Below are 54218 nucleotides of genomic sequence, written 5' to 3' on the forward strand. Positions count from 1 at the left end.
CACGCCTCGACGGAATCCCAACGCAGAATCGGAAAACCAAGGACCCGCTCTAGGCAACTGCAATCGCTTGATGATCGTCGCCATGCGGAAGGGGCCGAATGCATAGCTGGACGATAAGTCGGCGCCCCTGCCCTTCCATGTGACGCTGCGGCGTCTTGGACCGGAGAGCGTTGAGCTGCTTGGTGGCGGCCTGACCACGACGCTGCACGCCGGATCTTCAGCCGCTCTGCCAACGATCATCCCCGGCGCGAGACGCCGCGCCGGGAATGACGCTCGTCGATCAGACGAGCAGGAAGTCGTTGGCGTTGAGCGAAGCCTCGGTCACGCCGATGAGCGTGACGGATGTGGCGCCGTCGACCGTGATGACCGCGTTGCCGCCGACGTCGTTCGTCGCCGCGAGCACGGCGGCGAAATTGGCGAACTGCGACGATGAGAACTCGATGACGTCGCCGACCGCGGCGCCAGCCTGGAAGTCGGTGATCTGATCGTTTCCGAAGCTTCCGGAGAAGACGAACGTGTCGTTGTTCGCGCCGCCGGTGAGCCTGTCGGAGCCTGCGCCGCCGATCAACCGGTCGTTGCCGCCGCCGCCGCTGAGCGTGTCAACCGCAGCTCCGCCGCTCAGCGTGTCGGCTCCGCCTGCGCCGTTCAGCGTGTCGGCTCCGCCTGCGCCCGTCAGAGAGTCGGCGGCGCCGCCGCCGGCGATCGTGTCGTTGAACCCGTAGCCGCTGAACGTGTCCGCGCCCGAGCCCCCTGTGAAGTTGATCGCGTTGGCGGCGAGATGGGTGTTCAGGACCGCCGTGTTGCCCTGCATCGTATCGTAGACGAGGTTGTGCACGGCGTTGCCGGAGCCGGAGCCGCTCAGGCCGAAGCCGCTGACGCTGACGTCCGGCGTCGTCGTGAAGTCGTCGGAGCCCGAGGAATAGCTGAGCCCCGCGCCGAACTCGATCGAGTCCAGCGTCCCGGCGAGCACGTGGGTGGCGAAGTCGTAATTCAGGCTGCCGGCCGACCCGGAGTCGAACACCGCCGCTTGCCCGTCGGCGATGGGCAGGGTGATGTCGGAGCTGTCGGACACCGCGAACTCGTCGCCCGAGAAGTCCGTCGGATTGTCCACGTCGACGCGCGACAGCAGTTCCGGGTCGACGAAGACGAAGGCGGTGGAGCCGTGGCCGGCCTGCTGGAAGTTCTGGCGGGCGCCGTCGATCGTCATGTTCACGCGGCCCTGGTCCTGCAGGCCGCGGATGTTGACGTTGACGCCCGGGTTCTGGCGGTCGATCGCCGTGTTGACGCCCGACACGCCGCGCAGGATGTCGGCGGTGTTGCGGGCCCCGCCGCGCTCGTCGATCGCCTCGCGGCCGACCTGCGCCACGCTCGACGGCGTCTCGTAGACGGCGTCCGAGGCTCCCTGCCAACCGCGCAGCATCCGGCCGATCACCTCGATCTCCTCGAGGGCGGTCTCGTCAGTGGCTGATTGGCTTTCGGCGGCCTCCTGCGCCTGGAGTTGGCCTTCGACCGGCCCCAACGCCAAGACGCATGTCGCGACCGCGAGAGACGCGGCGGCCCGCCGCTTGCGACCGTTCGTCATGACCACCAGCCCGCAAATCCACGAATAGTCTAAGTGGAACAGTTCTATTTACTTAGCCTATACGCAGACTTTATACATCTAGGCGCAGATCATTGGCAAATTCGACAATAGACGATGACAACAAAATGTTATTTTAGTTTTTCTAGACTTAGACTCTGAGCATCTCCTTAGGTTGTCGAACTGAAGAGATATCGTCGACCGGCAAGGCGCAGCCTCTAATCGGGCGCGGGGATAGCCAATATGCTCAAGGTCCCGACGACGGCCGCTCGAACAGAGCCGGCGGGCGGATGCGAAAAAAATCGACGGAGCGGGAATAGAGGCAGGCGCCGCGATGTCCTTCCTCCGTGACCCGCAGCATTGGAGGATCCCATGCGCAGCGTTTCGCTTCTGCTTGCAGCCGCCATCACGAGCGTCAGCGCAATTGCCGCGTTGGCCGCCGAACCCGCCAAGACCGCCGAGACGTCGAAGGGCAAGACGCTCGTCGATGCGCAGGGCATGACGCTCTACACCTTCATCAAGGACGCCGACGGCAAGTCCGCCTGCAACGGTCCCTGCGCCAAGAACTGGCCTCCCCTCGCGGCCTCTGGCGGCGCGGCGGAGAAGGGATGGTCCGTGGTCGTGCGCGACGACGGCTCCAAGCAGTGGGCCTACAAGGGCAAGCCGCTCTATACCTTCGCGAAGGACGCCAAACCCGGCGACGTCACGGGCGATGGTTTCTTGAACGGCGCCTGGAGCGTCGCCCAGCCATGAGGCTCGCGAGCGGCGCCGCGCTGCTTCTGGCGGCGGCGATCGGCGGCGCGTGCGTCGGAACGGCCGTCGCTCAGGAGGCGGCGTGCCCGACCTGCGGCGCGCCTATGGCCAAGGACAACGCCGACGAAGCTCCGTTCCTGGCGGAGAACGCCGCCGCTATGGACAGAATGATGGCCGACATGGCCGTGAAACCGACGGGCGATCTCGATCGCGACTTCGTGGCGATGATGTCGCCCCACCACCAGGGCGCGATCGACATGGCCGTCGCCTATCTCCGCTACGGCAAGAACCCGCGCCTCATGCGCCTCGCGCAAGAGATCATCGTCACGCAGCAGCAGGAGATCGCGGCCATGCGGATCGCTATCGGCGAGGCGCCTGGCGCTCCCGCCCCGGCGCCCACCGCGCCTGGTCGCGAAGCTGCGCCAGACGCCTCCCGCCACCGCCCTCATATGTCCTCCGTAACAGAGCCTAAGCCATGAAGCGCAGCCTGATTTTCCCCGGCCTTCTCGCGGGATCGAGCCTTCTCGGCCTGTCCCCCGCACTCGCCGGACAGGCTCCGGGCGCAGCGTCCGCGCCGGACGTCGCCGTCAGCCATCGCGACCGCGTCTACGCCGCCGAGCAGTTCTCGAACACGGTGTCGGTGACGGATCCGGCGTCGAACAAGCTGCTCGGCGTCATCCGTCTCGGCGATCCGCAGCCCGGCAACCTCAGCCCGCTCTACAAGGGCCAGGTCCTGGTTCACGGCATGGGCTTTTCGTCCGACCACAGGACGCTCGCCGTGGTCTCGATCGGCTCGAACTCGGTGACGTTCATCGACACCGCAACCAACGCGGTGAAGCGGACGACCTATGTCGGGCGTTCGCCGCATGAGGCCTTCTTCACGCCGAACGGAAAAGAGGTGTGGGTCACCGTGCGCGGCGAGGACTACGTCGCGGTGCTCGACGCCTCGACCTTCGAGGAGAAGACACGGATCAAGGTCGCGGCTGGCCCCGGCATGACCATCTTCTCGCCGGACGGGACCTATGGCTATGTCTGCTCGTCCTTCAATCCTGAAACCGCCGTCATCTCCGTCGCCGACCACAAGGTGATCGGCAAGATGAAGCAGGATTCGCCGTTCTGCCCGAACATCGCCGCGACGCCCGACGGCGCCCAGATTTGGCTGACGTTGAAGGACATCGGCCGGACGATGGCGTTCAACGCCCGCCCGCCGTTCAACGTGCTGAAGACGATCGACACCGGCCCGATCACCAACCACGTCAATTTCGCCGCGACGCCAAAGGGCACGTTCGCCTATGTGACGGTCGGCGGATTGAATCAGGTGAAGGTCTTCCGCACCGACGACTTCAGCCAGGTCGCGACCATCCCGGTCGGCGCGCTGCCGCATGGCCTCTGGCCCTCGGGCGACGGGTCGAGGATCTATGTCGGACTTGAGAACGCGGACGCGCTCGCGGCGATCGACACCGCGACGAACGCGGTCGTCGCGACCGTGCCGATCGGCCAGGCCCCGCAGGCGCTCGCCTATGTGCCGAACGCCGTGCCGGAGGGCGATGGTCTGCAAAACCTGCAGCCGCTCGCCGGCGCCGGCGGAGTGTTCCATTTGACGCTTGCGCGGGCCGGCGAGAAGACGATCGCGCAGACCACCGTCTCGCTGTTCGACCAAGGCCTGACGCAGGTGCTTCAGGGCGCCGTCACGGGGCTCGAGCCGAAGAAGCGCTATGTGCTCGCGCTCGCCGAAAATCCGGATGGCGGCGGCGACCGGCAGCCGCTCGCGGCCTTCATGACGAACCCGGCCGGCTCGGCGATCGTGAACGCGGTCGGGCCGATCCGGCAGATCGTCAATGAGAGCCAGACGGACCGCCGCCGCTATCTCGTGATCGCCGCTGACGACCATGGCCCCGCGATCCAGTCCCAGGTCGAGTGATTCAGCAGCGGCCGGAGGGCGAAGGCGCCGACGCCATGCAGGACATGATCGTTCTCGTCGAGCCGCTGATCCCGGCGCTGCGCCGGTACGCCCGCTCGCTGCTCCGCGAGCCGGCGGCGGCCGACGACCTGGTCCAGGACTGCCTCGAACGGGCGATCACCCGCTGGGGGCAGCGTCGGTCGGATTGCGACGTGCGGTCTTGGCTGTTCGCCATCCTGCACAATCTGGCGATCAATCAGATGCGCCAGGCGGCGCGGCGCGGCGTCCACGTCGCGATCGAGGACTCTGACGAGACGGCCTTCTCTCGCGCGCCGACGCAGGAGGACGGGATACGGCATCGCGATATTCACGACGCGCTCGAAGCTCTCCCCGAGGAGCAGCGCAGCGTGATCCTGCTCGTATCAGTCGAAGGCCTGAGCTACGCCGACACCGCGAAGGTCCTGGGCGTGCCGATCGGCACGGTCATGTCGCGGCTGTCGCGTGGCCGAGAACGCCTCCAGCGCAGTCTCGACACCGGCGTCGTCGTCAAGACGCCCAACCTGCGGAGAGTGAAATGAGTTCGGTTCGTCCGATTTCGGAGGACGACCTCCACGCTTATATCGACGGCGCTCTGGATGGCGCTCGGAGGGCCGAAGTCGAAGCCTATCTCGCGGAGAACCCCGAGGTCGCAAAGCGTGTGCAGGGTTTGGCCGAGCAGCGGACGATGCTGAAACGAGCGTTCGACCCGATCGCTCAGGAGCCCGTCCCGCCGGAGCTCAGCATCTCGCGAATGATCGAAGCCCGCCGCCGGCCCGCGTCCTTCTCATCCTGGCGCTCCATGGCCGCCGCTGCAGCGCTCCTCGCGGTCGGCGCCGGAGGCGGCTGGTATGGCCGCGCCGCGGTCGACGGCGCGCCTGTCGGGATCGCCGCGCTCGCGCAGGAGGCCTCCGACAGCTTCGCGACCTTCGCATCCGACCGCGGCCGCCCGGTCGAGATCAAGGCGGAGGACAGCGCGTCGTTGATCCGCTGGGTTTCGAACCGCCTGAAGAGGCCCGTCTTGGCCCCGGACCTCGCCTCTTCCGGATATCGCTTCATGGGCGGGCGGGTCGTGCCGACGCCGCACGGGCCCGCAGGCATGTTCATGTATGACGACGACCGCGGCTCGCGGATCGTCATGCTGACGCGGCCGATGGCGGCGGAGAAGGACAGGCCGGTCGCGCGCCAGCCCGGAGGCGATATTGCGCGCTTCGCCTGGGCGGAAGGCGGAATGGGCTACAGCCTTGTCGGCGATGTCGCGCCGGACGTGCTGAGCCCGCTGGCGCAGCAGATTAGCAAGCAGATTAACGAGACGTGATCTGCGTTTTTCGAATGGCGCTTATGTCGTATTGCAGGATAAGATAGGAATAGGAAGACTCTTCGAATTGTCTAACCCATACGATCAGTTCAGATCGATGGAGAAAGACAGATGAAGACCTCAGTCATTCGCGCCGCTCTGGCCGCCCTCATGCTCTCCGGTCCCGCGGCCGCCTTCGCGAACACGGCGTCTTATTCGGGCGCCGTCGGCGGCCCGGTTGAGCTCGCCTACGCCCATGATGCTGGCGCCCGCAAGGCCGACGATGCGGTCTACGGCCAGGATCGCTGGGGTCGCGGAACGGGACCTCAGCGTTCCGAGGACGGCTCTCAACACGGCCACTCCTCGTTCATTCCGCGGAGCGACGCACTGACGAACTGGAGCGGCAACGACAACCAGGGCTGAATTTCCGGCGATGCGGCGACGGGATCGGACGGAAGGGATCGCCTTCCGCTCCGACCCGCGTCGACCTCGCTCACTCCGGTCAGCTCTAGACTTCGCTTCAACGCGCATCCCGCCGAAGAAAAAGTCCATGACTTCTGATAGCGTTCAGAACATCCGCGAACCGGCGGGCTGACGCCTCATTTGATGATACGCGAAAACGGAGGCGATTAGCCCGGTCGAAGCTAGGTCCGCGGCCGGCTCGGGCCGTTGATGTCCGCCAGCAAGTCGTTGGTGTAGAGGCCCGCGGGATCCACCGCTTTGTCGAGCTGACCGGTCGCGAGCATGTAGTCGACGACGGCGGTCCACGCCTTCGGATCATAATAGCCCCAGGGCTGGCCGTCGGGCTTCGGCGCGTCAGCGAGGAAGCTCGCGAGGACGCGCTCCTGGTCCTTCGCCGCCTGCTCATCCGACACGCCCGGCGGCAGCGTCTCGGGGAATTTCTTGTAATAGGCCGCGATGCAGGCTTTCGGCTCCTCGCGGCAGAACTGCTGGCCGCGGTTGAAGGCGCGCGCCATGCCGACGGCCTCGGCGCGGTTCGCCTCGAGATAGGCGGAACTCGTCATCATGCTCCAGCCGAAGATCGGCGCCACCTGCGGCGACATCAGATAGCGGAATTTCGCTCCCCGGTTCTCGAACCCGGCGTAGTTCAGCGTGTTGGTCGCCAACGCCGCGACCTGTCCGGTCTGCAGCGCCTTCAGCGCGGCCGGTCCGGCGCCGACGTCCACCAGCTTGAAGTCACGGTCGAGCTTGAGGTCGGCGGAGGAGAGGATCGCCTGGGTCGTGTAGAACTGGACGGCGGTCAGCGAGTGCAGCCCGATCGTCTTGTCCTTCAGGTCGGCGATCGTCTTGATCGGGCCATCCTCGAGCACCGCGAGCGGAAACGGGCTGCGCGAGGTGAAGCCGAAGAAGAACTTCAGGGGCGCGCCCTTGGAGTAGGCCACCACCGCGTTCTCGGGCGGCGGCATGCCGTATTGCGCGCTGCCGTTGACGATCTGCTGGATCAGGACGCTCGCCCCCTTCACCGTCTGGATCTGGACCTTCAGGCCCTCCTCGGCGAGATAGCCCTTCTGCTCCGCGACCGCCCAGGGCGCGTTGCGGATGTCGATCTGCGGCACGGGCTGCAGCAGGGTCACGGTCTTGAGCTCGGCCGCGGAGGCTCCGCCGCAGGCGAGCAGAACGGCCGCGGCGGCCGCGGTCCAGAGGGCGCGGATGGGTGTCATGCTCGTCTCCTGATCGGGATCGTCCGTGAAGGTCATGCATGCGCCGGCGACGCGACGCGCAGCGGCAGCGGCTGTTCGGACAGCATCGCTTCGAGCACCGCGGCCCGGACGTCGTCGAGCCTGAGTCCGTGATCGGCCGCCAGCTCGGAGACGTCGGCCACGATGGCGTCGACGTCCTGCATCAGCTTGAGCCGCTTGAAATGGTCCTCGCGCCTCAGCCCCATGCTCTCGCCGACGAGTTCGAGGAAGTTGACGACCTCGAAGGGCCAGTCGCGCTCGTGGCTGCAGAGCTCGCGATGGCAGGCGTGATAGACCCCGGCCAGCGCGTCCACGCCGGCGTCGGCCGCCGCCTCCAGAAGGCCGGCGTGCACGGAACGCTTATAGTCCGGCAGCGGCTGCAGCATGTTGCACATCCAGCCGACGCGCGGCTGCGCGAGATCGACGAAGTCGAGCCCCGGCACGGCGCGGAGGATGCGCTCGGCCGCGGCGCTTACGCCCGCGACGCCCGGATGCTCATGCAGGCCGACGCGCTTGTTCACGGGCCGCGTCAGATGCGGCTTCAGCCTGTCGAGATGGCGGTCGAGGAACACCACGAAGGCTTCGAGCTCGGGCGTGAGCCGGGCTTCGCCGGAGCCCGCCATGCCGGGCATGACGTTCTCGCCGAGCTGAACCTGGCAGGTCGGGCACCAGGAGAGGACCGCGCCGGCCCGGAAACGCGAGAAGCGCTCGACCGTGCGGTAGCCGATGCGCTCGGCTCCATCGAGGTCGCCGGCGCGGAACTGCAGCACGCCGCAGCAGTCGCCGGGCCCGCCCATGACCGCGTAGGAGACGCTCAGCGCGTCGAGGATGTCGAAGCAGAGCAGCGCGATATGCGGCGTCTTCAGCAGATTGCAGCCGGTGTAGAACAGGACCTCGGGAGCGGTCTCGCCCGGGTCCTCGCGCTCGAACCTCGCGAGCACCGCCGGCGGCAACTGGATGCGGGACAGGATGCGGACGCCACGGCTCATCGCGCGGAAGGCGACGGCGCCGGCCTTTCGCTGCGCCTCTTCACCCCTGCGCTGCGCCAGCGTGAGCTTCGCGAGCGACAGCATGAAGCGCGGGTTGACGCCCGCTCCGCAGGCCGGAATGCAGGCGCCGCTGCCGGAGCAGGCGCTCGCCCAGCGCTCGGCGGAGGGAGACCCCTCTCCCCCGGAGACGAGATCCAGCGCGCCATCGACGGTCCCGGCCGGATCGGCCCGGTCGAGCCCTGCCGGTCCGGTCATCGGGCAGACTTCGAAGCAGCGCGCGCAGCGCGTGCAGCGGTCGAGGACGTCCCGCGCGCGCAGCGCAAGCGCGGCCGCGAAGGCGCCGCCGGTCACGGGGCGTCGCCCCGCCGCGCGACCCAATAGGTCACCTTACGCTCGACGGCCCGGACCGTGACGTTGATCGTGAGCCCGATCGCGGCCAGCATCACCAGGATGACCAGCATGCCGGCCGTGTCGAGATTGGTCTGCGCCTGGAGCAGCAGCACGCCGAGGCCCCGCTGCGCCCCGACGAATTCGGCTACGATCGCGCCGGTCAGCGCGAGGACGGCGGCGACGTTGAGGCCGGCGAAGATCGCGGGCGCGGCCGAGGGCAGCCGGACATAGCGAAAGGTCTGCCAGCGCGTCGCCCTGAACACCCGCATCAGGTCCATGCGCTGCGGGTCCTGGATGGCGAGCCCGCTCATGGCGTTGATCAGCACCGGGAAGAAGGTGATGAGCGCAACCAGCAGGACCTTGGACTCGACGCCGAAGCCGAGCCACAGGATGACGAACGGCGCGACCGCGACCTTCGGCAGCGACTGGATCGCCACCAGGTAGGGAAACAGCAGCCGGCCCGCCCGCTCGAACTCGCTGACCGCGACGGCGAGCAGGAAGCCGAGGCTCGCGCCGATCGAGAAGCCGGCCACGACCTCGAACACCGTGACGCCGAGATGCTCCCAGTAAAGCCCGCGTGAGACGCCCCGCATGAATGCCTCGAGGACCGCGGAGGGCGCGGCGAACATCAGCGGCGAGACGTCGAACAGCCTGACCAGGGCCTCCCAGGCGCCGATGACGCCGACGAACAGCGCGGCCGACAGCGCCCGGTTCGTCCAGCGCACGCGGCCCCTGGAGGCGGGACGGCGACGCGCGGCGGGCGCGACGGCGAGCGGAACGGCTGCGTCGGTCATGGCGCGTCCCTCATTCGCTCCCGCCGTCCTCGAGGAAATGGGCCCTCGCCCGCTCGCACACAGCGGCGAAGTCGGGGGACGAAAGGGTCTTGGGCGTGCGCGGCCGCGGGATCGGGACAGGTATCTCCTCGGCGATGCGGCCCGGGCGCGGGGTCATCACCACGACGCGGTCGGCGAGGAAGGCGGCCTCGGCGATCGAATGGGTGATGAGCAGGACCGCGACGCGGCTCTGTTCGGCGATGCGGGCGAGCTCGAGGTTCATGCGCTCGCGCGTCAGCGCGTCGAGCGCGCCGAAGGGCTCGTCCATCAGCAGCACACGGGGCTTCGTCATCAGCGCGCGGACGATCGCGGCGCGCTGGCGCATGCCGCCGGACAGCGAAGACGGCCAGGACTGCGAGAAGCCCGTGAGCCCGACATTCTCGAGCAGCCTCTCGGCCTCGGCCCGCGCCGCCGACATGTCGCGTCCCGCGAGGCGCGCGGGCAGCGTGACGTTGTCGATGACGTTGAACCAGGGGAGCATCACGGCGTCCTGGAACACCACGCCGATCTCCCCGCGGGGCTCGACGATCGGCGCGCCGTCAAAGGAGGCCGCCCCTTCCCTCGGCGAGATCAGTCCGGCCGCGATCCGCAGCAGCGTGGATTTCCCGCAGCCGGACGCCCCGACGATCGCGACGAACTCGCCGGGCGCGACGTCGAGGTCGACGCAATCAAGCGCGCGAAGCGGGCAGCTCTCGGTCCCGAAGACATGTCCGACCCGCTCGAAGCGCAAGATTGGCCTCGCGCCGTCGGGGCGGGCGGCGTGAACGTCGGCGAGGGCTGCTGCTGCGGACATCCGGGCTCCTGGACCTGGCCGTGAGGCTCGCAAGCGGCGTGCCATGCGAAAACGCCTCCAATCCCAAGAAAGCGAGGAAGCAGGCGCTTACGCGATGGCCTTCCGCCGGCGCCCTCCGTGCATCAACGACGTTTTCTCGACAAAATGCTTAGGACGCCGCGCGGCGGGGCGCCGCGTGCTGCAAAAGACAAGGCCGAAGGACGATGCGGACGGCGGCGCAATGAACGACGATGAGAGCGCCGCGGGCCGCCCACCCAAGACGGGCCGCACGCTCGAGGCTTTGCGGCGCGACATCGGCGCGCTCGCGTTGGCGCCCGGCGCGAAGCTCGCGACCGTCGCGCTCGCCGCCCGCTACGGCGTCGGCCAGGCGCCGGTGCGCGAGGCGCTCTCGATCCTCGCCGGCGAGGGCCTCGTGCTGCGCGAAAGCCGCCGGGGCTTCCGCGTCGCGCCGATGTCGCTCGCGGCGCTCGACGAACTGACCGAGACGCGCGTGACGCTGGAGCTCGCCTTTCTTTCGCGGGCGATCGCGGCGGGCGACGGCGGTTGGAAGACGCGCGTCAGGCGGGCGCTCGATCTGCTGCTGCCGGCTCTCCAGCTGGTGGGCGATTCACGACGCCTCGACCCCGCCTGGGAGGAGGCGCATCGACGCTTCCATTTCGCGCTGATCGGCGCCGACGAGGCGGCGACGCTGTTCGGCCTCAGTCGTGCGCTCTACGACCGTTACGACCGCTATCGCCTCGCCGCGGTTCCGCGCCGCGCCTTCCTCGCGGGGATCGCGGACGACCATGCCGAAATCGCCGAGGCGGCGCTCGCAGGCGACGCGATCCGGGCCTCGGCGGTGCTGCGCCGACACATCGAGGACGCCTCCCGAACGCTCCGCGACAACATCGTCGCGCTCGGACTCGCAGTCGAGAACGGCCAGGTGCGCCTGCCGCTGGCCTGAGGCTTGCCTGACGGCGGCGTGCAACGCTCAGAGAGGCGCCTGATGTCCGAACCCGTCTTCTTCATGATCCCCGACGCGCCGACGCCGGTCGCGCCGTTCTCTCACGCGGTCGAAGCGGACGGCTGGGTGTTCGTCACCGGCCAAATGCCGACCTGGCCCGACGATGACGACCGGCCGCCGCCGGAGGGCGTCGAAGGGCAGACGGCGCGGGTCATGGAGAACCTCATCCTCGTGCTGAACGGAATGGGGCTCGGCCTCGAACATGTCGTGCAGGCACGCGTCTTCATCACCCGCTTCAAGGAGGACTATGCGGCCATGAACGCCGTCTACGCCTCCTACTTCCCGGCCGACCGGCGCCCGGCGCGCACCTGCGTCGGCGTCACGGGCCTCGCCCGCGACGCCCTGGTCGAGATCGACTTCATCGCCCGGCGGAGCTGACCATCCGCCTCACTCCGCCGCGCTCTTGAGCCGTTCGCCGTAGAGCCGGGTCGGGGCGGGAAAGCCGCAGGACGTGCCGTCCGTGACCCTGACCTCGTCCTCCCACGGAAGCCGGTACTTTCCCGCCACCATGTCGCGCATGAAGGTGTAGGGGCAGTCCTGCGCGCCGCCCTTGACCGCGACATAGGCGCGGTGGCCGAGCTGGTAGATGTTGTTCTCGACGCCCCAGCCGATGCGGGCCTCGCGCACGAGGTCGGGCCGGACCTCGGCCGTGATGATCTCGTCCGGCCGGCCGGTGGTTCCGTGCGCGATCACCGTCCCGTCGAAGTTGACGATCATGCCCTCGCCCATCGAGTCGAAGGAGCCGTCGGAGCCGCACATGCAGACATTCGCGGTCACCATCAGGTTCTGGAAGGCGTTGGCCTGGTTGGTGAAGCGCCAGCTCTGGCGGATCGGCGCGGTGTAGCCCGCGGTGCGGATCATGATCTCCGCGCCCTTGTAGGCGCACTCGCGCGCCATCTCGGGGAACATGCCGTCATGGCAGATGATCAGCGCGATCTTCGCGCCGTTCGGCCCTTCGATGACCGGTATGCCGAAATCGCCCGGCTCCCACGGCTCGACGGGCGTCCAGGGGTGCATCTTGCGGTAATTCAGCCGGATCTCGCCCTGGTCGTCGATGATCAGCCCGGTGTTGTAGGGCATGCCGCCCGGGTTGAGCTCCATGATGGAGAAGCAGCCCCAGATCCTGTTGTCGACGCAGGCCTTTTTGAAGGCCGCGACCTCCGGCCCGTCGACCCGGCACATGATCTCGGGGTTGATGTCCATCGACAGGCCGTGCAGCGCGTATTCGGGGAAGACCACGAGGTCCATGGTCCCGAGGTTCCGCCGCGCCTTGCCCACCATCTCGACGATGCGCCGGGTCTGTTTCGCGAGATCGTCGGGGGTCGCGACGACGGGCAGCTGCAGCTGCACGAGGCCGATGACGACGCCATTCTGCGATTTGTTCAGTCCGCCAAGTCCGTTCATCGTCGTGATCTCCAACCTTGCGTTGCGCCGGCCAGAGTCGGCGCATCCTGTTGCATTCAGGATGGATGAGAAACCAGGGAGGACACAGTCTAAATTCTATTCGCCCGCAAGCCTAGTGAGCGGGCCCGAGTCTCTGATCTCGTCATTAGAAATACTAATCACCCCATAGCTTCCCAGCGCCCGCATTTTACATGGGGAGCCGCGCGAAGGTCTGGCACGATGGTTGCTGATTGGCGGGCCGAAACCGCTCACGCCAAGGACGCAGCCACATGAACGATCCGGACCGGGCCTCGGGACTGAGGCCGAGCTGCGCCTGCGGCTGCGGCGGGGCGATCGACGAGCATCGTGAGACGCTCGGCGCGGGAATGCGCCGCGGGGCCTATGCCGGCGTCGAAAACTATGTCGACCGGGTGGTCGAGACGACGCTGCTCAACGCGATCGCGCCCGATCCGACGTTCCGCCGCGCCTTCCTGAAGGCGGTCGGCGCCTCCACGGCGCTCGCAGCAATCTCGCAGCTTCTGCCGCTCACGGCGGCCCGGGCCATCGCGCAGGAGGCGGCCAAGCCCGAGAAGACGAAGCTGAACGTCGGCTACGTGCCGATCACCTGCACGGTTCCGCTGCTGCTCGCCCACGCCATGGGCGAGTACGGCAAGGAAGGGCTCGAGGTGAACCTCGCCCGCACGCCGGGCTGGGCGATCGTGCGCGACAAGCTGCTGTCGGCCGAGTTCGACGCCAGCCATCTCGTGCTCGCCATGCCGATGACCATGACGATGGGCGTCGGAGGTCCGGCGCTCAACACCTACGTCTCGTCCGTGCAGAACGTGAACGGCAACGCCATCACGCTCGCGGTCAAGCACAAGGACCGGCGGGATCCGAAGGACTGGAAGGGATTCAAGTTCGGCATACCCCACCAGCATTCGATGCACGCCATGCTGCTGCGCTACTACCTCGCCGAGAACGGGCTCGACCCTGACCGGGACGTGGAGCTCCGGGTGTTCCCGCCGCCGGACTCGGTCGCCAACATGGCGGCCGGCAATCTCGACGGCATGCTGTTCGCCGAGCCCTGGGGCCAGCGCGCGGTGTTCGAGGGTGTCGGCTTCCTGCACATGCTGACGCGCGACATCTTCCCGAACCATCCGTGCTGCGTGGTCTCGGTCACCGACAGGTTCATCCGCGAGAGCCCCAACAGCTACGGAGCGATGTTCCGCGCCGTGGTGCGGGCGACGGAGTTCGCGGACAAGGCCGAAAACCGCAAGCAGGTGGCGGAGCTGCTCGCGCCCGCGGCCTATCTCAACCAGCCCAGGACGGTGCTGGAGCAGGTGCTCATGGGCCGCTACGCCGACGGACTCGGCAAGGTGGTCAACGAACCCGACCGCATCGGCTTCAAGCCGTTCCCCTACGAGTCGACGGCGGTCTGGCTGCTCACCCAGCTGCGCCGCTGGAACATGGTCCCGGCCGACATCGACTACCAGGCGATGGCCAGACAGGTGTTTCTCGCGACCGACGCCGCGAAGCGCATGCGGGAGATCGGCTTCGAGGCGCCGAGCTCGGGTTCGGTCACGCATGTCATCATGGGCAAGGCGTTCGATCCGTCGACGCCGCAGGCCTATGTCGATAGCTTCGCCATCAAACGCGCCTGAAGGCATCGCCCATGACACGCGGCTATCACGACATCGGCGGCGACGCCGCCGGCCCCATCCCCATCGTCGAGCTTCCCTGGCTGCATTGGGAGAAGCAGGTCGAGGCGATCCGCAACCTGCTGGGCGACGGAACGCGCCGCATGATGTCGCTCGACGAGCTTCGCCGGGGCTTCGAGTCCTTCGGGGAGGACAAGTACAGGACGCTTTCGTTCTATCGCCGGCGCATCGAGGCGATGATCGACGTGCTGATCGAGAAGGAGGTCTTCACGCGCGAAGAGCTGGACGCGGCGATCGCGGACGCCCGCGCGCGCTGGGAGCCGTCCCCGCCCTGCCGGTCATGAAACCGCGTTTCGACGCAGGCGACCGGGTGTCGGTGCTCGAGCTCGGCAAGGCCGGGCACATCCGCACGCCCTTCTACGTCCGGCATAAAAGCGGGGTGGTGCTGCGACGGTGCGGCGCCTTCCTGAATCCGGAGGACCTCTCGGTCGGAAACGTGGGAGGCCCGGTCGTCCCGCTCTACCGCGTGGGGTTCGCGATGACCGACCTCTGGGACGAGTACCGCGGCTCGCCCGCCGACATGCTCTGCATCGAGCTTTACGACCACTGGCTCACGCCGGCGGCGCCTGAGGGAGCGGGCTGAGCGCGTCGCCGGCGACGCCTCAGCGCCGATGAACAAAATGCATCCATGGAGGGCGCCGTGAGCGGCCACGATCATACTCACGACCACGACCACGACGCCCACGAGCCTCTCGTGATCGAGGACGAGGCCGGCAATATCGAGGGGCAGATCCTGGCGGACGCCCTGCAGACGCTGCTCGTCGAGCGCGGCCTGATCGCCCCGGGCGAGGTGCGGCGCGAGATCGAGCGGATCGAGTCGCCGGGCGTCCATCTCGGCGCGAAGATCGTCGCGCGCGCCTGGGTCGACGACGCCTATCGCGAGCGCTTGCTGAAGGACGGCAAATCGGCCGCGGCCGAGCTCGGCATCGGGGTCGGCGAGGCGCAGCTGATCGTCGTCGAGAACGACGCCGAGACCCACAACCTCGTCTGCTGCACGCTCTGCTCCTGCTATCCTCGCTCGATCCTCGGGCAGCCTCCGGCCTGGTACATCAGCAAGGCTTATCGCGCCCGCGCCGTGCGCGAGCCGCGCGCGGTCTTGGAGGAGTTCGGGCTCGCGGTGCCGGACGACGTCAGGCTGCTGGTCCACGACAGCAACGCCGACATGCGCTACCTCGTGCTGCCGCGGCGGCCCGAGGGCGGCGAAGGGCTGAGCGAAGATCAGCTGGCGGCGTTGGTCACGCGCGACTGCATGATCGGCGTGTCGGTGGTCGCGCCCGTCGCCTGAACGGCGCGGCGATCCCTGAGATGGGCGGGCGTGTAGCGCATCAGCTCGTCGGCCATCCGGATGTCGTCCGCAACCTCGATGAACGCCCGCACGGCCGGCGGCTGCGGATCGCGTTCGAGCACCATCATCCCGATCGTGTTGGTGATGGTGGGTTCGACGAGCGGGACGGCGCGGGTCTGGCTCCAGTCGCCGATCATCAGGAAGAAGGTGTTCGGCACGACCGCGAACCAGTGCCCCGGCCGCACATGGGAGCAGAGCGCGAGCGCGCAATTGGTCTCCAGCACTGTGCGGGGCGAGGCGCCGACGCTCGAAAAGACGCGGTCCAGGATGCGGCGGTTCTGCATGTCGGGCGTCAGCATGCAGAGCGGCAGCCGGCCCGCTTCGGTCCACGTGACCGACGTCCTCCGGGCGATCGCGTGCTCGGCCGGAGCGATCAGGAAATAGCTTTCGTCATAAAGGAAATAGGGCCTCAGTCCCGTCGACGCGCCGTGGTCAAGATAATTGATGCCGACGTCGAGGTCGAAGTTCTCGAGCCCTTTCTTGAGGTCGGTGAAGTTGAGCGAGGTCACCGCCACGCTGACCTCGGGATGGAGCTGGTTGAAGGCCGTCGTGACGATCGAGATGCCGGGCATCGCCACCGGAATGACGCCGACGCGCACATGTCCGCTCAGTTCCTCGCCGGCCGAGACGATGTCCTGGACGAGATGTTCGTGGCGGTCGAGCGTGCGCCGCGCGAAGTCGAGCACCATCGCGCCTTGCGGCGTGAAGCCCTCGAAGCCCTGATTGTGCCGGTCGACGATCGGGACGTCGAAGGTGGCCTCAAGCTGCCGGACGGCCTGGGACAGCGCCGACTGCGTGATCCCGCACTCCTCCGCCGCCCTCCCGAAATGGCGATGGCGCGCCAGCGCGACGAGGTAGCGGAGCTGCCTGAAATTGAGCGCCATGGCGTTGGTCGTCCTCGATCCGGCCGCGGAGCGGCTGTCATCCGGGACTTAAGCAAGGCGAATACCAAGCGCTTCCCGAGCGTTGAGAACGGCGATCCTGCAGCGCTCGGGCGGTCGGCGACGGGCGCCTCCTGATCGCCCTCGCGCTGAAATCGGCGGGCAGGAGCGGTCACATGGTTGTCCCGCGGCGGAACTAAGCCATCGTTGGATCACTGCGAACGGGCGCTGCCAGCTCCATCTGCGTACTGGTGGTCGATGACGACCCGGGCATGCACGACGTTCTCTCCACCACTCTCGGCAAGGAGGGCTATAGGCTTCGGCGTGCGCAGGACGGTGTCGAGGCGATCGAGATGATGAGCGCCTGGTGGGGAAGCAAAGCAGCGGAACGACAAAAGAGCCCCACCCGCCGCCCGGACGAAGAGCTCCAGATTTGACTTTGATCAAGTCCAATCTGACCGCGGCGTGGTAGTGAAACAACCTCCGTAGGGGCTAGCGCATGAAGCTTGAGACGGCGACGACTCCTGCCGACCCCTCGAAGCCGACGCAAGCCGCCAAACGCCGAGAACTTGTCGTTTTCTGCACTCTGGCCGTTCTGATCTGGCCGTTTTTGGCCGTGGCCGTCGTTGGCGGATATGGCTTCGTGGTGTGGATGTCCCAGCTCGTATTTGGCCCTCCGGGGCCTCCACACTGAGTGGCCGATCATGCGCGATGAACCGGCCGACCAATCTCGCCGCGGCTTTCTGTTTGGCCGACACGCCAGCGCGACTTTCAATGTTCGACCGCCGTGGACGCGCGAGATGACGGTTCGTTCCGCCTGCAACGGATGCGGCGAGTGCTCGATAGCTTGCCCGCAGCAGATCGTGAAACTCGACGCGAACCGCAGGCCCCTCGTGATTTTCGGCGACGAGTGCACTTTCTGCGGCGCCTGCGCCGATGTCTGTCCCGAACCGGTCTTCGACCGCAGCGTCGAGCCTTTCACGCATGTCGCCAGGGTCGGTTCGGACTGCTTCCCGAAGCGGGGGGTCATCTGCTGGAGCTGCGGCGACGCATGCCCTGAAGCGGTTATCCGCTTTCGCCCGCGCGCTGGCGGACCGGCGCTTCCGACGATCGACGAGAGCCGCTGCACAGGCTGCGGCGCCTGCGTCGCAATCTGTCCGGCGCAGGCCGTGATGGTCGAGCCGCTCCTCGAAGCGGTCGCATGACGGGCGCCGCCGCCCCCCGTCTGCATCACATCTCGAGCGCCGTGGTCTCGACGCTTCCAGAGCGGGTGGACTCGGTGTTGCTCCAGATCGAGCCGCTGCCCGACGTCGAGGTTCACCGGGTGGAGGGCGGCAAGATCGTGGTCGTCCTCGAAGGCGCGAATGTCGGCGAGATCGGGAGCCGGCTTGTCGCCATCGGGCTCATCGATGGCGTTCTCTCGGCCAACCTGGTGTTCGAGCAGATCGAAGAACTCGACGATCCTGGAGTTGATCCATGACCCTTTCCCGTCGCGAGATGCTGAAGGCGCAGGCGGCGAGCGTCGCAGCCGCTGCGGCCGGCATGAGCATGCCTGCCGGCGCGCAACCCGTCGCGGGCGGCATAGAAAGCCTGGAGATCAAGTGGTCGAAGGCGCCTTGCCGGTTCTGCGGCACAGGGTGCGGCGTCATGGTCGGCGTCAAGGGCGGGCGCGTCATCGCCACCCATGGCGACATGAAAGCGGAGGTCAACCGGGGCCTCAACTGCGTCAAAGGCTACTTCCTTTCGAAGATCATGTATGGCGGCGACCGGCTGACCCAGCCGCTGCTCCGCAAGAAGAACGGCGTCTACGACAAGGAGGGCGAGTTCACGCCGGTTTCCTGGGATGAAGCCTTTGACGTCATGGCCGGGAAGGCCAAGGAGACCCTGAAGGCGAAAGGCCCAACCGCGCTAGGCATGTTCGGCTCGGGCCAGTGGACGATCTTCGAGGGCTACGCCGCCACCAAGCTGATGCGTGCGGGGTTCCGCTCGAACAATCTCGACCCGAACGCGCGCCACTGCATGGCGTCGGCGGCTTACGCCTTCATGCGCACCTTCGGCATGGACGAGCCGATGGGATGTTACGACGATTTCGAGCAGGCCGACGCCTTCGTGCTGTGGGGCTCGAACATGGCGGAGATGCATCCGATCCTCTGGACTCGGATCACCGACCGCCGCCTCGGCCAACCTCATGTGAGGGTCGCGGTGCTCTCCACCTTCACGCACCGCAGCTCCGACCTCGCCGACATTCCGATCGTGTTCAAGCCCGGCACGGATTTGGCGATCCTGAACTATATCGCCAACCACATCATCTCGACCGACCGGGTGAACAAGGATTTCGTCGAGAAGCACACGACCTTCGTGAAGGGCGCGACCGAGATCGGCTATGGCCTGAGGCCGGACGACCCACGTGAGGTCAAGGCGCGCAAGGCGCCCGACGTCGCGGCGACGACCCCAATCGACTTCGAGGCTTTCGCCGCCTCGGTCAAGGAGTACACGCTCGAGAAGGTGTCGAAGCTGACCGGCGTTGAGCCCGGCTTCCTGCAGCAACTCGCCGAACTCTATGCCGATCCGAAGCGCAAGGTCGTGTCGCTCTGGACCATGGGGTTCAATCAGCATGTGCGAGGCGTCTGGGCGAACCAGCTCGTCTACAATCTGCATCTGCTGACCGGGAAGATCTCCGAGCCCGGCAACGGCCCGTTCTCGCTGACGGGCCAGCCTTCGGCCTGCGGCACGGCCCGCGAGGTCGGCACCTTCGCGCATCGCCTGCCCGCCGACATGACGGTGACGAACCCCGAGCACCGCAAGCATGCGGAAGAGATCTGGCGAATCCCGCACGGAGTGATTCCTGAGAAACCCGGCTATCACGCCGTGGAGCAGGACCGGGCGCTCAAGGACGGCAAGCTCAACTTCTACTGGATCCAGGTCAACAACAACCTGCAAGCGTCGCCGAACAGCAGCAACGAGGCATACCCGGGCTATCGCAACCCCGACAATTTCATTGTCGTCTCGGACGCTTATCCGACGGTGACCGCCATGGCGGCCGACCTCGTCCTGCCGGCGGCGATGTGGGTCGAGAAGGAAGGCGCTTACGGCAATGCGGAGCGACGCACGCACGTCTGGCATCAACTCGTCGAAGCGCCCGGAGAGGCCCGCTCGGACCTGTGGCAGCTCATGGAGTTTTCCAAACGCTTCACGACCGACGAGGTCTGGCCTGCCGACATCCTGGACGCGAACCCGAACTTCCGCGGCAAGAGCCTGTTCGACGTGCTGTTCAGCAACGGCAAGGTCGACCGGTTCCCGGCCACCGAGGTCGAAGCCGGCTACGACAACGTCGAGGCCGGACATTTCGGCTTTTACGTCCAGAAGGGGCTGTTCGAGGAATATGCCGAGTTCGGGCGAGGCCACGGGCACGACCTCGCGCCCTACGACACCTATCACCAGGTCCGCGGACTGCGCTGGCCGGTCGTCGACGGCAAGGAGACGCTCTGGCGTTATCGGGAGGGGCTCGATCCCTACGTAAAACCCGGGAAGGGCCTCGAATTCTACGGAAACAAGGACGGCAAGGCGCGCATCATCGCGGTTCCCTATGAGCCGCCGGCCGAGTCTCCGGATTCAGAATACGATCTCTGGTTGGTCACGGGACGCGTTCTGGAGCATTGGCATTCGGGCTCCATGACGATGCGCGTTCCAGAACTCTACCGCGCCTTCCCTGGCGCCAGATGCTTCATGCACCCGGACGACGCTCGAAAGCGCGGCATCAACCAGGGGGCCGAGATCCGTCTGATTTCACGACGCGGCGAAATGCGCACGCGCGTGGAGACGCGGGGACGCAATCGGATGCCTCCTGGCGTGGTGTTCGTGCCGTGGTTCGACGCCAGCCAGCTCATCAACAAGGCGACGCTGGACGCGACCGACCCGATCTCGAAGCAGGCGGATTTCAAGAAATGCGCGATCAAGATCGCTCTGGTTTGAGGCTGACGCCTTCATGGGCTGCTTTCGGCGCGGCGCTCGGGGGCGTCTGCGTCCTCGCCTTCGGCGCCGTGTCCCAGGAGGCGGCGCGGATTGAGATCACGCCTCGTCTGACGGGAACGTCGCAGCCGATGTCGCTGGATCGAGTTCCGCCGCTAGGCCGACCCGTAACCGACGACGTGCGACGTAAGCGAAACTATCCGGAGCAGCCGCCCGTCATCCCGCATTCGATCGACGGCTACCAGCTGACGCTTAACACTAACCGCTGCATGGACTGCCACAAGCGCGAGTTCACCGAAGGGTCTGGCGCGCCGATGATCAGCGTCACTCATTTCCAGGACCGCGACGGACAGGTGCTCTCCGACGTCACCCCCAGGCGTTACTTCTGCACCGCATGCCATGTCCAGCAGACCGACGTCACGCCACTGGTTCCCAACTTGTTCCAAGACGCCCGCGATATCGGGCGCAGACCGTAGCGGATCGGCGCGCATGGCCACGCTCAGATCAATCTGCGCTTCGCTCTGGAGCGTCGCTTTATCCTTTTGGCGCGTCGTCAGTCGCCCAAGCGCCTATCTCAGCCTTGGTTTCCTGACCTTGGGAGGTTTTGTCTGCGGCGTGATATTCTGGGGCGGCTTTAATACAGCGCTCGAAATGACCAACACGGAGAAATTCTGTATTTCATGCCACGAGATGAAAGATAACGTCTACCAAGAACTTACTCAAACCGTGCATTTCTCCAATCGATCCGGCGTGCGCGCAAGCTGCCCCGACTGTCATGTGCCGCATCAATGGACAGATAAAATCGCGCGGAAAATGCAGGCGTCGAAAGAAGTGTGGGGCAAACTGTTCGGCACGATATCGACGCGGGAGAAATTTCTCGACATGCGGCTGGAGCTCGCGAAGCACGAGTGGGCGCGGCTCAAAGCGAACGACTCTCTCGAATGCCGCAACTGCCACTCCTCGGTGGCCATGGACTTCACCAGGCAGACCCGCAGAGCGGCGGAGATCCATGGACGATTTCTCGTTTCGGGGAACAAGACCTGCATCGATTGCCACAAGGGGATCGCTCATCAGCTGCCGGATATGACGGGCGTCGAACCAGGCTGGAAAGAAGCTCCCGAGCTGCAGGGAAAGGACAGCGCGTCCTGGCATGGACCCGAGCGCGCTATCCGGGACTATCTGGCGGAGATCGACGCCCGTTGATGGTCCGGCGCGAATGGCCGGCGGCCGCTTGACCTCGGTCAAGGATCGCGCTGGCCCTGTCGTTAGGCTTTCCCGCGGGCGAGGCTAGGCGGCGTCCGGCGTTCGCAAAACTCTGGGGGGCTCATGATTGCTCAATTGACCATCCAAGAGCGTCAGTCCGCCCTCATGATCTTGGGCGGCCTGGCGCTTGCCGGCCTTGCGCTGGCGGTCGCGGGCGGCCAGGACCTCCTGGCGGCCCATGGCTGGCTGACGGTCGTCTGCGCGCTCGCCGGACTGTTCTATGTCATCTCGGGCTATTTCGAGCCTGAGCCGTCGCCTGAACGGCTCGCCCGCTACTACGACGAGCCCACAAAGGCCGGCGTCGTCATCGCAATGATCTGGGCGATCGCCGGACTGTTCGTCGGCGACTGGGTGGCCTGGCAGCTTGTCTTTCCTGATCTCGCCTTCGAGGGCGCCTGGTCGAGCTTCGGCCGCCTGCGGCCAATCCACACCTCGGGCGTGATCTTCGGTTTCGGAGGCAACGCGCTGATCGCGACCTCCTTCCACGTGATGCAGCGCGCCACCCGCGCCCGGCTGCCTGACCAGATCACGCCGTGGTTCGTGTTGCTCGGCTACAATCTGTTCTGCGTGATCGCCGCGACCGGCTATCTGATGGGCGTCACGCAGTCGAAGGAATACGCCGAGCCGGAGTGGTACGCCGACATCTGGCTGGCGATCGTCTGGGTCACGTATTTCCTGCTCTTCCTTCGTACGCTTGCGCGCCGCCAGGAGCCGCACATCTACGTGGCGAACTGGTATTATATGGCGTTCATTCTGTTGGTCGCCGTTCTTCACGTCGTCAACAACCTCGCCGTGCCGATCTCGTTCGGCAGCGCGAAGAGCTACTCGGTCTTCTCGGGCGTCCAAGACGCCATGACCCAATGGTGGTACGGCCACAACGCCGTCGCCTTCTTCCTGACCGCCGGCTTTCTCGGGATGCTCTACTACTTCCTGCCGGTGCGGGCGGGCCGACCGATCTATTCCTATCGGATGTCGATCATCAGTTTCTGGGGCATCACCTTCATGTATATGTGGGCGGGCTCGCACCACCTGCATTTCACCGCGCTGCCGCAATGGGTTCAGACCCTCGGCATGACCTTCTCGGTCATGCTGCTGGTGCCGTCCTGGGCGTCGGCCAGCAATGCGCTGATGACCCTGAACGGCGCCTGGACCAAGGTTCGCGACGACGCGACGCTACGTTTCATGACGGTGGCCGCGATCTTCTACGGCATCTCGACCTTCGAGGGATCGTTCATGGCGATCCGCGCGGTCAATTCCCTTTCGCATTACACCGACTGGACCATTGGTCACGTCCATGCTGGCGCGCTTGGCTGGGTCGCGATGATCACCTTCGGTTCGATCTATGCGCTCGTTCCCAAGCTTTGGAACCTGGACACGATGTATTCCGGCCGTCTGGTCGAGCTTCATTTCTGGCTCGCCCTCTCCGGAACCCTCGTCTACGTCTTCGCGATGTGGAACTCCGGCATCATCCAGGGCCTCATGTGGCGCTCCTATACGGAGGCCGGGACGTTGTCGTACTCATTCATCGACTCTCTGGTGGCGATGCATCCCTATTACATCGCACGCGCGGTGGGGGGACTGTTGTTCCTGCTGGGCGCGCTTGTCGGTTTCTACAACATCGTCATGACCATCCGAACCGCTTCGGCCGCGCAGGATGAAAGCGACGCGCCCGTCCTCGGCGCCGCGGTCCAGGCTGGAGAGTAAAAGCGATGTTCGGTTTCCACTACCGCCTGGAGCGCAGCGCCATGGGTCTCGTGCTCGCCGTCATCGCGGCGGGCAGCGTCGGCGGGCTGATTGAGATCGCGCCGCTGTTCACCATCGACGAAACGGTCGAGAAGGCGGCGGATATGCGCGTCTACACGCCGCTCGAGCTCGCTGGCCGCAACATCTACATCCGCGAAGGCTGCTACGCCTGCCATTCGCAAATGATCCGGACGCTGCGCGACGAGGTCGACCGCTACGGGCCATACTCGCTCGCGGTGGAGTCGCAATACGACCATCCGATGCTCTGGGGCTCGAAGCGGACAGGGCCGGACCTCGCGCGCGTCGGCGGAAAATATTCCGACCAATGGCACGTGGCGCATATGATCAACCCGCGCGACGTCGTTCCGGTCTCCAAGATGCCCCGCTATGGCTGGCTGGCGCAGAACACGCTCGAAACCGAAGATCTGGGGCTGCATCTGAAGGCGCAGCGGCGCGTCGGGGTGCCCTACACGGATGAGATGATCGCGAACGCGCAGGCTGACGCTTACGGCCAGACCGCGCCAGACTCGGAGCACGCCAAGGGCGTCGCCCAGCGCTATGGCGAGGCGACGCAGGTCAGGGCGTTCGACGGCGACCCCGGCCGGGTGACCGAGATGGACGCGATGGTCGCCTACCTTCAGATCCTGGGGCGACTGACTGACGCTGCGCATTCTCCTGCCGACAAGACCGCGGAGGCCAAGCGATGAGCTTCGATCACGACTCAGTCGTCGCCTTCGCGAAATCCTTTGGACTGTTTTACCTGCTGGCGCTTTCGGCCTGCGTGCTCGTCTACGTGTACTGGCCCTCGAACAGGCCGCGTTTCGACAAGGCCGCCAAGACAATTCTTGAGGGCGAGGACCGACCATGGCGGTAGAAGAGCGCGATCCGCACTCCGGCTACCTCACCACTGGCCATGAGTGGAACGGAATCAAGGAACTGAACACGCCAGTTCCGCGTGTCGTTTTCGTTTTCCTCGCCCTTACGTTCGCCTTTTCGCTCGTCTACTGGCTGCTGATGCCGTCGTTTCCGGTGGGAACGACCTATCTGAAAGGGCTGCTTGGCGTCGACCAGCGCACGGCCGTGACGGAAGAGCTGCGCAGGGCTTCGGCCAGCCGGGCTGCGTGGGCGCGCCGCATCGAGACGGCCGACTATGCCACGATCCGGGCCGATCCGAATCTCATGGGGCTGGTCCGGGAAACAGGACGGCCATTGTTTGGCGACAACTGCGCCGTGTGCCACGGAACCGACGCCAAAGGCGGCCCCGGCTTTCCCAATCTGACCAGCGGCTCGTGGCTCTGGGGCGGCAAGCCCGAGGACGTCGCCAGGACGTTGCAGGTCGGAATCAACGCCGCGCATCCCGACACCCGAGCTTCCCAGATGCTCGCCTTCGGGCGTGACGGAATGCTGTCGCGCGAAGACGTCGACGCCGTCGCCGCCTACGTCCAGTCGCTCTCCGACCGGTCCGTTTCAAGTGGGCCGGACGCCGCCTCGGCAGCCGCCGGCGCGAAGGTCTTCGCTTCGAAGTGCGTCGCGTGCCACGGCCCGGCGGCTAAGGGAAGCACGAGCATCGGCGCGCCCGACCTTACCGACGCATTCTGGATCTACGGCGGCGACCGATCGTCGATCCGCGCCTCGATATGGGGTGGCCGGCAAGGTCACATGCCGTCCTGGGAGGCGCGGCTGACGGACCTCGATCGCAAGATCCTGACGCTCTACGTTCTCGACTTAGGAGCGCGTGCGCCGTGATGAACTGGTCCACCTTCTTCCGCGGTCGAGAGACCGGGCTTGGCAGCAATTCCAGGCGCGCCGTCATCCTTTCGATCGGCGTCGGAGTCACGGCGCTCGTTCTCGCCAATGTCCATCTGGTCTATGTCGCCGTGACGTCCCGGCCGGACTGCGTCGCCCACCTCAAGGAGCGTGGCGATCCTGCTGTCGGCGCCTTCAGGGCGGCGCGCCCGTCATGCTGACGACGGTCCGCGGAAACGCCGCGCGCTCGCCGTGGGAGAACCGCATATGACCCTTCCAGCGCTTTCGCCTCGGATCGGGGGTAAAAGCCCCTATGCGCGCGACCTGCCGACGGACGCGGCCTTCACCTGGCTGAAGGAGGGCTGGCGGGACCTCTGGGCTCAGCCCGTCCTCAGCCTCGGCTACGGCTTCGCCGTGTTCGCGATCTCGGCGGCAATCGTCGCCGGCCTGTTCGTCCAAGGCTGGGATTCGGTCCTCTTCCCCGCCCTCGCCGGCTTCATGGTCGTCGGCCCGATCCTCGCCGTGGGCCTCTATGAGAAAAGCCGGCGGCTCTCGCTTGGCGAAACCGTGTCTCTTGGAGATATGCTCATCGTGCGCCCGGCTGCCGGAATCCGCCAGATGCTGTTCGTCGGCGTGCTGCTCTGCATGTTGATGCTGCTCTGGATGCGGGCCGCGGTCCTGCTTTATGCGCTGTTCTTCGGCTGGCGGCCTTTCCTGGGGCTCGACCATATCGCGCCGGCGCTGTTCGGGACGGCGCCCGGGCTGGCGCTTCTCGTCGTCGGCGGGCTGGTCGGCGGGCTGTTCGCGGCGTTCTCCTTCGCCGTCAGCGCCTTCTCGATCCCCATGCTGCTCGACAAGCGCGTGGACGCTTTCACGGCCATGGGCGCCAGCATGGCGCTCACATGGCGCAACCTGCCGACCATGATCGTGTGGGGCGCGGCAGTCCTCGCGCTGTCCCTCTTCAGCCTGGCGACCTGCCTGCTCGGCCTGATCGTCGCTTTCCCGCTGCTCGGGCACGCCACCTGGCGGGCCTACGAGGCCGTGCGGCGGTAGCCGTCATGTCATCTGGAGACCGCCACGCGGCTTCCTCCCCGACGGGCTCCGGCGCGCCGTCGGGCGACGAGTTGCTGCTCGCGAGCCGGCCCGTCCCGGGCGGCCTGCGGCAGGTCGAGCTCGCCGTGCCCGACATACATTGCGGCGGCTGCGTCAGGCGGATCGAACTCGCGCTCGGTCGGCTCGACGGCGTCGAGCAAGCACGCGTGAACCTGTCGACGAAGCGCGCAGCCGTCCGCTGGCGGGCGGACCGCTCGCCGCCGCCGCTGATGGAGACGCTGCGGGAGCTGGGCTTTGCGGCCCATCTCAGCGAGCCGGCCGAGACCGCTAAGGACGTCACGCTCTGGCGGCTCATCCGGGCGCTCGCCGTGGCGGGCTTCGCGTCGAGCAACGTCATGCTGCTTTCGATGTCGGTCTGGTCGGGCGCTGATCCGGCCGCGCGGGATATGTTCCACTGGCTCTCCGCCGCGGTCGCGCTGCCGGCGGTGGCTTACTCCGGCCGCGTGTTCTTCGCCTCGGCGTGGGGGGCGCTCAAGCGTGGACGCGCCAACATGGACGTGCCGATCTCGATCGGCGTCCTGCTCACCGTGGCGATGAGCCTCTACGACACCGTCAATCACGGGCCGCACGCCTATTTCGACGCCGCGACGTCGCTGCTGTTCTTCCTGCTGATCGGCCGCACGCTCGACCATGTCATGCGCGAGAAGGCGCGCAACGCCGTCGAGGGGCTGGCGCGGCTCGCGCCGCGGGGCGCGCTCGTGGTCGACGCAACGGGCGCGCGCCGGTACCTCGCTGTCGACCTGATCGAACCTGGAATGCGCCTGCTGGTCGCCGCCGGCGAACGCATCGCCGTCGACGGCCATGTCGCCCATGGCCGCTCCGACCTCGACTGCTCGGTCGTCTCCGGCGAGAGCGCGCCGCAGCCGGCGGCGCCGGGCACGGCCGTCCAGGCCGGCATGCTTAACCTCACCGGTCCGCTCACGGTCGTCGCGACCGCGCGCGCCAAAGACTCGTTCATGGCAGAGATGGTGCGCCTGATGGAGGCGGTCGAGGCCGGCCGATCGGGCTACCGGCGGATCGCCGACCGCGCGGCGCAGGTCTACGCGCCGGCGGTGCATGCTGCGGCTTTCCTCAGCTTCGTCGGCTGGCTCGCCGCGACCGGCGACGTTCACCGCGCGGTGACGATCGCGGTCGCGGTGCTGATCGTCACCTGCCCCTGCGCGCTCGGGCTCGCGGTCCCGATGGTGCAGGTGATCGCGGCCCGCCGGCTGTTCGAGAACGGAATCATGGTCAAGGACGGCGGCGCTCTGGAGCGCCTGAACGCCGTCGACTCCGTCGTGTTCGACAAAACCGGGACGCTGACCCTCGGCGACGTCCGGCTTCGCGACGCCGCGGCCATCGGGCCCGACGCGCTTGCGGCGGCGGCGGCTCTCGCAGCGGCTTCGCGCCACCCTTATGCGCGCGCGATCGAGACGGCGGGGCGGCATGTCCGGACGCCGCTGGCCTTCCGCGAGATCGCAGAACGGCCGGGCCTCGGCATGGAAGCGGAGGCCGGCGGAGCTGTCTACCGGCTCGGCCGTCCGTGCTGGGCGCTCGAGGGCGGCGCGACGCCCTCTGACGACGCCGATGTGATTCTGTCGAAAGACGGACGGCCGCTCGCGGCGTTCCGATTCGACGACCGGCTGCGGTCCGGCGCGCGCGAGACCGTCGCCGCGCTCTCCTCGGCGGGCTTCGACCTCACCATCCTTTCGGGCGACCGGCCGGAAGCGGTCCGGCGGATCGCGGCCGAGGTCGGAATCGCTCGCTTCGAGGGCGGACTCACTCCTGCCGGGAAGACCGAGCGGCTCGCGGCGCTGGCGGCGGAGGGGCGCAAGACGCTGATGATCGGCGACGGCCTGAACGACGCGCCGGCGCTCGCGAGCGCCCACGTTTCGATGGCGCCCGCCACCGCCGCCGATGTCGGCCGCAACGCCGCCGACTTCGTCTTCCTGCGCGAGAGTCTCGAGGCGGCGCCGGCCGCGATCGCGATCGCCCGCCGCTCCGCCGTTCTGATCCGGCAGAACTTCGGTCTCGCCGCCGTCTACAACGCCATCGCGGCGCCGGTCGCGATCGCCGGGCTGGTCACCCCGTTGGTCGCGGCCATTGCGATGTCGCTGTCGTCCATCGTGGTTGTGGCCAACGCGCTGCGCCTCAAGAATCCCGCGTCGGTCCGCGACGACGCGGCCGGAGCTCGGGCCGGCCTGACGGCGCGGCTGAAGGCGGTTTCATGATGGACGCTTTCCTCTACCTTGTGCCGCTGTCCCTTATGCTCGGCGCGGCCGGGCTCGCGGCATTTCTGTGGTCGCTGTCTGACGGCCAGTACGAGGACCTCGACGGCTCCGCCGAGCGCATCCTGTATGACGAGGGGCGGCCGACCGACCCCAGAGACCGAGCCGTGGCTCAACCAGGCGAGCGAGAATCCCGAGCGGACTTCGCGTCAGCGGAATAGAACTCGACGAACATCCGCACCGCTCCGACCGGATGCACCTCATGCGGCTGCTCCGGGCGGACGACGCCGGGTTGGTCCGGCGTCAAATCGTGCTCGCTGAAGGGCTCGAGGATGCGGTAGAGCAGTCGTCCCTCCAGCACATGGATGAGGGCCCATGCGCCGGCCTTGGTCCGGTGCTCGCGCTGGAGCGCAGCCGGCAAAGAGCGCTCGTCGAAGGTCGGCGAGCGACTGTAAGCCGTCAGTCCTTCGGGCAAAGTCTCCATCGCCATGTTCTCGCTCGCGTTCAGTCTGGCTTCGCCGCCACGATCGAGATCGCATGCAGCGAGCCTTCGTAGCGCCTGAACGTCCGGCGCATGGCGAGGATCCGTTTCCGAGCGGTCCGGTTGGAGAGGATCCTCGCCAACAGCAGCAGCGTCCGCGGCAGGCCTTCATCGGCGACCATCCGGGCAGGCTCCAGCAGATGCATAGGCGCAAAGCGGACCGTCCGTACCGAGAAGCCGGAGGTTTCGAGGAGAGCACGCCACTCGGACTCGGTGAGCGGGCGCGCGCCGACATGAATCGATTGCGACAGCGCCAGTTCGATCTCTTTCTTGACCTTCTCCGGCGCGTCGTCCGGGACGATGGCGAGCTCATGGAGGCCGTACCGGCCGCCTTTGCGCAGGATGCGGGACGCCTCGGCGACGATGCGCTCCTTGTGAGCCTGCGTGTTCATAGTCAGCATCGCCTCGCCGACCACGACGCTCGCCGACCGGCCGGGGATCCCGGCATTCTCGGCCGATCCGACTCGGATCCCGACATTCGCGGCGTTCGGCAATCGCCCGCGGGTCCAGCGCGCCGCGTCCTCGTCGCGCTCGACGCCGAGATAGCTGCGCGGCCCGGCCTCGACCAGGCGTTTCGCCGTCCGCCCGAGGCCGGGCGCGAACTCCACCACGTCGTCCCCCGCCGCGACCGCGAGATCGCCGAGCAGCGCCTCCGTCAGTTCGAGCCCGCCGGGGCGCAGCACGCGCTTGCCAAGACGCGCGAGCAGCCAGTGTCCCGGCATGCGCTCGACCGTGAGATCAGTTCCTGGAACACGGGCTGCGGCGCGGGTCACGGTCTCGCCCTCCGCGTCCTCGGCATGTCGCTTACGCCGCGCTTTGCGCGACCGTCGCGCGCGGCGGCAGGCGCAGAGCCTTCGGCCCGATGTTCAGGCCGATTTGCAGGCTGTCAGCGATCCGATGCGCCCGGTCGATGAAGAGGGCGGCGGCCGGCCCCTCGCAGAGATCGACGACGGTCGCCTCGAACAGGCGCAGCCAGCGTTCGAAATGCTCCGGCGTCACTCCAAGGAGCTGATGCGCGACATGGGGCTTGCCGTTGTAGCGGCCGCTCGTCAGTGCGACCGATGACCAGAAGTCCGTCATCGTGGCCAGGTGCTGGTCCCAGCGGCCCTCCAGCCGGCGTTCGAAGATGGGGCCGAGCACGGCGTCCACACGGACGCGGCAATAGAAGGCGTCGACGAGCCGGACGACGAGTTCCTCCGACAATTCCGCTGATCGACCGCTCGACATGACGCCGCCCCTAAAGAAGTATCCAGGCGCCTGTTTTCTTACGCTCGAAAAGAGGTATTGTAAATGCCTCTTTGGAGCGGACGATGCGCCTGACCTTCCATACGGACTACGGGCTGCGCGTGCTGATGGCGCTCGCGGTCCTCGACGACCGTCTCGTAACGATCGAGGAGCTTGCGACGCGCCACAGGGTATCAAAGAACCACCTAATGAAGGTCGTCCAGACGCTCGTCGGCCTCGGTCTCGTCAAGAGCGTTCGCGGGCGCCGCGGCGGCCTCGCTTTGGCGAAGTCCCCCGACACGATCCGCATGGGCGACGCGATCCGCGCGCTCGAGGAGGATGTCGCCCTGGTCTCCTGCCTCGGCTCCGGACAGGTCGATTGCGTGCTGAGCGGGGCCTGTCGGCTGACCGGCGCGCTGCGCGGCGCTGTCGACGCCTTCTTCGCCGAGCTCGACCGGCTGACCCTGGCCGATCTCGTCGCCAATCGCCCGGCGATGCGTCGAAAGCTGGAGGTCGTATGACGACGCGGAAGACGATCGGCGGAACAGACGCGGCGATGCGGTTCGAACGGGACGGAAGCGGCGACTTCGTTCTCAGCGCCGCGGAGGCGGCGTCTGCCCTGCGGCTGCCGCTCGACGAGCTCCGCAGGCGCATGCGGCTCGGGCGCGTCGCAAGCCTCGTCGAGGCAGGAGAAGGCGAGGACGCGGGGCGCAGTCGGCTAACCTTGCGCTCGGGGGCCCGGACATGGCGGGCCGTCCTCGACAAGGATGGGCATGTGATCGAACAGCGGCTTTCGGATTCTGGCGCGAGACGGCGCCTAAGTCGGTGCTGGAGATCGGCGCATTAGTTGCGCCATGGCGTTTCGCGCGGCGTCCGCTTCCCCGACGGCGCGCACAAATCTATGTTCGGCGCCCTCCTCGCGGATTCGCCTTCCCTTCCAGCCCGTCGACGACCTCACAGAGGGGGCTCCGCTTGCTGACTAAAGACGACTGGCGGACGATTAGATCCTGCCTGCTGCTGCGGAGCATGGAGGAAGAGGACCTTCTGGCGCTCATCGACGAACGCATGGTCTTGTCGCTGGAGAGAGGCGAACAGCTGTTCGGTCAAGACGACCCGGCGCGCGCGCTCTTCCTGATTCTCGAGGGCCGGATGAAGCTGAGCCGCCTCGATGCGGACGGCGGCGAGGCCGTGGTCCATATCTTCGCGAAGGCCGAGACCTTCGCTGAAGCCGCAATGTTTCTCGACAAAAAGTACCCTATGTCGGCAGTCGCCGTGACGCCGGCCAGAGTTCTCGCAATCGCAAGCACGGCGCTCCGCGCCCGGATCGCCGCGAAGCCGGATGTGGCCTTCGCCATGCTCGCCTCCATGTCGAGCCATCTCAAGGCCTTGGTCAATCAGATCGAGACAATGACTCTCCTGACGGGAGAAGAGCGGATCATCCGCTTCCTGATCGATCTTATCGGCAACCGATCCGGCGCGGTCACCCTGACCTTGCCCTACGAGAAGACGCTGATCGCGAAACGGCTTGGCATGAGGCCTGAAACATTCTCGCGCTCCTTGGCGCGTCTCAGGGTCATAGGCGTCGAGATTAAGGGGGCGACGGTCGCGGTGACAGACGTGCAGAGCCTTCGCGATCGCCATCGATAATCAACTTGCCGTTCTATGGTCTAGGACCTCCCGGCGCAGCGCTGTTTCTGCTTGATCGAATGGTCGGGCTAAGCGCGAGCGGCGGAGGCGTCTTCGTCGAGGCCGAGCCGCTGCGCCATGACCCGCCTGTTCGGGCCGCCGATCAGATCGGCGAGAGTCTTTCCGTCCAGGACCGCAAGGAAGGCGGCCAGCGCCTCGCCCAGAAGGCCTTGCAGCCGACATGCGCCGATCAGCGCGCAACTCGCCGATTCGCCCTGGAAGCAGACGACGAGCGCCATGTCGTCTTCGGTGAAGCGAACGACGTCGCCGACCCCGATTTCCTCCGGCGGCCGCGCCAGGACAAGCCCGCCGCCCTTCCCGCGAATGGTGCGCACGAAGCCCCCCCGGCCGAGATTGTGGATCACCTTGATCAGGTGGTTCTCGGAGATGCGGTGCGCCTCCGCGATCTCGCGGATCGAGATGCGGCGGCCGGACCTCAAGCCGAGATAGATCAGCGCGCGCAGGGCGTAGTCGGTGTGGAGCGTCAGTCGCATCCAGAAGATATATCCTCTTTACACCTTTTGACCAAGACCGTAGAAGGTGCATTGTCCATGTACCTTATGAGGGCGCGATGCCTCGAGAACTCAGCGAGTCGACCATCAGCACGGTCAAGGCCACAGTCCCGGCTTTGGAGGCCCACGGGCTCGCCGTCACCCGCCGGATGTACGAGCGGATGTTCCAGAACCCGGACATCCGGGATCTTTTCAATCAGTCTCACCACGGCGAGACCGGCTCGCAGCCGCACGCGCTCGCGGCCGCGGTGCTGGCCTATGCCCGGAACATCGACAATCTCGACGCGCTCGCCGGCGCCGTGGAGCGCATCGCCCAGAAACATGTCGGGCTGAACATCCTGCCCGAGCACTATCCTTACGTCGCCGACGCGCTGCTCGCCGCCATCGAGGACGTGCTGGGCGACGCCGCGACGCCAGAGATTCTCGCGGCATGGGGCGAGGCCTATTGGTTCCTCGCCGACGTCCTGATCGGCCGCGAGGCGGAGATCTACGCCGAGCACGTCGCGGCTCCGGGCGGCTGGATCGGCTGGCGCGATTTCGTCATCGCCGAGAAGCGGCGCGAGAGCGACGTCATCACCTCCTTCGTGCTGAAGCCGGCGGACGGCGGCACGACGCTGCCGCACCGCCCGGGTCAGTATCTGACGCTGTGGCTGGAGCTTCCCGATCGCACGCCGCTGAAGCGGAACTACACCATCTCGTCGGCCCCGGGAGACGACGGCTACCGCATCTCGGTGAAGCGTGAGCCGCAGGGCGTCGCCTCCAGCTGGCTGCACGATTCGCTTCAGCCGGGCGGCCGGCTGAAGGTCGGCGCCCCGGCCGGCGAGTTCGTGCTGCCGGAGCCGTCCGAGCGGCCAGTCATTCTGGTCAGCGGCGGCGTTGGCCTGACCCCAATGGTCAGCATGCTGAGCGCTCTCGCCAAACAAGGCGCCGGACAGGCCGTCCACTTCGTCCACGGCGCCCTGTCAGGCGCCACCCATGCGCTCGGGACGGAGGTGCGCGCGCTCGCCGAGGCTTCCGGCGGCCGCATCCGCACGACCTTCTTCTACGAGAAGCCGCGCCCGCAGGACGTGAAGGGCGAAGCCTATGACGAGGCGGGACTCGTGACGCCCGAATGGCTCGCGAAACACACGCCGCTCAGCGACGCGGAGTATGTCCTGTGCGGTCCGCGCGGCTTTCTCCGCGCCTTCGTCGGCGGCCTCGTAAGCCTCGGCGTGCCGTCCTCGAGGATCCACTACGAGTTTTTCGGTCCGGCGGACGAACTGCTCGCAGCCTGACCTCTTTTTGCAGACGGCCCCGCCCCGTCTAAGGGAGACGCGGGTCCGTCGAGGGCGAGGCCCTTGGCGGACCCGCGCCTCGGGTTACGTCGGAAATCCTCTTGCGACGCGCTCTGCGCCGCTGACGGCGTTTCGATCCGACGCGTCCTGACGCACGGCGACGATCAGCAGCCGCCTTAGGTCGCCGGAGGTGGTCATCCAAGGCATCGTCTGTCCAGGAGACAGGCCCAGGAGCGCCGTCCCTATCGGCGTGAGGACGGAGACGCGCCCAGCGTCGATGTCCGCCTCTGCAGGATAGACGAGCTTGACCGTCCGCGCCGCCGCTTCTTCGACCTGGTACGTCACTGTCGATCCCATCCTCACCACATCGTCCGGCAGGAGATGGTCGGCGACCAGCTTGCCGCGAGACAGTTCAGTTTGCAGGGCGTCGGCGATGTCGGGGCTGCGACGAGAGATCGTGGCGGCGAGCGCCGACAGACGATCATGGTCGGTCGTCGAGAGGGCGATCTTGGGCTTTCGGGTGACTGAGCGTCCGGACACGATGGCTCACAAGTTTGGCGTCCACGCGCCAAGCCGGCGCGTCATCCGTCGCCCGTCGCGTGGATCGGAGAGTTGACTGGGAAACCGGCGACGAACGCCGGTGGACGGCTGTGGCAGGCCCTCCCGCGGCTCAGACGCAAGGCCTGACCGCGAGCTATGTTCCTGCGATAGGGCAGCGCCGCACTGGGCGGCGCGATGCAAGGCACGTCCTCATCGTAGAATCAATTAGGGCAGGGAGCGCTCTTCCGTCAATCCGGACCTACGACGCCGAGGCTGGCCTTGCTTCGCCCGCGGTCGGCGGCGTCAGAAAGATCTCAGCCGCGCTTTACGAAGCCCGGCCCGGGTCGCCTTCGGCCGAGCTCCATCTCCAGTCGCGCACCTCGGGCAGGTCCAGGCCATGGGCGCGGATGTAGCGCTCGTGCTCGATCAGCTTGTCGCTGATCGCTTGCTTCACGGAGACGGCCGAGGCCCCGAGCGCCGGCGTGCGGTCGATCACGTCGGCGACCAAATGGAAGCGGTCGACGCCATTGCGCACGACCATGTCGAAGGTCGTCGTGGTCGAACCCTCCTCGCGATACCCGCGGACATGCAGGTTAGCGTGGTTCGCCCGGCGATAGGCCAGCCGGTGAATGAGCCAGGGATAGCCGTGATAGGCGAAGATCACGGGCTTGTCAGTCGTGAACAGCGCGTCGAAATCGGCGTCCGTCAGGCCGTGCGGATGCTCGGATTTCGGCTGCAGCGTCATCAGGTCGACGACATTGACCACCCGGACCTTCAGGTCCGGGAAGTAGCCGCGCAGCAAGTCGACGGCGGCGAGCGTCTCGAGCGTCGGCGCGTCGCCGGCGCAGGCCATCACGACATCGGGCTCCGAGCCCTTGTCCGTGCTCGCCCATTCCCAGACCCCGATCCCCCGCGTGCAGTGCTTGATGGCGGCGTCCATGTCGAGCCATTGCAGAGCCGGCGCCTTGCCCGCCACGATGACGTTGATGCGGTCCCAGCTCCGCAGGCAATGGTCGGCGACGTAGAGCAGCGTGTTGGCGTCCGGCGGCAGGTAGACGCGCACGATGTCGGCCTTCTTGTTCACGACATGGTCGATGAAGCCCGGGTCCTGATGACTGAAGCCGTTGTGGTCCTGCTGCCAGACATGGGAGGTCAGCAGATAGTTGAGCGAGGCGATCGGCCTGCGCCACGGCGTCTCCTTCAAGGTCTTTAGCCACTTTGCGTGCTGGTTGAACATCGAGTCGACGATGTGGATGAACGCCTCGTAGCAGGAGAACAAGCCGTGGCGACCGGTGAGCAGATAGCCCTCGAGCCAGCCCTGGCAAAGATGCTCGCTCAACGCCTCCATCACGCGGCCGGTCGGCGCGAGGTGGTCGTCCTCAGGGATCGTGCGCTCCATCCAGGCCCGGTCGGTCACCTCGAACAGCGCCGAGAGCCGGTTCGAGGCGGTCTCGTCTGGACCGAAGACCCGGAAGTTCCGGCTCGCCTCATTGGCCTTCATGACGTCGCGCAGGAACGCGCCCATCACGCGCGTCGCCTCCGCCTTCACGGCGCCGGGCCTTTCGACGGCGACCGCGTGCTCGGTGAAGTCCGGCATCCTGAGCGGCCGCTTCAGCGCGCCGCCATTGGCGTGCGGGTTGGCGCTCATGCGCTTCTCGCCGCGAGGCGCGAGCGCGGCGATCTCGGGCAGGAACGCGCCCGCCTCGTCGAACAGCTCCTCGGGCCGATAGCTCCGCAGCCAGTCCTCGAGCAGCGTCAGGTGCTCAGGCTTCGACATGTCGCTGAACGGCACCTGATGCGAGCGCCAGAAGCCCTCGGCCTTCAGCCCGTCCACGAAGGCCGGGCCGGTCCAGCCCTTGGGGCTGCGGAACACGATCATGGGCCAGCGCGGACGTCCCGCGGGCGCGCCGCCGCCGCGCGCCTCGTTCTGGATCGCGCGGATCATGTCGAAGGCGCCGTCGAGCGCCGCCGCCATCGCCTCATGCATCGGATCGGGCTGGTCGCCCTCCACGAAGATCGGCTCGTAGCCATAGCCACGGAATAGGGCGCGGAGCTCCTCGGGGTCGATGCGGGCGAGGATGGTGGGATTCGCGATCTTGTAGCCGTTGAGGTGCAGGATCGGCAGCACCGCGCCGTCGGTCGCAGGGTTCAGGAACTTGTTCGAATGCCACGAGGCCGCAAGCGGGCCGGTCTCCGCCTCGCCGTCGCCGACGACGCAGGCCGCGATCAAGTCCGGATTGTCGAGCACGGCCCCGAAGGCGTGGGCGAGCGAATAGCCGAGCTCTCCGCCCTCGTGGATCGAGCCCGGCGTCTCAGGCGCCGCGTGGCTCGGGATGCCGCCGGGGAAGGAGAACTGGCGGAACAGCTTCCTGACGCCCTCCTCGTCGCGGGAGATCTCGGGGTAGAGTTCGCTGTAGGTGCCGTCGAGATAGGTGCTCGCGACGACGCCCGGCGCGCCATGGCCGGGACCCGCGACGTAGAGCACGTCGACGTCCCTCGCGCGGATCACCCGGTTCAGATGGAGATAGATGAAGTTGAGCCCGGGCGTCGTGCCCCAATGGCCGAGTAGGCGGGGCTTGACGTCGCCGATCTCGAGCGGTCGTCGCAGCAGCGGATTGTCGAGCAGATAGATTTGGCCGACCGAGAGGAAGTTCGCGGCGCGCCACCATACGTTCATGGCGGCCAGCGTCTCGGCGTCGAGACGCGCGTCAGGCTGCTTTTCAACGGTCATTGAGAGATCCCTCGACGTGCTTGCGTTTCGTGATCGCCGCCGGCGAAGACGTAAGAGCCGTCGTCGGCGCAAACGACGGAGCCGATCTTGGACGTGGCGCAGATCCGACGTCCGGCCGGAGGCCCGCGGGGCCGATGGCGGAACGCTCGTCCTCAGTTCATCTGCAGTTTGGTGCGCCCGCCCCTCCTCTCCATTGTAATCGAGACGCGTCGTCTCCGGATGCGTTTCGGCGCGGCCTCACCTGAGGAAGGCGCGGAAACGGCGCAGGGCGAGGACGAACAGGATCGAGCCGATCATGATGAGCGCCGCGAACTGCGGCCACACCACGTCGATCCCCGCGCCGCGGAACAGGATCGATTGCGCCAGAATAACGAAATGCGTGTTCGGCGCCGCCAGCATGAGCGTCTGGATGATCTCCGGCATGCTTTCGCGCGGCGTGGTCGCGCCGGAGAGCAGCTGAAGCGGCAGCAGCACGAGCATCAGCAGCAGCCCGAACTGGGGCATGGTGCCGGCGACCGTCGCAAGGAACACGCCCATGCAGGTCGTGGCGAAGAGATGCACCGCCGTCGCCGCCAGAAAGAGCGCGACGGAGCCTTGGATCGGCACGGCGAGCAGCCACTCAACCACGAAGACGATGGAGACGGCGGAGGCGACCAGCACGACGAGCCCCATGGACCAGATCTTGCTGACCATGATCTCGACCGCGGTCACGGGCATGACCAGCAGATGCTCGACCGTGCCGTGCTCCCGCTCCCGGATCAGCGCGGCGCCGGTCAGCACGATCGACAGCATGGTGATCGACAAGATGACGTCGCTGATCGCACCGAACCAGCCTTTGTCGAGATCGGGATTGAAACGGGCTCTCAAGGCGAGATCGACCGGTGGGTTTTCGGACGCGCGGTGCCGGTCGAGGAACCCGGTCACCTCGCCGGAGACGATCGACTGGACATAACCCCCGCCGGTGAAGGCCTGCGACATGCGGGTCGCGTCGATGTTGAGCTGGATGGTCGGCGAACGACCTGCGAGCAGGTCGCGCTGGAAGTTCGGCGGAATGTCGAGCGCGAAGGTGTCGAGGCCCGCGTCCATCCGCTTGTCCATCTCCGGCTGCAAGATCAGTTTTGGAGGCGTGAAGAAGGGCGGATAGAAGGCGGTCACGATGCGCGACGACGCCGGCGACTGGTCCTCGTCGACGATCGCGATCGCCGCCCTGTTCAGCGTCTCCGGCAGCGCGTGCGATTCGGTGTAGATCGACAATGTGAAGGCGTAGACGACGAGGCCGAGCAGCATCGGGTCGCGCCCGAGGCCGCGCAGCTCCTTGACGCCGAGGTCGAAGACGTTGGCGAGGCGCATCAGGTCACCTCGCCTGCTTGCGCAGCAAAGCGCCGGCCAAGCCGATCAGGACGGGGATCGCGAGCGCCAGCGGAACGAGGGAGGGCCAGAGCTCGTCGAAGCCCAGCCCCTTGGAGAAAGCTCCGCGCGATATCGTGATGAAGTGGGTCGTCGGATAAATCTCGCCGATGAAACGCCCCGCGCCCTGCAACGAAGACACCGGATCGATCATCCCGGAATACTGCGAGGCCGGGATCAAGGTCAGCACCGCCGTCCCGAAGATCGCGGCGATCTGGCTGCCCATGAAGGACGAGATGACCAGCCCCATCCCGGTCGTCGCGCTCACATAGAGAAGAGCGCCGACCGCGTAACAGATGAAGTCGCCGGTGAACGGCACCTGGAACACGAATATCGCAAGCGCCGTAAGCAGCACGAAGTTCAGCATGGCGAGGGCGACGTAGGGCAGTTGCTTGCCGATCAGGAACTCGAACCGCGTCACCGGCGTCACATAAAAGTTGATGATGGAGCCGAGCTCCTTCTCCCTCACGACGCTGAGCGCCGCGAGCATCGCAGGGATCATGATCAGCATCAGCGGGATCACCGCCGGCGCCATGGCGACAAGCGAGCGGACGTCGGGATTGTAGCGATAGCGGATCGCGAGTTGAAACTCGCCGACCGTCGCCGCCGAGCCGTAGAGCAGCCGCGCCTTCCCGGCGAGCCAGTTCGCGTGCATGCCCTGCACGTAACCCCGGACGGTCTCGGCGCGGGCGGGCATCGCCCCGTCGATCCAGGCTCCGAGTTCGACGTTCCGCCCCCGCGCCACGTCGCGTGCGAAGTTCGGCGGGATCTCGAGCGCGAAACTGAGCGTTCCGTCGCGCATCCGTCGGTCGAGATCGGCGTAATCCTGCAGCGGTCTCTTCTCGATGAAGTATCGCGACCCCGCGATCTGTTGGACGTAGTCGCGGCTGACGGTCGTGTCGTCACGATCGAGGACGGCGAAGGTCAGATCCTCGACGTCCATGTTGACCCCATACCCGATGACGAACATCAGGATGAGGCTGCCGACGACGGCGAGAGCCGCTCGGATCGGATCGCGCCGCAGCTCGATCGTTTCACGACGGCTGTAGGCGAACATGCGTCGGAGGCTGAAGCTGCGGCGGACGGACGGGACGGTGGGTTGCGGGACCGCCCCGTCCGCCGGGTCGCGCGGAGCGGGACTGGGCGCAGGCGACGCCGGAGGCTCGCCGATGGCGTCCTCGAGACAGGCGACGAACGCCTCCTCGAGGTTCGATGCGTTTCGGCTGCGCACGATTTCCGCGGGCGTGTCGCTGATCAGGACCTTTCCCGCATGCATGAGGGAGATCCGGTCGCAGAGCTCCGCCTCGTTCATGAAATGGGTCGAGACGAAGATCGTCACGCCGTCCTTGCGCGACAGCTCGGCGAGAATGCTCCAGAAATTGTCGCGGGCGATCGGATCGACGCCGGAGGTCGGCTCGTCCAGGATCAGGATTTCGGGCGCATGGATCATGGCGACCGCAAGCGACAGTCGCTGGCGCACGCCGAGCGGGAGCGCGTCGGGCCACGAGTCCATGACGTCGTCGAGACCGAAGCGGTTCGCCATCTCGGCGATCCGGCCGGGGATCGCTTCAGGATCGAGGCCGAACAGCCGCGCGTGGAGATCGAGATTCTGCCGGACCGTCAGTTCGCCGTAGAGCGAGAACGCCTGGCTCATGTAGCCGACGCGGCGCCGCACGGCCATGTCCTTCGGATCGACCTCGCGTCCGAACAACCGGGCCGTTCCCTCGCTCGCCGGCAGGAGGCCCGTGAGCATCTTCATCGTGGTGGACTTCCCGCAGCCGTTCGAGCCGAGGAAGCCGAAGATCTCGCCGCGCGGAATGCGGAAGCTGACCTGGTCCACCGCCGTGAAATCGCCGAAGCGCATGGTCAGCCCCTGCGCCTCGATGGCGATCATCTCGTCCACGCCGGCCGCGCGGGGCGGAATGACCACCTCCTCGTGGCCGCGGCGCTTCGCTTCCGGCAAGAGCGCGATGAAGGCCGCGTCCAGCGTCGTCGCCGATGCGCGAGCCTTGAGTTCGTCCGGGGAGCCGGTCGCAAGCACGCGCCCGGCGTCCATTGCGACCAGAAAATCGAGCCGCTCCGCCTCCTCCATGTAGGCGGTCGCGACGATCACGCTCATGCCGGGCCGGTCACGGCGGATGTCGTCGATGAGCTCCCAGAACTGGCGGCGAGACAGCGGATCGACGCCGGTGGTGGGCTCATCAAGGATGAGCAGGTCGGGATCATGGATCAGCGCGCAGCAGAGGCCGAGCTTCTGCTTCATGCCGCCCGAGAGCTTCGCGGCCGGACGCTCCGCGAAGGCCTGGAGCTCGGTTCGCGCGAGCAGCCCGGCGACGCGGCGCTCCCGCTCACGCCTGTCATGGCCGAAGAGGCGACCGAAGAAGTCCACATTTTCGAAGACCGAGAGCGTCGGGTAGAGATTCTTGCCGAGCCCTTGGGGCATGTAGGAGATGCGCGGACATGTCCGCCGCCGGTGCTCGGCGTCCGACATGTCCCCGCCGAGCGTCTCGACGACGCCCGTCTGGACCACGCGGGCGCCGGCGACGAGCGACAGCAGGCTCGACTTGCCCACGCCGTCCGGGCCGATCAGCCCGACCATGACGCCGGCCGGCAGATCGACGGAAACCATGTCGAGCGCCCGCGCGGCGCCATAGACGAGCGCGACGTCCCGGAGACGGACGACCGGCGGCGTTTCGCTCATTCGACCAGCGTTCCCGTCAGGCTCTTCGGCCATTCGGCGCCAGGCGAGAGCCGCACATAGGCGACGCCGGGCAGCCCGGTCTTCACGTGGGTGATGTGCTTCTTCAGAAGCTCCTGCGGGATCTTGGCCTTGACCCGGAACATGAGCTTCTGGCGCTCCTCCTCCGTCTCGACCGTCTTGGGCGTGAACTGGGCGACGTCCGCCACATAGGTCACGCGCGCGGGAATGAGATATTTCGGCGCCGCGTCGAGCACGAGCCGCACCTCGGCGCCGAGCGCCACGCGGCCGGCCTGGGCGGTGGGCAGGAAGAACGTCATGTAGACGTCGCCGAGGTCCACGAGGTTCAGCACCCGTCCGCCCGCCGACAGGACCTCGCCGGGCTGGGCCACGCGATACTGCACGCGGCCGTCGCGGGGCGACACGAGCGTGCTGTCTGCGAGATCGGCGTCGATGCTCTCGATCGCGGCCTTCGCCGCGTCCACCGCCGAACCGGCGTCCACCACCTGCGCTTTCGCCGCTCCGATCGCGGCGTCAGACGCGGCCATCTGGGCTCGGGCCGCCGCGACGCCGGCGCGGGCCCCCCGTTCGGTCGCCCGGTCGTTGTCCAGGACCTGCAGCGACACGTTCTCCGTCTTCGCGAGCTGTTCCGAGCGCGCAAGCTTTCGCTCGGCGGCGTCGAGCTCGGCCTCACGCTGGCCGACGACCGCTTCCGCGGCGGTCCGCTCCGCCTCACGCTGGGTGACGAGGCTCTTCGCCGTCTCCACGGCGATCATCGCGCGCTGCATCTGCGCGGCGGCCTGACGCCGTTGCGCCTCGAGTTGCCGGGTGTCCATGTGGGCGAGCGGCTGCCCCGCCGTTACGAACTCTCCTTCGTCGGCGAGAATCTCGCGGATCCGCCCGGATGCTTTGGTGGAGACGTCGATCTCCACCGCTTCGATGCGACCGTTCCCTCGGGCGATCCCATCCGGCAACCCGCTCCCGACCAACTTGCCCCAATAGAAATAGGCTCCAGCCGCGGCCACGATGACCGATGCGACAGCAAACCAGCGCTTCGATGCCGACATCTCCCGCCCCTCGTCAGACAGCCGACTGCGCGGCGCTATCTCTGGTCTAGGACAGGAATCCGCGCGGTCCCAGCATTGAACGAGCGCCGCGCCGCCTCCAACAATCGGGCGGAATTGGTTCGAACCCACTCGCCGCCGCAAGCGAAAATTTGTGCGCTACGCTTATAATTTCCCACACTTTTGAACAATTCGTCCTGATTTAATGATACATCTGTTAGAAACGGCACAAATCCAGTATATATACCTTTGTTAAAACCGCTTACGTTATCGATATAATGTTCGGCGTCGAAATTCTGTGGGCGCGCCTCTGAAAACTGATTGCCGTCGGCGCCACCTACGCTCGTCGAATGCTTTTCAGCAACCATTCCGCCCTCCTCCGCGCCGCGGTCGGCCATTGGCCTTTCAATAAGGTCATCACATCAGGCGCGCGCGCCTTGACTTATGTCAACTCACGTTGACTCAACGGCGTGATAGGAGAAAGATCTTCGATGGCGATTGCTTTTTGGACAAGCCATGGGCCGACACCCGCCTGCCTCCACGGTCACGCCATCGGCGCGTCAACGCATCCTCGACGCGGCGATGCGGCTGTTTTCGGCATCCTCTTTTGACGACACGAGCCTGCGGGACATAGCGGCCGAGGCGCAGGTCGACGTCGCCTATGTCCATCGCTGCTACGGCTCGAAAGAGAAGCTGTTCGCGCACGCGCTGAACGTCTCGCTGCAGCCCGGCCGCGTGTTCGACGATGTGGGAAGCGACATCGGAAAGGCCTTGGCGCGCGAGGTGTTCTCCCGCGACGCGGGGAACCCACAGGACGTCAGAGCCCTCGACATCGCCGTACGTTCCCTGTCGAGCGCCGCTGCGCGCAACGTGCTGAAGGACGTGATCGGAGCCGATCTCATCGCGCCTCTGTCGGATCGCATCCCTCCCCCGAACGAAATGCGCGCGGTGCTGACGATCGCCGCGATGGCCGGCATCGGCCTGTTCCGCAACGTGCTGGCGTTTGAGGCGTTGCAGGAGCCGGCCGGAGGCGAGCTGGAGGCGGTCGTCGCGAACCTGCTCACGGACATCATGCGACGCCCCCGGCGACGGCTTGGCGACGAAGGCCTGACGAACCATGACTACGATGAATAGCGGACCCGTCTGGTCTACGGACCGATCCGGCCGGACGGAGGAGCCGCTCGGCGGCGAGGCCTTTGCGGCGATCGATCGGATGAGCGAGGCGCTTTCCGCCCGAATGACGGGCGGCCTTTCGCCTATGGCCTGCGCCCTGGCGCTGTTCGACTGGTCGATCCACCTCGCCGGCGCGCCCGGCAAACGGGCGGAGCTTTCGGATAAGGCCGTCCGAAAGGCGGCGCGATTCTGGATTCACCTCCTCGCCTCCGTCAGCGACGGCGATGTTCCGCCCTGCATCGAGCCGCTGCCGGGAGACCGCCGTTTCGCCGCCGACGCCTGGAAAAAGCCGCCCTACAATTTGGTCGCCCAAGCATTTCTGCTGAACCAGCAGTGGTGGCACAACGCCACGCACGACGTCCCGGGCGTGACGCCTCACCACCAAGAGGTCCTCTCCTTCTCGGCCCGGCAGTTGCTGGACGTGTTCTCCCCGTCCAACAATCCGCTCACCAACCCCGAGATCGTGTCCAAGACCGTCGAAACCGGCGGCGCCAATTTCGCGCAGGGCTTTCGGAACTGGCTCGAAGACACGAGCCGGCTCGTCACCAACAGGCCGCCCGTCGGAACGGCAAACTTCACGGCCGGGCGCGACGTCGCGACGACGCCCGGAAAGGTTGTCTACCGCAACGACCTGATCGAGCTGATACAGTACGCGCCGCAGAGCGAGACCGTCGCGGCCGAGCCGGTGCTCATCGTGCCGGCCTGGATCATGAAATACTACATCCTCGACCTGTCGCCGGCGAATTCGCTGGTCCGGCATCTCGTCGCGACCGGGCGCACGGTGTTCTGCATTTCCTGGCGCAACCCCACCGCGGACGATCGCGACCTCGCCCTAGATGACTACCGCCGGCTCGGCGTCATGGCGGCGATCGAGGTGATCGGCGCGATCGTCCCGGACGCCAAGATCCATGCCGCTGGCTACTGCCTGGGCGGCACGCTTCTGTCGATCGCTGCGGCCGCCATGGCGCGCGCCGGCGACGACCGTCTCGCCTCGATCACGCTGCTCGCCGCGCAGACGGACTTTACGGAGCCGGGCGAACTCGCGCTGTTCATCGACCACAGCCAGCTGCGCTTCCTCGAAAGCATGATGTGGAATCGCGGCTATCTCTCGGCCGACCAGATGGCCGGCGCCTTCCAGCTCTTGCGGTCGAACGACTTGGTCTGGTCGCGGATGGTCCACGACTACATGATCGGCGAGCGGACCCCGATGACCGATCTGATGGCGTGGAATGCGGACTCCACCCGCATGCCCTACCGCATGCACGCCGAGTACTTGCGTCGGCTCTATCTGGACAACGAACTCGCCGCCGGCCGCTTCATGGTCGAGGGCCGGCCGGCGGCGCTGCAGAACATCCGGGCGCCGCTATTCGCCGTCGGCACGGAGCGCGACCATGTCGCGCCATGGCGCTCCGTGTACAAGATCCACTACCTCACCGACACGGACGTCACCTTCGTGCTGACGAGCGGCGGTCATAACGCCGGCATCGTCAGCGAACCGGGCCATCCCCGACGCCGCTATCGCTCCGCGCTCAAGCGCACGGCCGATTCCTGCCTCGGGCCGGATGAGTGGTTCGCGGCCGCCGCTCCGAAAGACGGCTCCTGGTGGGTTGAATGGTTCGATTGGCTCGACCGGCATTCGACGTCCGAACGCGTCGCTCCGCCCGCGATGGGCGCCCCGCAAAGAGGCTACGCGCCGCTTGCGGACGCGCCCGGCGCCTACGTGCTCGCGCGCTGAGGATTCCGCATGACCGAGACGCTGCTGAAGAACCGCACGTTCGACGAGCTCGCGATCGGCGAGTCGGCGTCGCTCGTGCGCATCGTGGGGCGTGACGACATCGACCTGTTCGCGGCCGTCTCGGGCGACGTCAACCCGGCCCATATGGACGCCGCCTTCGCGGCGACGGACCTGTTCGGCCATGTCGTCGCGCACGGCATGTGGACCGGAGCGCTCGTCTCCGCCGTGCTCGGCACCAAGCTCCCGGGCCCCGGCACGATCTATCTCGGCCAGGACATCCGCTTCCGCCGGCCGGTCGCCCCGGGCGACACCATCACCGTCACCATCACGGTGAAGGAAAAGCGGCCGGAAGGCCGGATCGTGCTGCTCGACACGGCGGCGACGAACCAGAAGGGCGACGAGGTCCTGACCGGAACCGCGACCGTGATCGCGCCCGACAAGACCATCACGTGGCCGCGCGCCAAGCTGCCGGACGTCAGGCTGAGGCGGCACGACCGGTATGACGGCTTCGTGGCGGAGGCGCGCGGCCTGCCCGCCATCCGCGCCGCGATCGTCCATCCCTGCTCGTCCGAGGCGATCCTCGGGGCGGTCGAGGCCCGCGACGAGGGCCTGTTCGAACCGCTCCTGATCGGTCCGGAGGCGAAGATCCGCGCGGCCGCCGAGGCGGCGGACGTCTCGCTCGACGGGATCACGATCGAATCCGTGGAGCACAGTCACGCCGCCGCCGCCCGCGCGGTCGAGCTTGCGGTCTCCGGCGCCGTGGAGACGCTGATGAAGGGCAGCCTCCACACCGACGAGCTCCTCGGCGCCGTGGTGGCGCCGGACTCCGGGCTGCGCACCGAACGGCGGATCAGCCATGTCTACGCCATGGACGTTCCGGCCTACGCCAAGCCGCTCGTGGTCACCGACGCCGCCATCAACATCCAGCCCACCCTCGAGCAGAAGCGCGACATCTGCCAGAACGCTGTCGACATGCTGCGCCTTCTCGGCGTCGAAGAACCCAAGGTCGCGGTCCTGGCGGCAGTCGAGACCGTCAGCGCCAAGATGCCGTCGACGCTCGACGCGGCCGCCCTCACCGTCATGGCGGCGCGCGGCCAGATCACGGGCGCGAAAGTCGATGGTCCGCTGGCCTTCGACAACGCCATCAGCCCCGACGCCGCCAGGACCAAGGGCATCGTCTCTCCAGTCGCCGGCCAGGCCGACATCCTACTGGCGCCCGACCTCGAAGCCGGCAACATGCTGGCGAAACAGCTCATCTACTTCGCGGGCGCCGACGCCGCCGGCCTCGTCCTCGGCGCGCGCGTCCCGATCGTCCTGACCAGCCGCTCGGACTCGCTCAGGACCCGGGTCGCCTCCGCGGCGCTCGCCAAGCTCATCGCCTCCCGCCAGCCGCTCGCCGGAAGGATGCCGCGATGAGCGAGCGGCTGCTGATCACCTTCAACGCGGACGTCGGCGAGAACCAGCCTCGGATCCGCGCGGAGATCGCAAAGCGCCTCGCATGGCTCGGCCCTACGATCGACGAGACGGCGGACGCCGCAATCCGGAGCGCGTCAGCGCCGTGGACAGCAAGGTCATGGCCTTCGTCATCCCGACCGACGAGGAACAGGTGATCTCCGACGAGGCGGCTGGTCTCATCCCGACTGTGAAAGGCTGACGCGATGCCCAGACTCACAGAACTCGCCGGCAAACGGGGACTCGTCGTTGGAGTCGCCAACGAGCACAGCATCGCGGCCGGCTGTGCGGCTGCTTTCGCGGAAGCCGGCGCGGAGCTTGCGATGACCTATCTGGACGACAAGGCGAAGCCTTACGTTCAACCGGTCGCGGAAGCCGTGGGAGCGACGATATTCTCTCCGTGCGACGTCCGAGTCCGCGGCCAGCTCGTAGATCTCTTCGAACGCATCGAGCGGGAATGGGGCGAACTCGATTTCGTCCTGCATTCCGTCGCTTTCGCGGATCGCGACGATCTCCGCACCAGCGTCGTCAACTGCTCGCAGGAAGGCTTCGCGCTAGCGATGGACGTTTCTTGCCACTCCTTTCTGCGCATGGCGAAACTCGCTGCGCCGCTCATGACCAACGGCGGCTGCCTTCTCACCGTCAGTTTTTACGGAGCGGACAAAGTGGTCGAAAACTATAATCTGATGGGACCGGTGAAGGCGGCGCTCGAGGCGAGCGTCCGCTATGTCGCGGCCGATCTCGCGGATCGCGGGATCCGCGCTCACGCTATCTCGGCCGGGCCCGTAAAGACGCGCGCCGCATCCGGCATCGGCCGCTTCGACGAACTCATGGACGCGGTGCGCGCACGAACGCCGGCAGGCCGACTGGTCACGATCGAGGAAATCGGCTGCATCGCCGCCTTCCTCGCAAGCGACGCGGGCGCGCCGCTCACCGGATCCGTGGTTTATGCCGACAACGGATTCCACACGATCGCCTGACGAGGTGACCGCCGCTGCCAATCGTCGAGGCTCATGTTCCCCTGGAGGGGCGGATATGCTGGGTTGGTTCGTAAGACTCTCGCTTGCTCTGGCGAGTTGGGTCACGGCGCTTTTCGTCGCCCGGGACGCCGTGAATTTCGGCATCGTCAACGTCTTCGTCGCCATCCTCCTTCTGGCCCTCGGCATCGGGGTGCTTGCGTTCTGGCCCATGATCCGGGAGGTCTGCCAAACGCTCTACGGAAACTTGCGCCGAAAGCCATGACGGCGTCGCGGATAGCGCATGCGTGATCCAAGTTGATCCGCCCGCGATCATCCGCCCAGACGGATCGCGCTAGATTGTCGCCCTCCCTTGTTGAAAGGGCGATGAAATGGCGTCTATTCGAGACGAGGTCATCTCTTGGCTATTGGGCGCGACGGCGTTAGCTGGCGCCCTCATGCTGATCTGCCGAGCTGCGATGCTGTCCGAGCCGCAAAGGCATCTCCTGCTGAACGCGCTCGCGGTGTCTTCGCTCATCGCGCTCATAGGCAGGCTTTGGCCGGCAATCGCATGAAAACGGCCAAAGCGAACGGCGGGCCTTGAACCGATCAGTAGCGACTATACTGATCGCGCCTATAGTCATTATCATAACGCCTACGATCATCTGGGCCCCACCTCCGGTCATCTCGATAGTCTCGGTGACGCGCATCGCGCCGCGTGTCATGCCGTTCATAAACAACTGCCTTAGAACGATAACCGCGATCTGTGTGAGCGCAGCCAGCGAGTACGACGGCGAGGCCCCCGATGACCAAAGGCGCGAGCCTCATAATTTCGAATCCTCTATCCACCCCACAGCACCCTACTGAACGATGCTCAGACCGCAAAGCGCGCCAGACGTCGCTTCGATCTCCCTTGTTCGGGTCCTGGCGACCTGCCAGAAATCTGCTAAGCGCCGCGGCCGCCCATGGGCCGCCCGCCCTCGGGCGCCGCTTCAGAGGCGAGGCTCGGATCGTTCGGGCGCCGGCGCTCATGCTCTGCGCGTCGGCGAGCCTACGACCTTTTGGCGGAGCGCCCCACTTCGCCCTCCATCTTTTGCGCCCTGGCCCAGTCAGAAGATGATGCGATAGCAAAATACTAGCCATTTTCAGTCGTTGAGGACCCTCCACCTAAATTCTAATCTATTTTGATCAGCGTTTTCAGGAACGGGGAAAGGCAATGTCATACACTGTAGTCTCTCACGCCAAACGAGATCCACAATCAGTTGTAGTGATAACTGTAATGGATGCATTGATATTGGCCAGAGAATTGTTGGAAGAGGTGGACGAACGAGTGACCATTATGACGGACAGCGGCTGGATACTCACGGTCGATGAACTTGAGGAATTGGCCAAGAGTTGATCGTCCGGCCGCGCCGCGCCTCCGCAGAGCGTCGGTCTGTTTGGTGGTAGCGCGGAACCGGAGATCAACCGCATCAGCGGACTTCGGCGCGCCTCAAAAGGCCTTTCGCCGAAAGAACGCGCGCAGCGGCCGCGACCTCTTCGAACGGTCGCCCCGCCCGCTCGGCGATGTCGAGGAGCGAATGTCGGGCGTCGGACAGATTGAGCACCCAAAGCAGCGTCTCGGTGGCGAAGGGCTGCGGGTCATCAGTGGGGGAGAAATAGAGACCGCGCGGCCCAAGCTGGGGCTCTCCATAGGGCATGGCGTTCACCGGACGATGGTCATCTTCAGCCATCGACAGGATGCGATCGAGGCGGCTCAAGGAATCGGCGAGCGCCGCGGGCGTCACCAGAGACAGATCGTCGGCCGAAGTGTGATACTCGGGAAACGCCCCGCTCGGAGAACGCATCAGGCAGCCGACCGGTAGATCGAACCCCGGCGAGCAGTATTGCCGTTCGTCGTAGCCCCATGGCGTGAACGGCAGGATCCGGTCGGCGAATCCCTCGTCGGAGAGCACGTGCGCGGCGCAGCGGTCGATCAGACTCGCGCCCTGCCGGGAGCGCTTGTAGGTCGGCGGCCCAGGGTCGCCGAGGCAGGTCAGCACCAAGCCGTGATGGATGCGGGCGCGGGCGTCGCGGTTCTGGTGCAGCCACGCGACGGCGCCGATCGTGCCAGGCATGAACAGGAAGCGGTAGCCGAAGCGGCGCCGCCTTGCGGTCAGCTTCTGCGCAAGGGCGATCGCCACCGCGATGCCGGAGAGGTTGTCGTTCGCGAGCTGCGGATGGCAGATATGGGCGGAGATCAACACTTCGCCCGCCTCGTCGCCCGGAAGAAAGGCCTCGCCGAGCGAGAGGCTGCCGGGTGCTAGCGTCGTGTCGATGCGGACCCGGTAGGCGGGGTCCCGCAACCGCGTCCGCACCTCATGCGCCAGGCAAAAGCCCCAGCTCTCCTTGTAGTAGGAGGTCCGGTAGGGAATGAGCGTCGGCTGATCGGGCAGGCTGTGCAGATGCTCCTGCAGTTCATCGAGCGGCACCAACCTGTCGATGGGCTGGCTATAGTGCACGAGATGCAGGCCATGTTCCGCGAAATCGACCACCGTCCGGCCGTCCCGCGTCTCGATCGTCGCGCTTCGCACGGACCATTCCGGCGGGACCACCCAATCCAGAACTTGCGTGCCGCTTGGGATTTCCTGGACCCGAAGAGGTATCTGACGCCCGATATAGTCGAGCGTCTGACGTAAGCCTGGTCCGGTGATGCTCCTAAATATCGGATACAACGCCCCGACATGAGCATAGAGCTCTTCGCCGATCCGAGTCATATTTGCCTCAGCCTTCTCGATTCTGAGAGCGTCTATGAAGTTCCAGAGAACCGATCTCGCCGACGTCGTGATCGTCGTGCTCGAATCTTACGAGGACGAACGAGGCTCGTTCGCCCGAACGTTTTGCCGCAGCGAATTTGCTGCGGCGAACCTCCCGGTCGACTTCGTGCAGGCAAGCCGCTCGTCCGCGCGCCGGGCGGGCACGGTTCGGGGCCTCCACTTCCAGCGGGCGCCGCACAGCGAGGGCAAGCTGGTGCGCTGCGGCCGCGGCGCCCTCTACGACGTCGTGATCGACCTGCGGCCCGGCTCCGTCAGCTTCCGGCGTTGGCAGGCCTTCATCCTCAACGCCGAGAACATGCTGTCGCTGTACATCCCGCCCGGCTGCGCGCACGGCTTCCAGACGCTCGAGGACGACACGGAGACGCTCTACCAGATGACGGTCGCCTACGCGCCCGATCATGCGGCCGGCGTGCGCTACGACGACCCGTCGCTGTCGATCCCCTGGCCTCTGCCCGTGAGCGTGATTTCGCAACGAGACCTCGCCTTGCCGAGCCTTGACGCCGAGTTCGCTCGGTGAGCAAGGCCCCGTAGCCCTCCGCGTGCGGCCGCCGCATGCAGCGCGTGTTTGCGTTTAGTGCAGAGACACGCCGTATTCCGCGACGGCCTCTGGTTTGGCGTTGAAAGCCGCCCAGCGCAGATTGTGATCGAGCTGGCCCGCGTCCATTAGCGCTTTCAACGCCTTGAGGCGCGTGAACGGCGCCGCTTCGAAGGTCTCACGCGTCATTCCGATCTGATTGAAGACGCGCCACAGTTCTCGCGCTCCGTCATCGGCCCGCCAGCGGCACACGAACTCCGGCAGCGCGGCGTGGATCTTCGCGAACGACACGCGGTAGCTGCGATTGTCGGGGCTTGGCGGCCCAAACAGCGTCGCGCAGCCCGGGAATGAACGCGCGACGATTTCAGCTATGTCTCGCACCCGGTAATTCTGCGCGTCATCGCCGACGTTGAAAGCCTCGCCGCGGATCCGATCCGGCGCGGCGGCGAGCATCAGGTCGACCGCCTGGCAGATGTCCTGCACATGGACGAGCGGTCGCCAGGGCGAGCCGTCGCTCGACATGTCGATCACGCCGCGCGTCGCCGCCAGCCCGGACAGATTGTTCAACACGATGTCGAAGCGCATCCGCGGCGAGGCCCCGAAGGCCGTGGCGTTGCGCAGGAAGACCGGCGTGAAGGTCGAATCCGCGAGTTCGCTCAAGCCACGTTCGCAAAGAACCTTGCATTCGGCGTAGGCGGTCAGCGGATTGACGTCGGACGCCTCGCTGCATACGCCGCTCGCGCCGACGCCGTAGACGCTGCAGGACGAGGCGTAGACGAAGCGCTTCACGCCGGCGCGCTTCGCCGCGTGTGCGAGGCCCAACGATCCGTGCAGATTGATGGAGTATGTCGTCTCGACGTCGTTATCGGCGAGCGGATCGTTGGACAGTTCGGCGAGATGGACGACAGCCTCGAAGCCTGCGAGGTCGTCAGGCGTGACGTCCCGGGTGTCTCGGGTGATCGTTCGAGGGCGCGGCTTGTCGTCGTGGAACAGCAAGCCCGCCCTGTAGAAGCCTGCATCGAGACCCGCGACCTCGTGGCCGTGCTGCATCAGGTAAGGGGTCAAAATGCAGCCGATATATCCATCGGCGCCCGTCACAAGAACTTTCATGACTTATTCCTCCATTTGCGCCGGGATCGATCGAGCGAACGGGCCTAACGACGGCATTCTTGCAGCGTGACCTCACATGATTTGCGCGGACGATTGTGGAGAGCTTTTCAAACGCCGATATTCGCGTGGGTCGCCCCGACCGTCCGCGTCGAACGCGGCCGCGCCGAACTCCGCCGCATCTGCGAGCGCGCGCAGTCTGCTCTTGCGTGCCTCCAGCTTCGGATGCGGCTCAAGTCCGCCGACGCGCAGGATCCGCTCCCAGCGATACGCCCAGTCGTGGCGCCGAAGCGCCTGGATCGCGTTGGTCCGCCGTAGGCGATCCATACGATCTGTCTGCAGGTCGAGGCTGGACAGAAACGCTTTGAAATCCCGCGGATCCGCGGGCACGTCGATGACTGCGTCCGGCCAATCAAAATGTCTTTTGAATTCCCGGCAGCGCGGCGCGAAGCCAATGATCGCGGCGCCGCCCGCGACGCCCTCGAAGAGACGCCCGGGCAGCACGCTTTCGCCGTTGATGACGCTGGACCGCGGCGACGTCAGCGAGGCGGGGTCGAAGGCCAGGAAGTAGCGACTGCGCCGCATCGTGTCGGCGAGCAGGAAACGATGCTCGCGCCAGTTCCGCATCCGGGAGTCGGTGCTCGACAGCGAGTCGTAGACGTAAAATATCTCCCGTTTCGCAACGAGGTCGATCAGGTGCTCGTGCAGATCCACCCGCCGGCTGCCGAAGGAGTAAAGATCAATGACCCGTTCGGGCAGATCGGGAAACGGCGTCGCCACGAGCGTGTCCGAGGCCGACGGGAGCGCTTCGCACGGCTTCCCAAGGTGGCTTTGAAGCTTCTCCGCGACGGACTCGCTGAGGACGAAGACATGATCGAACCGGTCGAGAAGGCTCAAATACGTCCTGTTGCTCGCAAGCTCGGTCGACCACAGCTCGTGGATCGCGACGACGGCCTTCGAGCACCTTTCGCGCCAACCTTTGACGCGGGACAACTCGACCAGGGAATTGATGTCATAGGCGATGTAAACGAAGAGCTCATATTCGCGATCGACCTCGAATGGCTCGATCGTCGGCCCGTCCCTCATGCCGATGCGCCGGCGAACGCCCTTGAGCAGCCGGTTGACGTCGCGCTGGACCCTCTCCCGGTCGATGTGGTCGGCGATGACATTGTCGACAAAGGGCACGATCGACTGCCGGAGCTTTGGGGCGACGAGGTGAGCGTCGTCGCACTCGGCGGCGACTTTGCAGAACTCATAGGACAGCGAGCTGTAAGCCGCGTCTCGCGCGCCGTAGTCCGAAGCGATCAAGACGCGGCGGTTCATCGGAGGCGGCTCCCTGTCGGCCTGCATTTGGCGTCGCGGCGAACTCGGCTTGCACATCAGCTCAGGCGCGCCTTTCTCATGTGGAACGCCTCGGCCGTGCGCTCGGTCGCCCTGCACTCGTTCCCGCGGAGCTGCGCCAAAGCCCGAAACGTGTCGGGCTCGAACCAGTGCTTGGAGCGCTGCGTCGTAAAATGGCGTTGCAGCAACTCGATCTTCTTATTGAGTATTTCCGACGACAGCGGGACGTAGATATTCGGTCGCCCAAGATCTCCGTCCCATTTCGGGATTTCGTATTCCAGGATGAAATGGTCGCGAAAGGTGTTCCAGGTCAGTTGCTGGACCATGCGGTGGTCCTGATGCGCGTCGTCGCCGGTGTGGGTCAGGATCAGGTCCGGATCGACACGGCCCTTCAGATCTTCGAACCATTGCTTCAGCTCGCGACCCTCCTGCGGCAGGAAGCCGTCCGTGAAAGACGCCATTTCCAGCGACGACCTGGCCGCGCCTTCCAGGAACGAAGCCGCGGACTCGGTCGCCTCCGCCGCGCGCGTGCCGGCCGCGCTCAGCACGCACCACGTCACGTCCAGTTGCAGGCCGGACGCGATCCAATGCAGCAGAGCACCGCCGGCGCCGATCTCGATGTCGTCGGAATGCGCGCCAAGGCACAAGATCGAGAGCCGGCCCTCCCGCGGCTCGAGGAGGCGCAAAGGTCTCATGGCGCGCCGACAGCGATCTTCCGGTCGGAATGGAGACCGTCGAGCTGCCAGGGAACGCGGCCGGTCTCGACAAGGCCTTCGAGCACCTGG

The 54218-nt window shown here is 66.4% G+C and carries 59 protein-coding genes (1 of these 59 running past the window's edge); 37 read left to right on the forward strand and 22 right to left on the reverse strand.

What is annotated here, in order from left to right:
- Positions 1-280: 280 nt before the first annotated feature.
- Positions 281-1582: a TonB-dependent receptor plug domain-containing protein gene (locus tag EK403_RS22760; protein ID WP_128778447.1), complete on the reverse strand. Its 1302-nt coding sequence runs from the start codon at positions 1580-1582 to the stop codon at positions 281-283.
- Positions 1583-1951: 369 nt separating this feature from the next.
- Here EK403_RS22760 and EK403_RS15850 point away from each other — a divergent pair, with 369 nt between their 5' ends.
- The 6 genes from EK403_RS15850 to EK403_RS15875 all read left to right on the forward strand — a co-directional run bounded on the left by EK403_RS15850 (position 1952) and on the right by EK403_RS15875 (position 5988).
- Complete coding sequence (locus tag EK403_RS15850; RefSeq protein ID WP_128778448.1) at positions 1952-2332, forward strand: COG4315 family predicted lipoprotein; 381 nt, start codon at positions 1952-1954, stop codon at positions 2330-2332.
- Positions 2329-2811 carry a DUF305 domain-containing protein gene (locus EK403_RS15855; RefSeq protein ID WP_128778449.1) on the forward strand — a complete coding sequence of 161 codons (483 nt, stop codon included), beginning with the start codon at positions 2329-2331 and terminating at the stop codon, positions 2809-2811. The genes EK403_RS15850 and EK403_RS15855 overlap by 4 nt, the downstream gene beginning before the upstream one ends.
- The gene (locus EK403_RS15860) at positions 2808-4253 is read left to right on the forward strand and encodes a YncE family protein (RefSeq protein WP_128778450.1); all 1446 of its coding nucleotides are present in this window, start codon (positions 2808-2810) and stop codon (positions 4251-4253) included. Before EK403_RS15855 ends, EK403_RS15860 begins: the two co-directional genes overlap by 4 nt.
- Positions 4254-4288: 35 nt before the next feature.
- A complete protein-coding gene (locus EK403_RS15865) occupies positions 4289-4810 on the forward strand; it encodes an RNA polymerase sigma factor (RefSeq protein WP_128778451.1) in 522 nt (173 codons plus the stop codon).
- Positions 4807-5586, forward strand: coding sequence for an anti-sigma factor family protein (locus EK403_RS15870; RefSeq protein ID WP_128778452.1), 780 nt, complete (start codon positions 4807-4809; stop codon positions 5584-5586). Before EK403_RS15865 ends, EK403_RS15870 begins: the two co-directional genes overlap by 4 nt.
- A 111-nt stretch (positions 5587-5697) precedes the next feature.
- Complete coding sequence (locus tag EK403_RS15875) at positions 5698-5988, forward strand: hypothetical protein (RefSeq protein ID WP_128778453.1); 291 nt, start codon at positions 5698-5700, stop codon at positions 5986-5988.
- Positions 5989-6209: 221 nt separating this feature from the next.
- Here the strand turns inward: EK403_RS15875 and EK403_RS15880 are convergent, their stop codons facing one another.
- From EK403_RS15880 to EK403_RS15895, 4 genes are read right to left on the reverse strand one after another with little or no spacing between them, the layout of a single operon-like run.
- Positions 6210-7247 carry an ABC transporter substrate-binding protein gene (locus EK403_RS15880; protein ID WP_164919630.1) on the reverse strand — a complete coding sequence of 346 codons (1038 nt, stop codon included), beginning with the start codon at positions 7245-7247 and terminating at the stop codon, positions 6210-6212.
- Between the two features lie 32 nt (positions 7248-7279).
- On the reverse strand, positions 7280-8605 hold the full coding sequence (locus EK403_RS15885; RefSeq protein WP_245479736.1) for a heterodisulfide reductase-related iron-sulfur binding cluster: 1326 nt from the start codon (positions 8603-8605) through the stop codon (positions 7280-7282).
- Positions 8602-9438, reverse strand: a complete 837-nt coding sequence (locus tag EK403_RS15890; RefSeq protein WP_128778455.1) for an ABC transporter permease — start codon at positions 9436-9438, stop codon at positions 8602-8604. Before EK403_RS15890 ends, EK403_RS15885 begins: the two co-directional genes overlap by 4 nt.
- Positions 9439-9448: 10 nt before the next feature.
- Positions 9449-10270, reverse strand: a complete 822-nt coding sequence (locus EK403_RS15895; protein WP_128778456.1) for an ABC transporter ATP-binding protein — start codon at positions 10268-10270, stop codon at positions 9449-9451.
- Between the two features lie 220 nt (positions 10271-10490).
- Between EK403_RS15895 and EK403_RS15900 the strand changes: the two genes are divergently transcribed.
- Both EK403_RS15900 and EK403_RS15905 read left to right on the forward strand, forming a co-directional pair.
- Positions 10491-11213, forward strand: coding sequence for a GntR family transcriptional regulator (locus tag EK403_RS15900; protein ID WP_164919631.1), 723 nt, complete (start codon positions 10491-10493; stop codon positions 11211-11213).
- Between the two features lie 63 nt (positions 11214-11276).
- Positions 11277-11651: a RidA family protein gene (locus EK403_RS15905; protein ID WP_128778550.1), complete on the forward strand. Its 375-nt coding sequence runs from the start codon at positions 11277-11279 to the stop codon at positions 11649-11651.
- Positions 11652-11660: 9 nt separating this feature from the next.
- On the opposite strand, the gene EK403_RS15910 is transcribed toward EK403_RS15905, so the two are convergent.
- Positions 11661-12677 (reverse strand): formamidase, encoded by a 1017-nt coding sequence (locus tag EK403_RS15910; RefSeq protein WP_128778458.1) that lies wholly within the window; start codon positions 12675-12677, stop codon positions 11661-11663.
- 269 nt (positions 12678-12946) lie between these two features.
- Here EK403_RS15910 and EK403_RS15915 point away from each other — a divergent pair, with 269 nt between their 5' ends.
- From EK403_RS15915 to EK403_RS15930, 4 genes are read left to right on the forward strand one after another with little or no spacing between them, the layout of a single operon-like run.
- The gene (locus EK403_RS15915; protein ID WP_128778459.1) at positions 12947-14317 is read left to right on the forward strand and encodes a CmpA/NrtA family ABC transporter substrate-binding protein; all 1371 of its coding nucleotides are present in this window, start codon (positions 12947-12949) and stop codon (positions 14315-14317) included.
- Positions 14318-14328: 11 nt separating this feature from the next.
- Positions 14329-14658, forward strand: a complete 330-nt coding sequence (locus tag EK403_RS23660) for an SH3-like domain-containing protein (RefSeq protein ID WP_128778460.1) — start codon at positions 14329-14331, stop codon at positions 14656-14658.
- Entirely contained in the window at positions 14655-14957 is a 303-nt protein-coding gene (locus EK403_RS23665) for an SH3-like domain-containing protein (RefSeq protein ID WP_128778461.1), read from the forward strand. The genes EK403_RS23660 and EK403_RS23665 overlap by 4 nt, the downstream gene beginning before the upstream one ends.
- A 45-nt stretch (positions 14958-15002) precedes the next feature.
- Positions 15003-15659: a nitrile hydratase subunit alpha gene (locus EK403_RS15930; RefSeq protein WP_128778462.1), complete on the forward strand. Its 657-nt coding sequence runs from the start codon at positions 15003-15005 to the stop codon at positions 15657-15659.
- On the opposite strand, the gene EK403_RS15935 is transcribed toward EK403_RS15930, so the two are convergent.
- A complete protein-coding gene (locus tag EK403_RS15935) occupies positions 15593-16603 on the reverse strand; it encodes a LysR family transcriptional regulator (protein WP_128778463.1) in 1011 nt (336 codons plus the stop codon). The two genes, EK403_RS15930 and EK403_RS15935, sit on opposite strands and share 67 nt — an antisense overlap.
- Before the next feature lie 269 nt (positions 16604-16872).
- Here EK403_RS15935 and EK403_RS22765 point away from each other — a divergent pair, with 269 nt between their 5' ends.
- From EK403_RS22765 to ccoS, 15 genes are all read left to right on the forward strand, one after another.
- Entirely contained in the window at positions 16873-17037 is a 165-nt protein-coding gene (locus tag EK403_RS22765) for a response regulator (RefSeq protein WP_128778464.1), read from the forward strand.
- A 62-nt stretch (positions 17038-17099) separates the two neighbouring features.
- Positions 17100-17294, forward strand: a complete 195-nt coding sequence (gene napE, locus EK403_RS15945; RefSeq protein WP_128778465.1) for a periplasmic nitrate reductase, NapE protein — start codon at positions 17100-17102, stop codon at positions 17292-17294.
- A gap of 10 nt (positions 17295-17304) precedes the next feature.
- On the forward strand, positions 17305-17805 hold the full coding sequence (locus tag EK403_RS15950; RefSeq protein ID WP_128778466.1) for a ferredoxin-type protein NapF: 501 nt from the start codon (positions 17305-17307) through the stop codon (positions 17803-17805).
- Complete coding sequence (locus EK403_RS15955) at positions 17802-18080, forward strand: chaperone NapD (protein WP_128778467.1); 279 nt, start codon at positions 17802-17804, stop codon at positions 18078-18080. The genes EK403_RS15950 and EK403_RS15955 overlap by 4 nt, the downstream gene beginning before the upstream one ends.
- Positions 18077-20572, forward strand: coding sequence for a periplasmic nitrate reductase subunit alpha (gene napA, locus EK403_RS15960; RefSeq protein ID WP_128778468.1), 2496 nt, complete (start codon positions 18077-18079; stop codon positions 20570-20572). Before EK403_RS15955 ends, napA begins: the two co-directional genes overlap by 4 nt.
- Positions 20545-21045 (forward strand): nitrate reductase cytochrome c-type subunit, encoded by a 501-nt coding sequence (locus tag EK403_RS15965; protein WP_128778469.1) that lies wholly within the window; start codon positions 20545-20547, stop codon positions 21043-21045. Before napA ends, EK403_RS15965 begins: the two co-directional genes overlap by 28 nt.
- A gap of 13 nt (positions 21046-21058) precedes the next feature.
- Positions 21059-21772, forward strand: a complete 714-nt coding sequence (locus EK403_RS15970) for a cytochrome c3 family protein (RefSeq protein WP_128778470.1) — start codon at positions 21059-21061, stop codon at positions 21770-21772.
- 123 nt (positions 21773-21895) lie between these two features.
- Positions 21896-23536, forward strand: a complete 1641-nt coding sequence (gene ccoN / locus EK403_RS15975; protein ID WP_128778471.1) for a cytochrome-c oxidase, cbb3-type subunit I — start codon at positions 21896-21898, stop codon at positions 23534-23536.
- A gap of 5 nt (positions 23537-23541) precedes the next feature.
- Complete coding sequence (gene ccoO / locus EK403_RS15980; protein WP_128778472.1) at positions 23542-24282, forward strand: cytochrome-c oxidase, cbb3-type subunit II; 741 nt, start codon at positions 23542-23544, stop codon at positions 24280-24282.
- Entirely contained in the window at positions 24279-24449 is a 171-nt protein-coding gene (locus EK403_RS15985) for a cbb3-type cytochrome c oxidase subunit 3 (protein ID WP_128778473.1), read from the forward strand. The genes ccoO and EK403_RS15985 overlap by 4 nt, the downstream gene beginning before the upstream one ends.
- Positions 24440-25321 (forward strand): cytochrome-c oxidase, cbb3-type subunit III, encoded by an 882-nt coding sequence (ccoP, locus tag EK403_RS15990; RefSeq protein ID WP_128778474.1) that lies wholly within the window; start codon positions 24440-24442, stop codon positions 25319-25321. The genes EK403_RS15985 and ccoP overlap by 10 nt, the downstream gene beginning before the upstream one ends.
- On the forward strand, positions 25321-25542 hold the full coding sequence (locus EK403_RS15995; protein ID WP_128778475.1) for a hypothetical protein: 222 nt from the start codon (positions 25321-25323) through the stop codon (positions 25540-25542). The genes ccoP and EK403_RS15995 overlap by 1 nt, the downstream gene beginning before the upstream one ends.
- A 46-nt stretch (positions 25543-25588) precedes the next feature.
- Entirely contained in the window at positions 25589-26374 is a 786-nt protein-coding gene (locus tag EK403_RS16000; RefSeq protein ID WP_128778476.1) for a DUF2189 domain-containing protein, read from the forward strand.
- Positions 26375-26379: 5 nt separating this feature from the next.
- A complete protein-coding gene (locus tag EK403_RS16005; protein WP_128778477.1) occupies positions 26380-28644 on the forward strand; it encodes a heavy metal translocating P-type ATPase in 2265 nt (754 codons plus the stop codon).
- Positions 28644-28862: a cbb3-type cytochrome oxidase assembly protein CcoS gene (ccoS, locus tag EK403_RS16010; RefSeq protein ID WP_128778551.1), complete on the forward strand. Its 219-nt coding sequence runs from the start codon at positions 28644-28646 to the stop codon at positions 28860-28862. Before EK403_RS16005 ends, ccoS begins: the two co-directional genes overlap by 1 nt.
- Here ccoS and EK403_RS16015 read toward each other — a convergent pair.
- Genes EK403_RS16015 through EK403_RS16025 form a run of 3 tightly spaced genes read right to left on the reverse strand, consistent with a single transcriptional unit; the run spans position 28814 to position 30331 of the window.
- Positions 28814-29125: a TehB-like domain-containing protein gene (locus EK403_RS16015; RefSeq protein WP_128778478.1), complete on the reverse strand. Its 312-nt coding sequence runs from the start codon at positions 29123-29125 to the stop codon at positions 28814-28816. The two genes, ccoS and EK403_RS16015, sit on opposite strands and share 49 nt — an antisense overlap.
- Before the next feature lie 20 nt (positions 29126-29145).
- Entirely contained in the window at positions 29146-29955 is an 810-nt protein-coding gene (locus tag EK403_RS16020; protein WP_245479737.1) for a class I SAM-dependent methyltransferase, read from the reverse strand.
- A 31-nt stretch (positions 29956-29986) separates the two neighbouring features.
- Positions 29987-30331, reverse strand: coding sequence for a group III truncated hemoglobin (locus EK403_RS16025; protein ID WP_245479738.1), 345 nt, complete (start codon positions 30329-30331; stop codon positions 29987-29989).
- Between the two features lie 161 nt (positions 30332-30492).
- On the opposite strand from EK403_RS16025, the gene EK403_RS16030 reads away from it, so the two are divergent.
- Genes EK403_RS16030 through EK403_RS16035 form a run of 3 tightly spaced genes read left to right on the forward strand, consistent with a single transcriptional unit; the run spans position 30493 to position 32053 of the window.
- A complete protein-coding gene (locus tag EK403_RS16030) occupies positions 30493-30927 on the forward strand; it encodes an RrF2 family transcriptional regulator (protein WP_128778480.1) in 435 nt (144 codons plus the stop codon).
- Positions 30928-30962: 35 nt separating this feature from the next.
- A complete protein-coding gene (locus EK403_RS23800) occupies positions 30963-31253 on the forward strand; it encodes a DUF6522 family protein (protein ID WP_428979621.1) in 291 nt (96 codons plus the stop codon).
- Complete coding sequence (locus EK403_RS16035; protein WP_164919632.1) at positions 31232-32053, forward strand: Crp/Fnr family transcriptional regulator; 822 nt, start codon at positions 31232-31234, stop codon at positions 32051-32053. The genes EK403_RS23800 and EK403_RS16035 overlap by 22 nt, the downstream gene beginning before the upstream one ends.
- 68 nt (positions 32054-32121) lie before the next feature.
- Here EK403_RS16035 and EK403_RS16040 read toward each other — a convergent pair whose 3' ends face one another.
- Positions 32122-32586 carry an RrF2 family transcriptional regulator gene (locus EK403_RS16040; protein WP_128778482.1) on the reverse strand — a complete coding sequence of 155 codons (465 nt, stop codon included), beginning with the start codon at positions 32584-32586 and terminating at the stop codon, positions 32122-32124.
- 77 nt (positions 32587-32663) lie between these two features.
- Here EK403_RS16040 and hmpA point away from each other — a divergent pair, with 77 nt between their 5' ends.
- A complete protein-coding gene (gene hmpA, locus EK403_RS16045) occupies positions 32664-33878 on the forward strand; it encodes an NO-inducible flavohemoprotein (RefSeq protein WP_128778483.1) in 1215 nt (404 codons plus the stop codon).
- An 84-nt stretch (positions 33879-33962) separates the two neighbouring features.
- Here hmpA and rnk read toward each other — a convergent pair whose 3' ends face one another.
- The 6 genes from rnk to EK403_RS16075 all read right to left on the reverse strand — a co-directional run bounded on the left by rnk (position 33963) and on the right by EK403_RS16075 (position 42716).
- Entirely contained in the window at positions 33963-34418 is a 456-nt protein-coding gene (rnk, locus tag EK403_RS16050; protein ID WP_164919633.1) for a nucleoside diphosphate kinase regulator, read from the reverse strand.
- Between the two features lie 325 nt (positions 34419-34743).
- Entirely contained in the window at positions 34744-37149 is a 2406-nt protein-coding gene (locus tag EK403_RS16055; RefSeq protein WP_128778485.1) for a phosphoketolase family protein, read from the reverse strand.
- Between the two features lie 237 nt (positions 37150-37386).
- Complete coding sequence (locus EK403_RS16060; RefSeq protein WP_128778486.1) at positions 37387-38499, reverse strand: ABC transporter permease; 1113 nt, start codon at positions 38497-38499, stop codon at positions 37387-37389.
- A gap of 4 nt (positions 38500-38503) precedes the next feature.
- Entirely contained in the window at positions 38504-41257 is a 2754-nt protein-coding gene (gene rbbA / locus EK403_RS16065) for a ribosome-associated ATPase/putative transporter RbbA (protein WP_245479739.1), read from the reverse strand.
- A complete protein-coding gene (locus EK403_RS16070; protein WP_128778488.1) occupies positions 41254-42321 on the reverse strand; it encodes an HlyD family secretion protein in 1068 nt (355 codons plus the stop codon). The genes rbbA and EK403_RS16070 overlap by 4 nt, the downstream gene beginning before the upstream one ends.
- Positions 42322-42356: 35 nt before the next feature.
- Entirely contained in the window at positions 42357-42716 is a 360-nt protein-coding gene (locus EK403_RS16075) for a hypothetical protein (RefSeq protein ID WP_128778489.1), read from the reverse strand.
- Positions 42717-42834: 118 nt separating this feature from the next.
- Between EK403_RS16075 and EK403_RS16080 the strand changes: the two genes are divergently transcribed.
- From EK403_RS16080 to EK403_RS16100, 5 genes are all read left to right on the forward strand, one after another.
- On the forward strand, positions 42835-43452 hold the full coding sequence (locus EK403_RS16080) for a TetR/AcrR family transcriptional regulator (RefSeq protein WP_128778490.1): 618 nt from the start codon (positions 42835-42837) through the stop codon (positions 43450-43452).
- Entirely contained in the window at positions 43436-45226 is a 1791-nt protein-coding gene (locus EK403_RS16085) for a PHA/PHB synthase family protein (RefSeq protein ID WP_128778491.1), read from the forward strand. The genes EK403_RS16080 and EK403_RS16085 overlap by 17 nt, the downstream gene beginning before the upstream one ends.
- 9 nt (positions 45227-45235) lie before the next feature.
- The gene (locus EK403_RS16090) at positions 45236-46642 is read left to right on the forward strand and encodes a bifunctional enoyl-CoA hydratase/phosphate acetyltransferase (RefSeq protein WP_128778492.1); all 1407 of its coding nucleotides are present in this window, start codon (positions 45236-45238) and stop codon (positions 46640-46642) included.
- A gap of 242 nt (positions 46643-46884) precedes the next feature.
- Positions 46885-47658 (forward strand): enoyl-ACP reductase FabI, encoded by a 774-nt coding sequence (fabI, locus tag EK403_RS16095; RefSeq protein ID WP_128778493.1) that lies wholly within the window; start codon positions 46885-46887, stop codon positions 47656-47658.
- Between the two features lie 55 nt (positions 47659-47713).
- Positions 47714-47920 (forward strand): hypothetical protein, encoded by a 207-nt coding sequence (locus tag EK403_RS16100; RefSeq protein WP_128778494.1) that lies wholly within the window; start codon positions 47714-47716, stop codon positions 47918-47920.
- Positions 47921-49106: 1186 nt separating this feature from the next.
- Here EK403_RS16100 and EK403_RS16105 read toward each other — a convergent pair.
- Positions 49107-50390, reverse strand: coding sequence for a DUF4910 domain-containing protein (locus EK403_RS16105; protein WP_128778495.1), 1284 nt, complete (start codon positions 50388-50390; stop codon positions 49107-49109).
- Positions 50391-50424: 34 nt separating this feature from the next.
- On the opposite strand from EK403_RS16105, the gene rfbC reads away from it, so the two are divergent.
- The gene (gene rfbC, locus EK403_RS16110; RefSeq protein WP_128778496.1) at positions 50425-50967 is read left to right on the forward strand and encodes a dTDP-4-dehydrorhamnose 3,5-epimerase; all 543 of its coding nucleotides are present in this window, start codon (positions 50425-50427) and stop codon (positions 50965-50967) included.
- Positions 50968-51021: 54 nt separating this feature from the next.
- Here rfbC and EK403_RS16115 read toward each other — a convergent pair whose 3' ends face one another.
- The 4 genes from EK403_RS16115 to EK403_RS16130 form a co-directional block, all read right to left on the reverse strand.
- Positions 51022-52095, reverse strand: coding sequence for an NAD-dependent epimerase/dehydratase family protein (locus tag EK403_RS16115; protein ID WP_128778497.1), 1074 nt, complete (start codon positions 52093-52095; stop codon positions 51022-51024).
- A 72-nt stretch (positions 52096-52167) separates the two neighbouring features.
- Complete coding sequence (locus tag EK403_RS16120) at positions 52168-53415, reverse strand: glycosyltransferase family protein (protein ID WP_164919634.1); 1248 nt, start codon at positions 53413-53415, stop codon at positions 52168-52170.
- Positions 53416-53471: 56 nt separating this feature from the next.
- A complete protein-coding gene (locus EK403_RS16125; RefSeq protein WP_128778499.1) occupies positions 53472-54128 on the reverse strand; it encodes a PIG-L deacetylase family protein in 657 nt (218 codons plus the stop codon).
- Positions 54125-54218 carry the 3' portion of a sugar phosphate nucleotidyltransferase gene (locus EK403_RS16130; protein WP_128778553.1) on the reverse strand. It continues 713 nt past the right edge of the window, so only the last 94 of its 807 coding nucleotides appear in the window; the start codon falls outside the window, past its right edge; its stop codon occupies positions 54125-54127. Before EK403_RS16130 ends, EK403_RS16125 begins: the two co-directional genes overlap by 4 nt.

The organism is Hansschlegelia zhihuaiae, from assembly GCF_004103825.1.
Lineage (GTDB): Bacteria > Pseudomonadota > Alphaproteobacteria > Rhizobiales > Methylopilaceae > Methylopila > Methylopila zhihuaiae.

What these genes read in the sequence shown, in the direction of transcription:
- EK403_RS23660 (WP_128778460.1), top strand. Translation starts at nt 14,329, where the DNA reads ATGACACGCGGCTATCACGACATCGGCGGCGACGCCGCCGGCCCCATC.
- EK403_RS15965 (WP_128778469.1), top strand. Translation starts at nt 20,545, where the DNA reads ATGCGCGATCAAGATCGCTCTGGTTTGAGGCTGACGCCTTCATGGGCT.
- EK403_RS15890 (WP_128778455.1), bottom strand. Translation starts at nt 9,438, where the DNA reads ATGACCGACGCAGCCGTTCCGCTCGCCGTCGCGCCCGCCGCGCGTCGC.
- EK403_RS16120 (WP_164919634.1), bottom strand. Translation starts at nt 53,415, where the DNA reads ATGAACCGCCGCGTCTTGATCGCTTCGGACTACGGCGCGCGAGACGCG.
- EK403_RS16060 (WP_128778486.1), bottom strand. Translation starts at nt 38,499, where the DNA reads ATGCGCCTCGCCAACGTCTTCGACCTCGGCGTCAAGGAGCTGCGCGGC.
- EK403_RS15875 (WP_128778453.1), top strand. Translation starts at nt 5,698, where the DNA reads ATGAAGACCTCAGTCATTCGCGCCGCTCTGGCCGCCCTCATGCTCTCC.
- EK403_RS16055 (WP_128778485.1), bottom strand. Translation starts at nt 37,149, where the DNA reads ATGACCGTTGAAAAGCAGCCTGACGCGCGTCTCGACGCCGAGACGCTG.
- ccoS (WP_128778551.1), top strand. Translation starts at nt 28,644, where the DNA reads ATGGACGCTTTCCTCTACCTTGTGCCGCTGTCCCTTATGCTCGGCGCG.
- napA (WP_128778468.1), top strand. Translation starts at nt 18,077, where the DNA reads ATGACCCTTTCCCGTCGCGAGATGCTGAAGGCGCAGGCGGCGAGCGTC.
- EK403_RS15880 (WP_164919630.1), bottom strand. Translation starts at nt 7,247, where the DNA reads ATGACACCCATCCGCGCCCTCTGGACCGCGGCCGCCGCGGCCGTTCTG.
- ccoP (WP_128778474.1), top strand. Translation starts at nt 24,440, where the DNA reads ATGGCGGTAGAAGAGCGCGATCCGCACTCCGGCTACCTCACCACTGGC.
- EK403_RS16100 (WP_128778494.1), top strand. Translation starts at nt 47,714, where the DNA reads ATGCTGGGTTGGTTCGTAAGACTCTCGCTTGCTCTGGCGAGTTGGGTC.
- EK403_RS16115 (WP_128778497.1), bottom strand. Translation starts at nt 52,095, where the DNA reads ATGAAAGTTCTTGTGACGGGCGCCGATGGATATATCGGCTGCATTTTG.
- EK403_RS16015 (WP_128778478.1), bottom strand. Translation starts at nt 29,125, where the DNA reads ATGGAGACTTTGCCCGAAGGACTGACGGCTTACAGTCGCTCGCCGACC.
- EK403_RS16030 (WP_128778480.1), top strand. Translation starts at nt 30,493, where the DNA reads ATGCGCCTGACCTTCCATACGGACTACGGGCTGCGCGTGCTGATGGCG.
- EK403_RS15955 (WP_128778467.1), top strand. Translation starts at nt 17,802, where the DNA reads ATGACGGGCGCCGCCGCCCCCCGTCTGCATCACATCTCGAGCGCCGTG.
- EK403_RS16080 (WP_128778490.1), top strand. Translation starts at nt 42,835, where the DNA reads ATGGGCCGACACCCGCCTGCCTCCACGGTCACGCCATCGGCGCGTCAA.
- EK403_RS15850 (WP_128778448.1), top strand. Translation starts at nt 1,952, where the DNA reads ATGCGCAGCGTTTCGCTTCTGCTTGCAGCCGCCATCACGAGCGTCAGC.
- EK403_RS16105 (WP_128778495.1), bottom strand. Translation starts at nt 50,390, where the DNA reads ATGACTCGGATCGGCGAAGAGCTCTATGCTCATGTCGGGGCGTTGTAT.
- hmpA (WP_128778483.1), top strand. Translation starts at nt 32,664, where the DNA reads ATGCCTCGAGAACTCAGCGAGTCGACCATCAGCACGGTCAAGGCCACA.
- EK403_RS15935 (WP_128778463.1), bottom strand. Translation starts at nt 16,603, where the DNA reads ATGGCGCTCAATTTCAGGCAGCTCCGCTACCTCGTCGCGCTGGCGCGC.
- EK403_RS15905 (WP_128778550.1), top strand. Translation starts at nt 11,277, where the DNA reads ATGATCCCCGACGCGCCGACGCCGGTCGCGCCGTTCTCTCACGCGGTC.
- EK403_RS16090 (WP_128778492.1), top strand. Translation starts at nt 45,236, where the DNA reads ATGACCGAGACGCTGCTGAAGAACCGCACGTTCGACGAGCTCGCGATC.
- EK403_RS15970 (WP_128778470.1), top strand. Translation starts at nt 21,059, where the DNA reads ATGGCCACGCTCAGATCAATCTGCGCTTCGCTCTGGAGCGTCGCTTTA.
- rfbC (WP_128778496.1), top strand. Translation starts at nt 50,425, where the DNA reads ATGAAGTTCCAGAGAACCGATCTCGCCGACGTCGTGATCGTCGTGCTC.
- EK403_RS15895 (WP_128778456.1), bottom strand. Translation starts at nt 10,270, where the DNA reads ATGTCCGCAGCAGCAGCCCTCGCCGACGTTCACGCCGCCCGCCCCGAC.
- EK403_RS23665 (WP_128778461.1), top strand. Translation starts at nt 14,655, where the DNA reads ATGAAACCGCGTTTCGACGCAGGCGACCGGGTGTCGGTGCTCGAGCTC.
- EK403_RS16070 (WP_128778488.1), bottom strand. Translation starts at nt 42,321, where the DNA reads ATGTCGGCATCGAAGCGCTGGTTTGCTGTCGCATCGGTCATCGTGGCC.
- EK403_RS16075 (WP_128778489.1), bottom strand. Translation starts at nt 42,716, where the DNA reads ATGGCCGACCGCGGCGCGGAGGAGGGCGGAATGGTTGCTGAAAAGCAT.
- EK403_RS16125 (WP_128778499.1), bottom strand. Translation starts at nt 54,128, where the DNA reads ATGAGACCTTTGCGCCTCCTCGAGCCGCGGGAGGGCCGGCTCTCGATC.
- EK403_RS16000 (WP_128778476.1), top strand. Translation starts at nt 25,589, where the DNA reads ATGACCCTTCCAGCGCTTTCGCCTCGGATCGGGGGTAAAAGCCCCTAT.
- EK403_RS16040 (WP_128778482.1), bottom strand. Translation starts at nt 32,586, where the DNA reads ATGCGACTGACGCTCCACACCGACTACGCCCTGCGCGCGCTGATCTAT.
- EK403_RS22760 (WP_128778447.1), bottom strand. Translation starts at nt 1,582, where the DNA reads ATGACGAACGGTCGCAAGCGGCGGGCCGCCGCGTCTCTCGCGGTCGCG.
- EK403_RS15930 (WP_128778462.1), top strand. Translation starts at nt 15,003, where the DNA reads ATGGAGGGCGCCGTGAGCGGCCACGATCATACTCACGACCACGACCAC.
- EK403_RS15865 (WP_128778451.1), top strand. Translation starts at nt 4,289, where the DNA reads ATGCAGGACATGATCGTTCTCGTCGAGCCGCTGATCCCGGCGCTGCGC.
- EK403_RS15995 (WP_128778475.1), top strand. Translation starts at nt 25,321, where the DNA reads ATGAACTGGTCCACCTTCTTCCGCGGTCGAGAGACCGGGCTTGGCAGC.
- EK403_RS15855 (WP_128778449.1), top strand. Translation starts at nt 2,329, where the DNA reads ATGAGGCTCGCGAGCGGCGCCGCGCTGCTTCTGGCGGCGGCGATCGGC.
- EK403_RS15910 (WP_128778458.1), bottom strand. Translation starts at nt 12,677, where the DNA reads ATGAACGGACTTGGCGGACTGAACAAATCGCAGAATGGCGTCGTCATC.
- napE (WP_128778465.1), top strand. Translation starts at nt 17,100, where the DNA reads ATGAAGCTTGAGACGGCGACGACTCCTGCCGACCCCTCGAAGCCGACG.
- EK403_RS15950 (WP_128778466.1), top strand. Translation starts at nt 17,305, where the DNA reads ATGCGCGATGAACCGGCCGACCAATCTCGCCGCGGCTTTCTGTTTGGC.
- ccoO (WP_128778472.1), top strand. Translation starts at nt 23,542, where the DNA reads ATGTTCGGTTTCCACTACCGCCTGGAGCGCAGCGCCATGGGTCTCGTG.
- EK403_RS16085 (WP_128778491.1), top strand. Translation starts at nt 43,436, where the DNA reads ATGACTACGATGAATAGCGGACCCGTCTGGTCTACGGACCGATCCGGC.
- EK403_RS15870 (WP_128778452.1), top strand. Translation starts at nt 4,807, where the DNA reads ATGAGTTCGGTTCGTCCGATTTCGGAGGACGACCTCCACGCTTATATC.
- EK403_RS22765 (WP_128778464.1), top strand. Translation starts at nt 16,873, where the DNA reads ATGCACGACGTTCTCTCCACCACTCTCGGCAAGGAGGGCTATAGGCTT.
- EK403_RS23800 (WP_428979621.1), top strand. Translation starts at nt 30,963, where the DNA reads ATGCGGTTCGAACGGGACGGAAGCGGCGACTTCGTTCTCAGCGCCGCG.
- ccoN (WP_128778471.1), top strand. Translation starts at nt 21,896, where the DNA reads ATGATTGCTCAATTGACCATCCAAGAGCGTCAGTCCGCCCTCATGATC.
- EK403_RS15860 (WP_128778450.1), top strand. Translation starts at nt 2,808, where the DNA reads ATGAAGCGCAGCCTGATTTTCCCCGGCCTTCTCGCGGGATCGAGCCTT.
- fabI (WP_128778493.1), top strand. Translation starts at nt 46,885, where the DNA reads ATGCCCAGACTCACAGAACTCGCCGGCAAACGGGGACTCGTCGTTGGA.
- EK403_RS15900 (WP_164919631.1), top strand. Translation starts at nt 10,491, where the DNA reads ATGAACGACGATGAGAGCGCCGCGGGCCGCCCACCCAAGACGGGCCGC.
- EK403_RS15985 (WP_128778473.1), top strand. Translation starts at nt 24,279, where the DNA reads ATGAGCTTCGATCACGACTCAGTCGTCGCCTTCGCGAAATCCTTTGGA.
- EK403_RS16005 (WP_128778477.1), top strand. Translation starts at nt 26,380, where the DNA reads ATGTCATCTGGAGACCGCCACGCGGCTTCCTCCCCGACGGGCTCCGGC.
- EK403_RS15915 (WP_128778459.1), top strand. Translation starts at nt 12,947, where the DNA reads ATGAACGATCCGGACCGGGCCTCGGGACTGAGGCCGAGCTGCGCCTGC.
- rbbA (WP_245479739.1), bottom strand. Translation starts at nt 41,257, where the DNA reads ATGAGCGAAACGCCGCCGGTCGTCCGTCTCCGGGACGTCGCGCTCGTC.